This window comes from Lichenicoccus sp., from assembly GCF_965277665.1.
Taxonomy (GTDB): Bacteria; Pseudomonadota; Alphaproteobacteria; order Acetobacterales; family Acetobacteraceae; genus Lichenicoccus.
In genome coordinates this window covers 4,061,546-4,119,216 of the sequence record NZ_OZ255835.1, presented here as the reverse complement: position 1 = coordinate 4,119,216, position 57,671 = coordinate 4,061,546, and the positions used below count along the sequence as shown (strand labels likewise).

Annotated in this window: 43 protein-coding genes and 2 pseudogenes (1 of these 45 cut by a window edge); 19 read left to right on the top strand and 26 right to left on the bottom strand. The window is 68.9% G+C overall.

Annotated elements, in window-relative coordinates:
• The first annotated feature begins 60 nt into the window (after positions 1 to 60).
• Positions 61 to 699 carry a CHAP domain-containing protein gene (locus tag ACQY4O_RS19190; protein WP_428378248.1) on the top strand — a complete coding sequence of 213 codons (639 nt, stop codon included), beginning with the start codon at positions 61 to 63 and terminating at the stop codon, positions 697 to 699.
• A gap of 12 nt (positions 700 to 711) precedes the next feature.
• Here the strand turns inward: ACQY4O_RS19190 and ACQY4O_RS19185 are convergent, their stop codons facing one another.
• The 6 genes from ACQY4O_RS19185 to ACQY4O_RS19160 form a co-directional block, all read right to left on the bottom strand.
• Complete coding sequence (locus ACQY4O_RS19185; protein ID WP_428378045.1) at positions 712 to 1,167, bottom strand: 23S rRNA (pseudouridine(1915)-N(3))-methyltransferase RlmH; 456 nt, start codon at positions 1,165 to 1,167, stop codon at positions 712 to 714.
• A 17-nt stretch (positions 1,168 to 1,184) separates the two neighbouring features.
• Complete coding sequence (gene rsfS, locus ACQY4O_RS19180; RefSeq protein ID WP_428378247.1) at positions 1,185 to 1,646, bottom strand: ribosome silencing factor; 462 nt, start codon at positions 1,644 to 1,646, stop codon at positions 1,185 to 1,187.
• 197 nt (positions 1,647 to 1,843) lie between these two features.
• Positions 1,844 to 2,455, bottom strand: coding sequence for a nicotinate-nucleotide adenylyltransferase (locus tag ACQY4O_RS19175; RefSeq protein WP_428378044.1), 612 nt, complete (start codon positions 2,453 to 2,455; stop codon positions 1,844 to 1,846).
• Positions 2,456 to 2,516: 61 nt separating this feature from the next.
• Positions 2,517 to 3,791: a glutamate-5-semialdehyde dehydrogenase gene (locus ACQY4O_RS19170; protein WP_428378043.1), complete on the bottom strand. Its 1,275-nt coding sequence runs from the start codon at positions 3,789 to 3,791 to the stop codon at positions 2,517 to 2,519.
• 33 nt (positions 3,792 to 3,824) lie between these two features.
• Positions 3,825 to 4,100, bottom strand: coding sequence for an acyl carrier protein (locus ACQY4O_RS19165; RefSeq protein WP_428378042.1), 276 nt, complete (start codon positions 4,098 to 4,100; stop codon positions 3,825 to 3,827).
• A 2-nt stretch (positions 4,101 to 4,102) separates the two neighbouring features.
• Complete coding sequence (locus ACQY4O_RS19160) at positions 4,103 to 6,004, bottom strand: HAD-IIIC family phosphatase (protein ID WP_428378041.1); 1,902 nt, start codon at positions 6,002 to 6,004, stop codon at positions 4,103 to 4,105.
• Positions 6,005 to 6,033: 29 nt separating this feature from the next.
• Between ACQY4O_RS19160 and ACQY4O_RS19155 the strand changes: the two genes are divergently transcribed.
• Positions 6,034 to 7,065: a potassium channel family protein gene (locus tag ACQY4O_RS19155; protein WP_428378040.1), complete on the top strand. Its 1,032-nt coding sequence runs from the start codon at positions 6,034 to 6,036 to the stop codon at positions 7,063 to 7,065.
• Between the two features lie 172 nt (positions 7,066 to 7,237).
• Here the strand turns inward: ACQY4O_RS19155 and ACQY4O_RS19150 are convergent, their stop codons facing one another.
• From ACQY4O_RS19150 to ACQY4O_RS19140, 3 genes are all read right to left on the bottom strand, one after another.
• Positions 7,238 to 7,474 carry a hypothetical protein gene (locus ACQY4O_RS19150; protein WP_428378039.1) on the bottom strand — a complete coding sequence of 79 codons (237 nt, stop codon included), beginning with the start codon at positions 7,472 to 7,474 and terminating at the stop codon, positions 7,238 to 7,240.
• Between the two features lie 138 nt (positions 7,475 to 7,612).
• A complete protein-coding gene (locus tag ACQY4O_RS19145) occupies positions 7,613 to 8,059 on the bottom strand; it encodes an MFS transporter (RefSeq protein WP_428378038.1) in 447 nt (148 codons plus the stop codon).
• A gap of 79 nt (positions 8,060 to 8,138) precedes the next feature.
• Positions 8,139 to 8,975, bottom strand: coding sequence for an oxidoreductase (locus ACQY4O_RS19140; protein ID WP_428378037.1), 837 nt, complete (start codon positions 8,973 to 8,975; stop codon positions 8,139 to 8,141).
• Positions 8,976 to 9,058: 83 nt separating this feature from the next.
• Between ACQY4O_RS19140 and ACQY4O_RS19135 the strand changes: the two genes are divergently transcribed.
• On the top strand, positions 9,059 to 9,739 hold the full coding sequence (locus ACQY4O_RS19135; RefSeq protein ID WP_428378036.1) for a TetR/AcrR family transcriptional regulator: 681 nt from the start codon (positions 9,059 to 9,061) through the stop codon (positions 9,737 to 9,739).
• Positions 9,740 to 9,844: 105 nt separating this feature from the next.
• On the opposite strand, the gene ACQY4O_RS19130 is transcribed toward ACQY4O_RS19135, so the two are convergent.
• From ACQY4O_RS19130 to ACQY4O_RS19115, 4 genes and pseudogenes are all read right to left on the bottom strand, one after another.
• Complete coding sequence (locus tag ACQY4O_RS19130; RefSeq protein WP_428378035.1) at positions 9,845 to 10,219, bottom strand: hypothetical protein; 375 nt, start codon at positions 10,217 to 10,219, stop codon at positions 9,845 to 9,847.
• A 213-nt stretch (positions 10,220 to 10,432) separates the two neighbouring features.
• Positions 10,433 to 11,394 (bottom strand): annotated as a pseudogene (locus ACQY4O_RS19125) (IS481 family transposase); the annotation flags it as partial.
• 166 nt (positions 11,395 to 11,560) lie between these two features.
• Positions 11,561 to 12,361, bottom strand: a pseudogene (locus tag ACQY4O_RS19120) (transposase); the annotation flags it as partial.
• Positions 12,362 to 12,483: 122 nt separating this feature from the next.
• Entirely contained in the window at positions 12,484 to 13,995 is a 1,512-nt protein-coding gene (locus tag ACQY4O_RS19115; RefSeq protein WP_428378034.1) for an MFS transporter, read from the bottom strand.
• A gap of 105 nt (positions 13,996 to 14,100) precedes the next feature.
• Between ACQY4O_RS19115 and ACQY4O_RS19110 the strand changes: the two genes are divergently transcribed.
• Positions 14,101 to 14,544 (top strand): hypothetical protein, encoded by a 444-nt coding sequence (locus ACQY4O_RS19110; protein ID WP_428378033.1) that lies wholly within the window; start codon positions 14,101 to 14,103, stop codon positions 14,542 to 14,544.
• A gap of 20 nt (positions 14,545 to 14,564) precedes the next feature.
• Here the strand turns inward: ACQY4O_RS19110 and ACQY4O_RS19105 are convergent, their stop codons facing one another.
• A complete protein-coding gene (locus tag ACQY4O_RS19105) occupies positions 14,565 to 15,443 on the bottom strand; it encodes an SDR family NAD(P)-dependent oxidoreductase (protein WP_428378032.1) in 879 nt (292 codons plus the stop codon).
• 147 nt (positions 15,444 to 15,590) lie between these two features.
• On the opposite strand from ACQY4O_RS19105, the gene ACQY4O_RS19100 reads away from it, so the two are divergent.
• Positions 15,591 to 16,418 (top strand): universal stress protein, encoded by an 828-nt coding sequence (locus ACQY4O_RS19100; RefSeq protein WP_428378031.1) that lies wholly within the window; start codon positions 15,591 to 15,593, stop codon positions 16,416 to 16,418.
• A 218-nt stretch (positions 16,419 to 16,636) separates the two neighbouring features.
• Here ACQY4O_RS19100 and glgP read toward each other — a convergent pair whose 3' ends face one another.
• Both glgP and ACQY4O_RS19090 read right to left on the bottom strand, forming a co-directional pair.
• Positions 16,637 to 18,367 (bottom strand): alpha-glucan family phosphorylase, encoded by a 1,731-nt coding sequence (glgP, locus tag ACQY4O_RS19095; RefSeq protein WP_428378030.1) that lies wholly within the window; start codon positions 18,365 to 18,367, stop codon positions 16,637 to 16,639.
• On the bottom strand, positions 18,364 to 18,690 hold the full coding sequence (locus tag ACQY4O_RS19090; RefSeq protein ID WP_428378029.1) for a hypothetical protein: 327 nt from the start codon (positions 18,688 to 18,690) through the stop codon (positions 18,364 to 18,366). The genes glgP and ACQY4O_RS19090 overlap by 4 nt, the downstream gene beginning before the upstream one ends.
• A gap of 242 nt (positions 18,691 to 18,932) precedes the next feature.
• On the opposite strand from ACQY4O_RS19090, the gene urtA reads away from it, so the two are divergent.
• The 6 genes from urtA (at position 18,933) to ACQY4O_RS19060 (ending at position 26,318) form a co-directional block, all read left to right on the top strand.
• Positions 18,933 to 20,267 carry an urea ABC transporter substrate-binding protein gene (urtA, locus tag ACQY4O_RS19085; protein WP_428378028.1) on the top strand — a complete coding sequence of 445 codons (1,335 nt, stop codon included), beginning with the start codon at positions 18,933 to 18,935 and terminating at the stop codon, positions 20,265 to 20,267.
• Positions 20,260 to 21,888, top strand: coding sequence for an urea ABC transporter permease subunit UrtB (gene urtB / locus ACQY4O_RS19080; RefSeq protein ID WP_428378027.1), 1,629 nt, complete (start codon positions 20,260 to 20,262; stop codon positions 21,886 to 21,888). Before urtA ends, urtB begins: the two co-directional genes overlap by 8 nt.
• On the top strand, positions 21,885 to 23,048 hold the full coding sequence (gene urtC, locus ACQY4O_RS19075; RefSeq protein ID WP_428378026.1) for an urea ABC transporter permease subunit UrtC: 1,164 nt from the start codon (positions 21,885 to 21,887) through the stop codon (positions 23,046 to 23,048). Before urtB ends, urtC begins: the two co-directional genes overlap by 4 nt.
• Entirely contained in the window at positions 23,045 to 23,788 is a 744-nt protein-coding gene (gene urtD, locus ACQY4O_RS19070) for an urea ABC transporter ATP-binding protein UrtD (protein WP_428378025.1), read from the top strand. The genes urtC and urtD overlap by 4 nt, the downstream gene beginning before the upstream one ends.
• 11 nt (positions 23,789 to 23,799) lie before the next feature.
• Positions 23,800 to 24,495 (top strand): urea ABC transporter ATP-binding subunit UrtE, encoded by a 696-nt coding sequence (gene urtE / locus ACQY4O_RS19065; protein WP_428378024.1) that lies wholly within the window; start codon positions 23,800 to 23,802, stop codon positions 24,493 to 24,495.
• 320 nt (positions 24,496 to 24,815) lie between these two features.
• Complete coding sequence (locus ACQY4O_RS19060) at positions 24,816 to 26,318, top strand: alpha-L-arabinofuranosidase B (RefSeq protein WP_428378023.1); 1,503 nt, start codon at positions 24,816 to 24,818, stop codon at positions 26,316 to 26,318.
• Between the two features lie 119 nt (positions 26,319 to 26,437).
• Here ACQY4O_RS19060 and poxB read toward each other — a convergent pair whose 3' ends face one another.
• Both poxB and ACQY4O_RS19050 read right to left on the bottom strand, forming a co-directional pair.
• Positions 26,438 to 28,165, bottom strand: coding sequence for a ubiquinone-dependent pyruvate dehydrogenase (gene poxB, locus ACQY4O_RS19055; protein WP_428378022.1), 1,728 nt, complete (start codon positions 28,163 to 28,165; stop codon positions 26,438 to 26,440).
• 131 nt (positions 28,166 to 28,296) lie between these two features.
• Positions 28,297 to 29,205 carry a hypothetical protein gene (locus ACQY4O_RS19050; protein ID WP_428378021.1) on the bottom strand — a complete coding sequence of 303 codons (909 nt, stop codon included), beginning with the start codon at positions 29,203 to 29,205 and terminating at the stop codon, positions 28,297 to 28,299.
• A 235-nt stretch (positions 29,206 to 29,440) separates the two neighbouring features.
• Here ACQY4O_RS19050 and ACQY4O_RS19045 point away from each other — a divergent pair, with 235 nt between their 5' ends.
• Genes ACQY4O_RS19045 through ACQY4O_RS19015 form a run of 7 tightly spaced genes read left to right on the top strand, consistent with a single transcriptional unit; the run spans position 29,441 to position 37,866 of the window.
• Positions 29,441 to 30,700 (top strand): ABC transporter substrate-binding protein, encoded by a 1,260-nt coding sequence (locus ACQY4O_RS19045; RefSeq protein ID WP_428378020.1) that lies wholly within the window; start codon positions 29,441 to 29,443, stop codon positions 30,698 to 30,700.
• A 6-nt stretch (positions 30,701 to 30,706) separates the two neighbouring features.
• The gene (locus tag ACQY4O_RS19040; RefSeq protein WP_428378019.1) at positions 30,707 to 31,609 is read left to right on the top strand and encodes a carbohydrate ABC transporter permease; all 903 of its coding nucleotides are present in this window, start codon (positions 30,707 to 30,709) and stop codon (positions 31,607 to 31,609) included.
• Positions 31,609 to 32,463: a carbohydrate ABC transporter permease gene (locus ACQY4O_RS19035; protein ID WP_428378018.1), complete on the top strand. Its 855-nt coding sequence runs from the start codon at positions 31,609 to 31,611 to the stop codon at positions 32,461 to 32,463. The genes ACQY4O_RS19040 and ACQY4O_RS19035 overlap by 1 nt, the downstream gene beginning before the upstream one ends.
• Positions 32,460 to 34,586 carry an alpha-galactosidase gene (locus ACQY4O_RS19030; RefSeq protein ID WP_428378017.1) on the top strand — a complete coding sequence of 709 codons (2,127 nt, stop codon included), beginning with the start codon at positions 32,460 to 32,462 and terminating at the stop codon, positions 34,584 to 34,586. Before ACQY4O_RS19035 ends, ACQY4O_RS19030 begins: the two co-directional genes overlap by 4 nt.
• Positions 34,579 to 36,543 (top strand): beta-galactosidase, encoded by a 1,965-nt coding sequence (locus ACQY4O_RS19025; RefSeq protein WP_428378016.1) that lies wholly within the window; start codon positions 34,579 to 34,581, stop codon positions 36,541 to 36,543. Before ACQY4O_RS19030 ends, ACQY4O_RS19025 begins: the two co-directional genes overlap by 8 nt.
• Positions 36,540 to 37,523 (top strand): lysophospholipid acyltransferase family protein, encoded by a 984-nt coding sequence (locus tag ACQY4O_RS19020; RefSeq protein ID WP_428378015.1) that lies wholly within the window; start codon positions 36,540 to 36,542, stop codon positions 37,521 to 37,523. Before ACQY4O_RS19025 ends, ACQY4O_RS19020 begins: the two co-directional genes overlap by 4 nt.
• A gap of 58 nt (positions 37,524 to 37,581) precedes the next feature.
• A complete protein-coding gene (locus tag ACQY4O_RS19015; protein ID WP_428378014.1) occupies positions 37,582 to 37,866 on the top strand; it encodes a hypothetical protein in 285 nt (94 codons plus the stop codon).
• 60 nt (positions 37,867 to 37,926) lie between these two features.
• Here the strand turns inward: ACQY4O_RS19015 and ACQY4O_RS19010 are convergent, their stop codons facing one another.
• From ACQY4O_RS19010 to ACQY4O_RS18995, 4 genes are read right to left on the bottom strand one after another with little or no spacing between them, the layout of a single operon-like run.
• The gene (locus ACQY4O_RS19010) at positions 37,927 to 39,072 is read right to left on the bottom strand and encodes a dienelactone hydrolase family protein (RefSeq protein ID WP_428378013.1); all 1,146 of its coding nucleotides are present in this window, start codon (positions 39,070 to 39,072) and stop codon (positions 37,927 to 37,929) included.
• 5 nt (positions 39,073 to 39,077) lie between these two features.
• The gene (locus ACQY4O_RS19005) at positions 39,078 to 43,067 is read right to left on the bottom strand and encodes a condensation domain-containing protein (RefSeq protein WP_428378012.1); all 3,990 of its coding nucleotides are present in this window, start codon (positions 43,065 to 43,067) and stop codon (positions 39,078 to 39,080) included.
• A 15-nt stretch (positions 43,068 to 43,082) separates the two neighbouring features.
• Positions 43,083 to 51,197, bottom strand: coding sequence for an amino acid adenylation domain-containing protein (locus tag ACQY4O_RS19000; protein ID WP_428378011.1), 8,115 nt, complete (start codon positions 51,195 to 51,197; stop codon positions 43,083 to 43,085).
• Positions 51,139 to 53,160, bottom strand: coding sequence for a non-ribosomal peptide synthetase (locus tag ACQY4O_RS18995; protein WP_428378010.1), 2,022 nt, complete (start codon positions 53,158 to 53,160; stop codon positions 51,139 to 51,141). The genes ACQY4O_RS19000 and ACQY4O_RS18995 overlap by 59 nt, the downstream gene beginning before the upstream one ends.
• Here ACQY4O_RS18995 and ACQY4O_RS18990 point away from each other — a divergent pair.
• A complete protein-coding gene (locus tag ACQY4O_RS18990; protein ID WP_428378256.1) occupies positions 53,115 to 53,333 on the top strand; it encodes a hypothetical protein in 219 nt (72 codons plus the stop codon). The genes ACQY4O_RS18995 and ACQY4O_RS18990 overlap by 46 nt on opposite strands.
• Here the strand turns inward: ACQY4O_RS18990 and ACQY4O_RS18985 are convergent.
• From ACQY4O_RS18985 to ACQY4O_RS18970, 4 genes are all read right to left on the bottom strand, one after another.
• On the bottom strand, positions 53,330 to 54,787 hold the full coding sequence (locus tag ACQY4O_RS18985; protein WP_428378009.1) for an oligosaccharide flippase family protein: 1,458 nt from the start codon (positions 54,785 to 54,787) through the stop codon (positions 53,330 to 53,332). The two genes, ACQY4O_RS18990 and ACQY4O_RS18985, sit on opposite strands and share 4 nt — an antisense overlap.
• A gap of 372 nt (positions 54,788 to 55,159) precedes the next feature.
• Positions 55,160 to 56,029 (bottom strand): hypothetical protein, encoded by an 870-nt coding sequence (locus ACQY4O_RS18980; protein WP_428378008.1) that lies wholly within the window; start codon positions 56,027 to 56,029, stop codon positions 55,160 to 55,162.
• A gap of 197 nt (positions 56,030 to 56,226) precedes the next feature.
• Positions 56,227 to 56,958 carry a 4'-phosphopantetheinyl transferase family protein gene (locus tag ACQY4O_RS18975; protein WP_428378007.1) on the bottom strand — a complete coding sequence of 244 codons (732 nt, stop codon included), beginning with the start codon at positions 56,956 to 56,958 and terminating at the stop codon, positions 56,227 to 56,229.
• 114 nt (positions 56,959 to 57,072) lie between these two features.
• On the bottom strand, positions 57,073 to 57,671 hold the 3' portion of the coding sequence (locus ACQY4O_RS18970; RefSeq protein ID WP_428378006.1) for a hypothetical protein. Its footprint extends 349 nt past the window's final position; the window shows 599 of its 948 coding nt (coding positions 350-948); its start codon lies beyond the right edge, outside the window — the gene reads right to left on this strand; it ends in the stop codon at positions 57,073 to 57,075.

Here is a 57,671-nt window from a genome sequence, read left to right as displayed (position 1 = left end):
AGGCGGGTAGCGATGCGGCAGACCGGGCGGCAACTTGGTTTCACGGGGATACTTGGCTTGATGGTCGCCGTGACCGCCGCCACCTGCTTCGGCACTCCGGCCGGCGCCCATGCCCGGCATCATCACCGGCATTACGCCAGTGCCACGCCGCATGTGCTCCAGTGCGTGGCGTTCGTGCGCTCCGCCTCCGATATCGTCCTGCGCGGCAACGCGGTGAACTGGTGGCAGAAGGCGGAAGGCGTCTATGCCCGCGGCACCGCGCCCGAGGTCGGCAGCGTGCTGAACTTCCGCGCCATCAGCCGCATGCGTCTCGGCCACGTCGCTGTCGTGACCGACATCGTCGACAGCAGGACCATCCAGATCGACCAGTCGCACTGGAACGCCAACGGCATCAGCCGGGATGTCTCGGTGGTCGACGTCTCGCAGAACAACGACTGGAGCGCGGTGCGCGTCGAGATCGGCCATCGCGGCACCTTCGGCAGCATCTATCCGACCTACGGCTTCATCTATCCGCGTGCCGATCCCAGCGGCGAGATCATCACCGCGCGCGGCGATGCGGCGCCGGTACGCGTCGCCGTCCAGAGCTCGGCCAGGCTGCAGGGCGCGGGCACCGAAGTCGCCGAAGCGCCGGCGCTGACCCCCGAATTCGCCAGCACCAACCTGCTCGGCGACGACGCCCCGAACCGCAGCCTGCAGTAGCAGCCGACTGCCTCACGGTCTTCCCGACCGGTGGTAGGGATGACCGGCGGTGATCGTGCGAGCCCGATAGAGCTGTTCGGCCAGCATCACCCGCGCCAGCAGGTGCGGCCAGGTCAGCGCGCCGAGGGACATTGTGTGGTCGGCGCGACGGACGACAGTCTCGTCCAGCCCCTCCGCCCCGCCGATCACGAAGCAGAGCGGACGCTGCAGCCCGAGCCAACCCTCCAGCCGTGACGCCAGCCTTGCGCTGTCCGGCTGTTCGCCGGCCTGGTCCAGCGCGACCAGATACGCATGCGACGGCAGGCAGGCGAGCAGCGCCTGCGCCTCGCGCCGCTTGATCTCGGCCACGCTGCCATGGCCATCGGCCAGTTCGGTCAGCTCGAGCTTCGGTCGCAGGCGCGCGGCGTAGCGCGCGAACAGCTCCTGTTCCGGCCCGCGCCGGGCGCGCCCGATCGCGATCAGACGCAATGCCGCCTTGACCCCCCTCAGACCTGGGTGACTTCGCCCGGATCGCCGTCGCGCTCGTCGAGGTCGGCGCCCCACATGCGCTCCAGCGCATAGAGCGCGCGCGCCTCGCGCTTGAACAGGTGGACGATGATGTCCCCGGCATCGATCAGCACCCAGTCCGATCCGCCGGCGCCCTCGATCAGCACCCGCTTCAGGCCCGCCGCGCCCAGCTTCTCCTCGAGATGGGTCGCCATCGCGCTGATCTGCCGGTCGGCAAGGCCGGTGGCAATCACCATGCGATCGGCAAAGGCGGCACGGCCGGTAAGTTCGAGCACGACGATCTCCTCCGCCTTGTCGTCGGCGAGGCTCTCGGTGATGATCCCAGTCCAACGCTCGAGCAGTTCCGGCTCGGCCGGCGCGCGGTTCGCCACCCGACGTCGTGGTCCCGCGACCGCAGCCTTCTTGCGCGGCGTGCCGGGCGCACGGGCCGCCTCGGCCAGCGACGCCAGGGTGGGGCCGGTTGCGCGCGTGCGCGGCTTGCTGTCGGCGCCGGTGGACCGCGACGGCTTGCCGGGATCGGCGGGGGGCTTCCTGGCGATGATCTCTCTCCTGTGCCTGATGAGTACGCAGGCTCGTCGTTCGATGGTGACTGAAGCATGATCGCCGGACCATGACCCGCGTTTCAGGGACCCGCGTTTCAGGCGTCGGACGCTCCGGGCCGGCGCGCGGCGCGCAGGGCCGTTGCCGATATATCGTTCTGCGGAGCCGGCAGGAAGATCCAGGACGGCACCGGATGCGCCGGCAGGATCACCGCCTCGCGTGCCGGCCGCCGCGCCCGCCGCCAGCGCAGTGCCGCCTGCCCCGCCAGGGCCCGCTGATTGTAGGTTGGGCGGGGCAGCACCGCAAACGGCACCAGCCGCGCGAGTTGCGTCCAGCGTCGCCAGCGCGGCAACTCGGCGAACCCGTCCGCTCCCATCAGCCACACGAACTGCACCAGCGGAAAGCGGCGGCGCAACGCCTGCACCGTGTCGACAGTGTATCGCGTACCGAGACGCCGCTCGATGTCGGTTGCAAGGATCCGGCGATCGCGTGTCAGCGCCTGCGCGCCGGCCAGCCGCTGCTCGAGCGCCGCCATGCCGGCCACCGGCTTGAGCGGGTTGCCCGGCGACACCAGCAGCCACACCTGGTCCAGCCGCAACTGGCGCAAGGCGCGCTGCGCCAGCTGAAGATGTCCGTGATGGGCGGGGTTGAACGAGCCGCCGAGCAGGCCCACGCGCATCCGCCGCTTGTCGCCGCCGGGCGGCAGCATGCGCGCGCGTGCTCCGGGGTGCGAGGCGGGCTGCATCCGGATGCCGCGCTGGCGCCGGCTCTCAGGGCCGCGTCTGGCCGGTGCCGATCACCTCGTACCGAAAGCTGGTGAGCTGCTCCAGGCCGACCGGGCCACGCGCATGCAGCCGCCCGGTCGCGATGCCGATCTCGGCGCCGAAGCCGAATTCGCCGCCGTCGCAGAACTGCGTCGAGGCGTTCCACAGCACCACCGCACTGTCGGTGCCTGCGAGGAATTGCCGCGCGACGGCGGCATCCTCGGCGATGATCGCCTCGGTATGCGCGCTGGAGTGCTGCGCGATATGCGCGAGCGCGCCATCGACACCATCGACGACGGCCACCGACAGCACGGCGTCGAGCCACTCCGTATCGAAGCTGTCCGCATCCGCCGCGGTGAGGTCGGGCACGATGGCACGCGCCGCGGCATCGGCGCGGAAATCGCAGCCGAGCGCGCGCAGGCCCGCGATCAGCCCGGGCAGTTGCGAGGGCGCGATGCCGCGGTCGATCAGCAGGGTCTCGGTCGCGCCGCAGACCCCGGTGCGGCGCATCTTGGCGTTGCCCAGGACACGCAGCGCCATCGCCGGATCGGCTGATGCATCGACATAGGTGTGGCAGAGCCCTTCCGCGTGTGCCAGCACCGGCACCCGCGCCTCGCGCTGCACGCGCTCGACCAGCGACCGGCCGCCGCGCGGAATGATCAGGTCGATCAGCCCGGCCGCTGCCAGCATGGCTGCGACATGCGCGCGATCGGCATCCGGCGCCATCTGCACCGCCGCCTCCGGCAGCCCGGCATCGCGCAACCCGGCCTGCATCGCCGACTGGATGGCGCGCGCGCTGTGCAGGCTTTCCGAGCCGCCGCGCAGCAGCACCGCGTTGCCCGACTTCAGGCACAGGCCGGCGGCATCCGCGCCGACATTCGGACGGCTCTCGTAGATCATGCCGATGACACCGATCGGCGTCGCCACCCGGCGCAGGTGCAGGCCGTTCGGCCGGTCCCATTCGGCGAGCACCCGTCCGACCGGATCCGGCAGCGCGGCGATAGCCTGCAGCCCCGACGCCATCGCCTCGATCCGTTCCGGCGTCAGGGCCAGGCGGTCGCGGAACGCAGCATTCGCGCCGGTGCAGGCGTCCAGATCGCGGGCATTGGCGTCCAGGATCGCAGCGCTGGTGTCGCGCAAGGCAGCGGCTGCGGCGTGCAGTGCCGCATTGCGGGTGGCGGTCGCCGACCGGGCCAGCACGCGGCCGGCCCGTCGCGCGGCACCGGCCAGCGTTTCGATCGGCTCCGGCCCAATCGCCGCCTGCTGCAACCCAGCGCCCATCGGTCCCTCGCCAACGCTGATACGACCTTGCCGCTACGACGGCGCAGCGGTCTTGATCCTCACCAGCTCTGCGAGATCGCCCACATTGCGCAGCTTGTCCACCTCGCGCGAGCGCAGCCTGACGGCGAAATGCCGTTCAACCCCCAGGATGATGCTCACCATCCTGATCGAGTCCCACCCCGCCACGGTGTCCGCGGCGGTGCCGGCGTCGAGCACCAGGCTGTCATCACCGAACACCTCGTGGAACACCTCGGTCAGGCCGGCATAGATCGCGGCGTCGCCCCCAGGGTCCTCCACAGAATCGCTCATTCTCAGGTCCCTTCGACGATCGCCATGCCGGGGTCCGGCGAAACGAGTCCCTGCAGGTCGAGGATCGCGTCGTGGCCGCCATCCGCTGCCTCGGCGCCCACGGCAAAGCCGAGCCTTTGATAGTGCGTCGATACCATGCCGTTGCGGCCGCTCGGGATGTATTCGCCATGCAGCGCGGTGGCGCCGCGCGCGGTCGCCTGCGACGCTAGCACGGCCAGCACTGCCCGCTCGACGCCGCGCCCGAGCACCCGGCACGACATCAGCCAGGTCTCGATCCGGCAGACATGGTCCGGCTGCATCCGGCCGATCACCACCGCGATGATGCCGCTGTCGCCGTGCCGGTCGCGCAGCCGCAACTGCAGGCCGAACGCCGCCGGGTCGTCGATCAAGGCGAGGATGCCGGCGGCGGTCGTGCGGCGCGTCGTCAGGTTGAACTGGTTGGTCTTGTTGACGAGCTGCACGATGCGCTGCAGCGCCATGCGGTCGAACCGACGCCAGGTCAGCGTCATCTCCAGGGAGCGCAGGTAGCCCGGCAGGTCGGCCGTCGCTTCCGGGACGGTCCGGTCGCGGTCGCGCTCCGCGGCATAGCGCGCGCCGTCGGTGATCGAGACCGTCTCGAAATAGCCCGCCGCCGCGAGCACCGACGGCATCAGCGCCGGCTCGTCGTCCGGCACCTCGGGGACCGCTATCTCGGGAAGTGCCACGCGCACCAGATTGCGCTCGAAGGCGCTGTCGTCGAGCAGGACCAGGCTGTCGAGGCCGATATGCAGCGCGGCCGCGATGCGACGCAGGTTGGTGGCCTTGTCGTCCCGGTTGGCGACGAACGCGGCGATGTCGGACCGAAGCAGCAGCATCTCCGGATGTCCCTCGAACGCCGCGAGTGCCACGGCCTCGTCGTTCCTCGAGCAGATCGCCAGCATCACCCCGCGCGCGGCCAGGGCGCGCGCGTAGTGCTGCACCGCGAGATGCGCCTCGCCGAGTGCCGAGCCCTGGCCGAGCACGATGCCGTCGATCCCGTCATCGCCGATGTCGCCGCCCCAGAGCGTGTTGTCGAGGTCGAGCACCAGGCACTTGGCGGATCGTCCCTGCAGGGCCGCGAGCAGGCGGCCAACGAGGTCGCCATAGACCGGGGCGGCGACCGGCGAGATCTCCTGCTTCGTCCGATGCCAGAGCACGGGATCGTGCCATTCGCCGATGCCGTCGCGCGCCGCCGCCTCGTCGATGGCCAGGACATGCACGCCGTCGGCATCGGCCGCCTCGCGCAGCGCCGCATTCAGGCGGACCAGCATGCCGGCAGGCGAGCCGGGCAGGCGCTGCTCGTTGTTGCCGACCATGCCGGGCAGCACCGCCACCGCCGCCTGCTGGATCACGCTCGCGCCGAGGTCGCGCGCCATCCGCCAGCAAGCGCGCAAGGTCGCGATCACCGCGTCGAGGCTGGCCTGCGCCTGCGCCCCGTCGGCACCCGGTGCGAGTCCCAGCGTGAGGTGCCGCGCATCGAGCGCCAGCAGCACCGTATCGGGACAAAAACGGTGCAGCGCGGAGTTTACGTCGCCCAGTTCCTGCAGATACTGGCCATACTCGCCTTCATGGATGGTGACATGGATGGCGCGGCGCAGGCCGGCAATGCGGATCGGTGCGGCGAGATGCGCGGTCGTCGAGGATCCCAGCACCGCAAGGCGCACCGGGCGGCCCGGGTTGTGATCCGGCGGCTGCGGATAATCGCGACGCAGCACCGCATCGAGCCGGTCGGTGCGCAGGAAGTCGAGCCGCAGCCTGGCCAGGGCAACCAGCGCGTCCCAGTGGGCGCGCCCCCCCTCCTGTCGCGCGCCTGCCTCCTGCAGCCGCTTCAGCCCGGCATTGAAGGCGTCGGCGGCCGGCAGCCAGGCGAGGCCGGGTTTGGGCATCAGAGCCTCCGCGGCAGGCGCCGCCGTCGATGAGGAACACCGTTTCGGGTCCGCTGCGCAACCTGCTCTGCGGCATCGCCTTCGTGCTGGCCGTCAGTGCCGGCGCCATTACCGCCTTCATGCTGCATGGCTGGTCGTTCGACGACGCACTCTATTTCACCATCCTGACGGTGTTCACCGTGGGCTATGGCGAGGTGCGGCCGATCGACACCGAGGGCCTGCGGATCGTCACGATGAGCCTGATCGTGCTGGGCTGCTCCGGCACCATCTTCGTCACCGGCGCCCTCGTGCAGTTCATTACCTTCAACCAGTTCAACGAGATTCTCGGAGGCAGGCGCATGAAGACGCAGATCGACGAGCTGCGCGAGCATATCATCATCTGCGGTTTCGGCCGCATCGGGAGCATGCTGGCCGGCGAACTCAAGGCCGGCGGCCAGCGCCTGGTGATCCTGGAACGCAGCGAGGCGCGCCATGCCCAGGCGCAGGCGCAGGGCTATCTCAGCCTGATCGGCGATGCGACCGAGGAGGAGGCGCTGCGGTCGGCCGGCATCGACCGCGCCCATGCGCTCGCGACCGTGCTGCCCGACGATGCGGCCAACGTGTTCATCACGCTCACCGCACGCAGCCTGAATTCCAGCATGATCATCATCGCGCGCGGCGAGGCGCCGGCCACCGAGAGCAAGCTGCTGCAGGCGGGTGCGAACCGGGTCGTGCTGCCGACCGCGATCGGCGCCGAGCGGATCGCGGAGATCATCATGTATCCGGAACTGAGCAACTCGATCCGCAACTCCGAGCGAGAGGCGTCCACCAGCCTGCGCAAGCTGGGACTCGAACTCGAGATGGTGATCGCCGAGCCCGGCAGCGCGTTCGCCGACCTCACCGTCGCCGAGATCGAGCAGCAGGCAGCGCACGGGTTCCTGGTGCTCGCGGTGCAGGCGCCGGGTGCGGCGCCGGTGGACGATTTGCGCCCGCAGATGCGCGTGCGCCCGGGCAGCGGCGTCACCGTCATCGTACGAAGCGGCCACGAGGTGGTGCTCGGCGGGTTTCGCGCTTCGGTCTAGCGGCCTGCGAAAAACCAAGCGCAAGGGCTCCGCCCTTGACCCGCTGGGGCCTGAGGCCCCAGACCCTGATTCTTGAATTCAGGGGATGGGTTCCGGGCAAAGCCAGGCCTTCACTCGTTGCGCTCCGGATAACTCGCTGTCCCGAAAGCTGATGATCCGGCTTGCGGGGGTGTCAAAGTTCCAGCGGCTCGATGCGTCCGACCAGCAACAGGTAGATCAGCGCACCCAGGATGCAGAAGCCGCCGGCCACGCAGAGCGGCACCAGGAACGAGCCGTGCGTGATCGCCAGCATGACGCCGGTGAAGGTCGAGATCGCGATGCCGGCGAGATTGGCAGCGCCGTTCTGGATGCCGGCCAGGGACGCCACGTGCGCCGGGGTCGGTGCCACGTCGCCCGGCAACGCCCACATGTTCGCCCGGTAAAGGCAATGCTGCCGTAGGACAAGGCGAGCAGCAGCACGGCCGCATCGGTCGATCGCACGAAGGCCGCCAGCGCGATCACCGACGACATCAGCAGGCCGCCGACAAGGCAGGTCTTGCGCGCGGCGTCAGGCTGAAGCCGCGCCGATACATCTGGTCCGACGTCCAGCCCCCCAGCCAGGCGGACGGGATCGAGACCAGTCCCGGCACAGCGCCGCGACCTTGGTGTTCGAGGGATAGCTGCCGGCCTCGCCGACGCCGAGCAGCAGCCGGAGCCCGAAAGTCGTGCCGGCGCCCCGCACCAGCGCGGTCGCCGCGGTGCAGGTCGACCACCACGCCACCGCGCCCGCGTAGGCGGCTCGCGCGCCGATGCGGTCCACGACCCAGCCACCGGGAATCTGCATCAGGGCATAGGTCCAGAAGAACGCGCCGAGCAGCAACCCCATGGTCGCCGGGCCGAGATGCAGCGCGCGTTGCATCGCGGGAGCGGCGACCGACAGGGTCGCGCGATCGACATAGTTGATCGTGGTCGCCAGGGCGCACAGGATGATCATCGTCCATCGCTGAGCGGGCATCGCATCCTCCAGACTGTCCATTCTGGAGAGCATCGACGGTCGAGTCCCGTGCAGGCGTCGGCCAGCTTGCAGGTAACCGCTAGGCGAAGTCGGTGGATCGGGAGACCGTCTCCCAGGCCGCCATTTCGGTCCGCATCGCTGCGATCTTGTCGCCGACGAGTTGCATTGCATCGGCGCCGAGATAGAGCCGGACCGGCGGATCGTCGGAGGCGACTAGCTTGAGCAGCGCCTCGGCCGCCCTGGCCGGATCACCCGGCTGCCGCCCGCTCTTGGCCTGCCGCGCCGCCCGGATCGGATCCATCACCGCATCGTACTCGGAGATGCTGCGGGGCGCCCGGTCCATCGACCGCCCGGCCCAGTCGGTGCGGAACTGGCCAGGCGCCAGCGCAGTTACCCACACCCCGAGCGCCCTCACCTCCTTGGCCAGGGCCTCCGAGATGCCCTCGAGTGCGAACTTGCTGCCGCAATAGGCGGTAATGCCGGGCATGGTGATGAAGCCGCCCATGGAGGTGACATTGACGATGTGCCCGGAGCGGCGTGCCCGCATCCCAGGCAGCACAGCCTTGATCATCGCGACGGCACCGAACACGTTGGCGTCGAATTGCCGCCGGACGTCGTCGAGCGTCGATTCCTCGAGGATGCCTTCGTGCCCGTAGCCGGCATTGTTGACCAGGACATCGATGGGACCGACCTCGCGCTCCACGCGACTGACCGCAGCGGGGACAGCGTCGAAGTCGGTCACATCCAGAATGACGGCCGAGGCACGGCCGGGCGCCAGCGCCTCGTGCGCCGCCACAGCGTCCGGGTGGCGGACGGTGCCGATCACCCGGTGCCCGGCCTGCAAGGCTCCGGCCGCGAACGCCCTGCCGAGACCGGAACTGACGCCTGTGATGAGAAAGGTCCTTGTGTCCGCCATGATCGGCTCCTTGAACGATTATGATATCGTGATATGAGTTGATATCGTGATACAGATTCTGCAAGGGGGGATTGAATGACCGCATGGACGAGCTGAAGCGGCCGCCACTGAGGGAGCGCAACCGGCAGGCCGCCCGCGGCCTGATCCTGGATGCCGCCGAGCGGCTGTTGCGCGAGGATGCGTCGGCTGACTTCTCGATGCGTGCGCTGGCGGCGGAGGCCGATGTCGGCTTCGCGACGCCCTTCAATCATTTCGGCAACAAGAACGCGATCATGCAGGCGCTGTCGGCGCGGTTGATCGACAGCATGGCCGAGCGCTTCCGCCAGCGACCGCCGGCCGCCGGGCCGAAGGCCGAGACGGCGATCGGTCGTGTCCTGGTCATGGGTGGGATTGCGACCGGCCTTCTGCTCGAGCAGCCTGAGGTGAGCAAGGCGGTGGTGGGCTCGCTCGGGGTGGCAAACCAGGCGCCGGGCGCGATCCGGCCGCATTCCGGCGCGCTCTGGTCGCTGGCGCTCGGCGACCATGCCGGCCTCGCGGCTGCGGTCAGGCCGGCCGCGGAGCGGGTGCTCGCCGGGCTACTCGCCTTTCAGTTCCGCGGCTGCGTTTCGTTCTGGATAGCCGGTGAACTGCAGGACGCGGAACTCGGGCCGGCATTCGCGACCGGCGCCTCGGTCCTGCTGCTCGGTTTCGCCGATCGGCCGCAGCGGACGCGCCTCCTCGAGCAGATCGCGAGGGCGCCAGGCGCCTCCCGGCCTGCAACCTGATCATCTTGTTTTGGTGGAATTCGGACTCCTCGCCTCTCCTTGAGGCGACCGTCCTCCGACACGGCGGTCACTCCGTACGACGCCGGACCTGGGAGCCGGTAGCGGTTAGTCCAACCACCTTGCCGCCGCATCGGCAGTATTGTTTGGAGAGGTGTTGAACGCGATCGGCGTCTTTGAAGCGCCGCGGTGGATGGCGTTGAGGACCCGCTCGAACAACAGCAGACCCTTTGATGGCACTCGGATGCCGCCGCCGATGACGATGCAATCCCAGTGCTCAGCAAGCGACGCGGCGATCGTCGCTTCGGCGCTGTTGTCCGGCAGGATTGAGCAAAAAGCGCCCTCCCAACCGCGCGCCTTCATGTCCGACAAGGCCACGTCTATTCCAGCCGCGATCATCTCGGCTGTGAAGCCCGACGGCAGGTCAGGATCGGAGAAATCTACTGCCTCGGGCTTGATGCCGATCAGAAGAACGCGTGTCATGCTACCGTCTCCTCAGCAAGCGATGCCGCCAACATCGCTTCACGGTTATAGTCGAAGGTGACACCCAGGCTGAGCGTCCGGCACTTCGGCGGCCAAACCCATCACCTACGTTGGTATGGCTGCTAAAGGTCGATCTCTGATAGACATTGGTCTGTCACGATCTGGTGGAAAGCGGTCCTTGCAGCCTGCGCTATTTGCGTCCCTCCTTGTCGGCTAGGTGTTTAGTCCCGGATTGTGGTGGTTCGGGTTTAGCTTGAAGCGTTCGGGCTCGACCGTCCACTGGCGGCAGAGGAATTCGTAGGGTGTGCTGCTCTTGAGCGTTTTCAGTCTGCGGGCGCAGTTGTAGGCGAGCAGGAAGGCGTGGAGGTGCTGTTTCAGCTCGCTCGCCGAGGCATAATGGAAGGCCCGCACGGTCGCGTCCTTGATGGTGCGGTTCATCCGTTCGACCTGCCCGTTTGTCCAGGGATGATTGGGCTGGGTGAGCCGGTGCTCGATGCCGTTGGCCAGGCAGACGCGGTCGAAGGCGTGCATGCTGTAGGTCGAGGTGCCTGGCTTGTGGGTGAACTGAAGGCCGTTGTCAGTGAGCACCGTGTGGATGCGGTAGGGCACGGCCTCGATGAGGTTGCTCAGCATCTGGGTGGCGACTGGTCTTGTCGCCTCGGGATGGAGCTCCGCGTAGGCGAACTTCGCCGTCCGGTCGATGCCGACATAGAGGAACAGCTTGCCGTCCTCGCAACGCACTTCGGCGATGTCGATGTGGAAGAAGCCGATCGGATAGCTCTTGAAGCGCGGTTTCGCTGCCTTGAGGTGTCGCTCTTGGGCAGGCGGGTTCAGCGGCAAGAGACCGCTGAGCCGTGGCGCTCCAGGAGCCTATGCAGGCTGGAGCGGGTCAGGTTCGGGATCTGCGGCTGCAGCGCGAACAGCACGTCGTCGAGCGGCAGCAGCGTCTGCTTGCGGAACGCAACGATGGCCGCCTCCTCGAGCGGCGTCAGCACGGTCGAGCGTGCTTCCTTTGGTCCCATCGGATAGTCCTGGACGACCGCGCGCTTGCGCTACTTCAGGACCGTCTTGGGGTTGATCCTCAACTGCCGGGCGAGCGTCGCGACCGATGCGCGCGATCGCTGTAGCTCAGCTCGGACAGCGTGCGTCGTCTTGGCGCAACCCTGGAGAACCTGACGTCCCTCCGGAGATGCTCATATGATGCACCACCACAATCCGGGACTTAACACCTAGTCGAGCTGCTCGTCAGCAGATCGCGCTTGACCTGCCCCCTGGGACCGCCTCGATGAAGGTGACGGTCAACGAGTAACGAGGTGAACCGTGCACCCTTCTACCCAGGTCCAGGCGCTCGGGCCATAGACCGAACCGGTCGGCCGTGCGGGTCAGCATGACCTGCGCCGCACCGACCTCGGCTTGGCGTACGGCGGTAGTTGCTTGCACGTCCGCGATCACGGCGTGCTCGAAGTCGATCAGGTAGTTGTCGCAGTAGGCGTAGCAGGCCGGGCCACCGGCGGCCGCTGTCCAACGCGCGGCTGGGTCGGTCGGCGAGATGAACTTGGGCACGACCTCGGTCGCCGCGCCAAACGCGGCATCGTCCATCACGGCCAGATACTCGGTGACGGCTCGGGTGGTGTCCTCAGGATCCAGTTCCTCGCGATTGGCGACGCCTTTCTGGCGGTGCGCATCGGCCCGGATCAGGCTGGCATCCACCGCAAAACCCTGGCTGCCGACGATGCCCTCCGTCATGCAGCGTCGGACCGTGGCCTCAAACAACTGCCTGAGCAGGTCGCTGTCGCGAAACCGGCCATGCCGGTTCTTGGAGAAGGTCGAGTGGTCCGGCACCGCGTCGGTCAGCCCGAGGCGGCAGAACCAGCGATAGGCCAAGTTGAGATGGACCTCCTCGCACAGCCGCCGCTCGGAGCGGATGCCGCAGCAATAGCCGATCAGCAGCATGCGGATCATCAGCTCGGGGTCGATCGAGGGACGGCCGATGGCGCTGTAGTAGGGGGCAAGTTGGCGGCGGATGTCGGACGGTTCGACGAAGCGGTCGATGGAGCGCAGCAGGTGATCAGCGGGCACGTGCTCGTCGAGGTTGAAGCCAAAAAACAGCGCTTCCTGCCGGATCGCGCGCTCGCCCATCATGGCCGGGTCCTCGTTATCGCCCCGAGAATCGAATCAGCCCTGCCGCGCCGCTACAACCGCCTTTTTCAACGCAATCGGTCGAAAGCAGCCAGTCCGACATCGATCAGAGGAGGGCTCCCATCTCAGACCGACAGGATCTCGGCCACGTCCTCGAGCGACTTGCCTTCGGCGTCGATGCCGAGCGTGAACTCCGCGAGCGCGCCGCAGCCCATCAGGAAGGCGGCGATCAGGTAGCCGATGCTGACCGACCAGGCTTCGCCGGTGCCGATCAGCCGCCCGAGCACATACGGCGCGCCGAGGCCGCCCATCGCGGTGCCGAAGGCGTAGAATACCGCGATCGCCATGGCGCGGGTCTCCAGCGGGAAGATCTCGCTCGCGGTGAGGTAGGCGCCACAGGCGGCCGAGGACGAGACGAAGAAGATCGCCATCCAGAGCAGGGTCTGGGTCAGGGCATCGAGCAGCCCGAGGCCGAACAGGATCGCGGTCGCCACCAGCAGGATCGCCGACATCGCAAAGGTGCCGCCGATCATGCGGCGGCGGCCGACGCTGTCGAACAGCGGCCCGAGGATGAACGGGCCGAACAGGTTGCCGGCCGCCAGCGGCAGGATATGCAGCCCGATCCGGTCGACCGGCACCGCATAGAACTTGGTCAGCACCAGCCCGTAGGTGAAGAAGATCGCGTTGAACAGAAAGGCCTGCGACACCATCAGCACCATGACCAGGAAGCTGCGCTTGCGATGCGTCACGAACATGGCGTGCAGCACGACCCCGAGCCCGAAGCTCCGGCGCGGGCGGATCTGCAGGGTGCCCCTTGGTGCCGACAGCTTGTGGCCGAGGCTGCGCACGGCGTGCTCGATGCGCGCGGTGGCCGCTTCCGCCTCCGGCAGGTAGCCGTGCGTGACCAGCCAGCGCGGGCTCTCGGGCACGAAGCGGCGCAGCCAGATCACCGGCAGGCCGAGGATGCCGCCGACCGCGAAGCCCAGGCGCCAGCCGAAGTTGGGCGGGATGAAATGATGGTTGGTGACGAGCAGCGAGGCCACCGCGCCGAGTGCCGCTCCGGCCCAGTAGCTGGCATTGACCGCGAGGTTGACGCGCCCGCGCATGTGCGCCGGGGTCATCTCGTCGACCGCGGAATTGATCGCGGCATATTCGCCGCCGATGCCGATGCCGGTCAGCACCCGCGACAGGTCGAAGCTGATGACGTCGAACGAGCAGGCCGAGCCGAGTACGCCGACCACATACACCCCGAGGGTGACGGCGAAGATCGCCCGGCGTCCGACCCGGTCGGTGAGCCAGCCGAACAGCAGCGCTCCGGACACGGCGCCGGCGATGTAGGCGGAGGCGGCCGCGCCGATCTGGTCGGCGCTCAGCGCCAGGGCGCCGCGCTCCTGTAGCGCCGGGCCGATCGAGCCGACGATGGTGACCTCCAGGCCGTCGAGGATCCAGGTCACCCCGAGGGCGATGATCACCATGAGGTGAAAGCGGCTCCAGGGCAGCCGGTCGAGGCGGGCCGGGATGTCGGTCTCGATGCGTGGCAATGCCGTGGCGGCCATGGTTCCCTCCTCGCAGCGCGCTCCGGAGCCGCGTATGCCCCAGGCGAACGTCGCGAAGTCCGCAATGTTCGCCGGCCGCATGATCCGGCCCCCGGTCCGGCCACCGCATCGGCCGGCCGCGGATGTGGTACTGGTGGCAGGAGGGCGCCGACAGGGCCGCCCCAGGACCAGCATGAGGACCCGCGCATGACCCGGCTCTCGATTGGCGACCATGTCTCGGATCTGAGTGGCGCGCATGCGGGCAGGCTGGTCGATATCGACGGCGCCACCGGCTACGTCATGCAGGAGAACGGCGTCGAGGTCGAGTTTCCGCTGGACCGGCTCAAGCCGTACGAGACACCGAAGGTGGCGGAAACACGTACCCTGTCCGGCCCGTTGCGCGACCGGGCGTTGAGCCCCGCGCACAAGGCGCTGCTGGCTTCGGTGCCGCCGGATCTCGCGGCCGCGATCGCGCGGAGCTACGAGGCCGGGGCGGAGCCGTCCGCCTCGCGTCCGACCTATGCCGAATTGCCCGACTCGAAGAAGCTCGAAATCATCCGTATCCACCTGCCTGCGCTGCCGCAGCGCGTGCTGGCGCCGCACGTCAGGCTGGTCGTCGCGATGCGCGACCTGGCAAAGCCCGGGCGCTGAGGACCGGTCTCTGGACCGGATCAGGCACCGATATTCGCGCTGTCGCCCGCGGTGACCGCATAGGTGCCGCCGCTCACCATCCTCGCCTCGTCCGAGGCGAGGAACACCACCATCGGAGCCACGTCCTCGGGCGCGATCCACGGCACGCCGAGCGGCGACTTCGCCGCAAGCGAGGTCCGGGCGGCCGCCTCGTCCTTCGCCACGTCTGAGCTGGCCTGCCCGCCCGCCGTCTGGATCGCCTGCGCGTAGCGATCCTCGTGCCGCGTGAGCGGCGTGTCGATCAGGCCAGGGATCAGCGCGTTGACGGTGATCTTGTGCTCGCCGAACTCCATCGCGGCCGATTTCATCAAGCCGATGATTCCCCATTTCGAGGCGGCGTAGGCCGAGCCGTTCTTCATGCCGTGCTGGCCCTGGGTCGACGAGGTCACGATGATCCGGCCGCCGCCGCGCTCGACCAGCAGCGGCGCGAAGGCGCGCAGCGCGTTCATCGTCCCGGTGAGGTTGACGTCGATCTGGTCGTGCCAGTCCGGATCCTGCATCTCGAGGATCGGCTTGAACGCCTGGATGCCGGCATTGGCGAACAGGATGTCCAGCCCACCGAAGCCCGACCGGACGGCGGCAGCCGCGGCGCGCAGGGCCGGCAGGTCCCGCTGGTCGAGCGTGATCGCGGTCCAGCGCCGGCCGGCTGCCGCCACCAGTGCCCCGGTTGCAGCGAGCTCCGCCGCATCCGCCGGATTGAAGTCGACATGCGCGCTGGCCGGCCCGGCAATGTCGATGCCGACCACATCGGCGCCGGCCTGGGCCAGGGCCACCGAAGCGGCGCGGCCGATGCCACGCGCGGCGCCGGTCACAACCGCGACCTTGCCGGCCAGGCGAAACGGGACGGACGGATCGATCATGGCTTTTCTCCAGGTGGGCCGGGCTGCGGGCGGGAGAGCAGGGATTGGCGTAGGTTCTTCCGGCGAGGACGGCAGAACGCACGGGTTTCGCGTCGGTTACGGCTGTAACATCGTCTCGCTTTGGCGAACCGTACCAGGAGAACCGACGTGACTTCCGCCACCTTCATGGTGCATCTGCAGCCCGGCCGCTCCAATGCCGCCCTGCTGCAGGTCGCAGGCGACCTTGCCGGACGCTGCGGCGCCCGGTTGATCGGCATCACCGCCTGCCAGCCGATGCTGATCGTCTACAACGAGAGCTGCTACATGGGCGACCTGATCGAGCAGGACCGGGTCGCGATGCTCCACGAGATCGCAGATGCCGAGGCCGAATTCCGCGGCATGCCGGGCGCGTTCGCGGGCGAGGCGGCGTGGCGCTCGCAGATCACCCCGATCAAGCCGGCGGAGTATCTGGCGGCGCAGGCGCGCCACGCCGACCTCGTCATCGTCGGCGCGCCCGCCACGCACCCGATCCGCGAGACACGCGATCCCGATCTGGGCGCGCTGGTCATGCAGGCTGGCCGGCCGGTCCTGGTGGCGCCGAGGGAAGCGCCGACCCTGGCGCTTGACCGGATCATGGTCGCCTGGAAGGACACACGGGAGGCGCGGCGGGCGACGCTCGATGCCGTGCCGCTGCTGAAGCTGGCGACCGATGTCGCTGTCGTCGAGATCGCCTCCACGGAAGCCGCTGCATCCGCGCGCCGTCGCGTCGCCGACGTGGCCGGATGGATGCGCGCACATGGCATCCAGGCCGAGGCGACGGTGCAGCCGTCCCACGGCGAGGATGCCAACCAGTTGCGCGCGGTGGCGCAGGAGATGGCGGCAGACCTCGTGGTGGCAGGCGCCTACGGCCACGGGCGGCTGCGCGAGTGGGTCCTGGGCGGCGTCACCCGCGACCTGCTGCTGCACCTCGACCGCTGCGTCCTGCTGTCGCACTGAGGCGAGCCCCGCAGCCGCGTCGCGCAACAGGAAATACGGCGCCTAGCCAATCCCCGGGAGCCCGTTCGAGAATGCGCTACGGTTCTGTCAGAGGCGCCGGAGGCGCCGCCCGGCGTGGCTGTCGAGAACCGGAGCGGAGCGGCCTTCATGGCCGTGAGCACCGGAAGCGCAGACAGCCGCGTCGCCAAGGAAAGCGGGGGATGACCACCGTAGTAGCATTATCGAACGGGCTCAGCGTTTAGGTAGGCTTCGGCTGCATACCGCCGCATCATGCGGTGGCTGGTGAAGACCGCGCCGGATTTCGAGATCGCACCCATCATGATCCGCGCCCAGGCGGCGCGGTCGGCAAACAGCGGCAGCACGGTGGTCTCGAGCTTGTCGAGCAGGATCGCCGCGTGCGTCGCCGGCTGCTCCGGATCGCCGATCGCCCAGCCGGTCACGCCCTCGATGCAGGCCTCCAGCCACCAGCCGTCGAGCACGCTCAGGCTGGGCACGCCGCTCAGCGCCGCCTTCATGCCGCTGGTGCCCGAGGCTTCCAGCGGCGGCTGCGGCGTGTTCAGCCAGACATCGGCGCCGGCGACCAGGAGCTTGGCCAGGGCGAAGTCGTAGCCGGGCACGAACACGATCGGCAGGTCGTGCGAGAGCCGCCGCGAGGCCTCCTGGATGCGGCCGATCAGCGCCCTGCCCTCGCCGTCCTGCGGATGCGCCTTGCCGGCATACAGCACCTGGAACGGCGCGTGCCGTGCGATCCGCACCAGCCGTTCGGGATCGGCGAGCAGCAGGTCGGCGCGCTTGTAGCCGGTCATCCGGCGCGCGAACACGATGGTCGGCAGGTCGGGCGACAGGGCGCGGCCGGTCGCGCGATACACCGCATCCAGCAGCCGCGCCTTGGCCTCGGCGTGCGCCGCGAGCACGGCATCCGGCGGCAACGTGTCCGCGCGCACCAGCACTTCCGGCTCGGTGGTCCATTGCGCATCGAGCGTTGCATAGAGGCTTGCCAGCGCCGGCTGCACCCACGTCTCTGGATGTACGCCGTTGGTGACAGAGCGGATCGCGATGCCGGGGAACATCGCCTGGGCGGTCTGCTGGTGCCGCTTGGCGACCCCGTTGATGTAGCCGCTGAGATTGATCGCGAGCCTGGTCATGTTCAGCGCATCGTCGCCGGCGAGGTGACGCAGCGCCGGCAGGTCGAAGAAGTCGCCGAGCAGGGCGGCCACCAGCGCGTAGTCGAAGCGGTCGTGCCCGGCGGCGATCGGCGTATGCGTGGTGAACACGCAGCGCTGCACCACGCGCTCGATGTCGTACGGCACCGCATCCTCCACATGTCCGTGGCGCAGCGGGTAGCGCCGCAGCAGGGCGAGCGGCAGCAAGGCGGCGTGGCCTTCGTTGAGATGGAAGGTGGCGATCTCGAAGCCCAGCGCGGCGAGCATCATCTCGCCGCCGATCCCGAGCACGATCTCCTGGCGCAGCCGCATCCCGGCGTCGCCGCCGTACAGCCGCGCGCTGATGCCGCGATCGGCCGGATCGTTCTCGGCGAGATCGGTATCCAGCAGCAGCACCGGCACCGAGCGGCCCAGCGGACGCTCCAGCACGTAGAGCCAGGGCCGTATCCACACCTGGCGGCCGCCGATCTCGACCGCGACCATCGCCTGCAACGCCACCGCCCGCGTCGCCGGGTCCCATCGGTCGGGACTGTCCAGCTGGCCGCCCTGCGCGTCGAGATCCTGGTGCAGGTAGCCGTCGCGGCTGGCCAGGGTCACGAACACCATCGGCAGCCCGAGATCGGCGGCGCTGCGCGCGGCGTCGCCGGCCAGGATGCCCAGGCCGCCGCTATAGGTCGGGATGTCCGGCTCGAGCGCGATCTCCATGGTGAGATACGCGATGCGCGTGCGCGGCAAATACTGTTCCAGCTCGTGCGAGCGGCGGACCGGCCCGGGTGCGTTGTTCATGACCGGACCGGACCGGCGATGAACATGATGTCGAGGCCGCCATCCTTGATGACCCGGTTGCGGTGCGGATAGATGAAGTTCAATCCCGGCGTGGTGCCGAAATGGCCGAGCAGCCTGGGCCTGATGTGCGCGCTGCTCAGCGTCTCGCGCAGCAGCGGGTTGTCCTGCAGGTAGATCTGGCCGACCGAGAGATAGTTCGCCGCGCGCCAGCAGCCCTGCATGAGATCGAGCTGCCCTTCGGTGCGCGGGCCATCGGCTTCGGCCGCGGTGATGACGTCCATGCGTGTCTCCTGTGCGGTGCACGCCAGGCGGTCCTGCCGCATGGCGCCGGCGTGTCCTGCGCATGCCGCGCGCCGGTCGGTCATGGTCAGGCGAGGTCGCCTGAGAGCTCTTGACCTGGATCAGGTTTCGACGCGCCACCATAGGCGCGTCCGGTGGCGAATATGCAAACCTGGCGGCGACCGCAGGGGCGGGGCTTGCGGCTCGGTGCCGCGGCCCTGGGCAGCAAAGGATGCTGGCACGGCCGTTGCAGGAACCCAACCAACACGATCGGGGAACTCCAGCAATGATCCGCCACCCTTCGGGCCTGACCCGCCGCTGCTTCTCGCATCTCGGGCTGGCTGCCGGCTCGACCGCCCTGATGTCTCCGCTGCTGCAGGCCGGGGGGGCCGTCGCGGCGCCGACCGGCGAGCCGATCAAGGTCGGCATCCTGCACTCGCTGTCGGGCACGATGGCGATCAGCGAGACCACGCTGAAGGATGTCATGCTGATGCTGATTGCCGAGCAGAACGCCCGCGGCGGCCTGCTCGGCCGGCCGCTGGTCCCGGTGGTGGTCGATCCCGCCTCGAACTGGCCGCTGTTCGCGGAAAAGGCTCGCCAGCTGCTCAGCGTCGACAAGGTTTCGGCGGTATTCGGCTGCTGGACCAGCGTCTCGCGCAAGTCCGTGCTGCCGGTGTTCGAGGAGCTGAACGGGATATTGTTCTACCCGGTCCAGTACGAAGGCCAGGAATGCAGCCGCAACGTGTTCTACACCGGGGCCGCGCCCAATCAGCAGGCAATCCCGGCCGTCGATTACCTGATGAGCGAGGAAAAAGTGCAGCGCTGGGTGCTGGCCGGCACCGACTATGTCTATCCGCGCACCACCAACCAGATCCTGCAGGCCTACCTCGCCGCGAAGGGCGTGGCGCCGGCGGACATCATGATCAACTATACGCCGTTCGGGCAGTCCGACTGGCAGAACATCGTCGCCGGCATCAAGAATTTCGGCTCCGGCGGCAAGAAGACCGCGGTGGTCTCCACCATCAACGGCGACGCCAACGTGCCGTTCTACAAGGAACTCGGCAACCAGGGCATCAAGGCGACAGACATTCCGGTGGTGGCATTCAGCGTCGGCGAGGAGGAGCTCGCGGGCATGGATACGCGACCGCTGGTCGGCCAGCTCGCCGCGTGGAATTATTTCGAGAGCATCGATACGCCCGAGAACAAGGCGTTCATCGAGTCCTGGCACAAATTCACCGGGAATGCGAAGCGCACCACCAACGACCCGATGGAGGCACACTATATCGGCTTCAACATGTGGGTGCAGGCGGTAGAGAAGACCAGGACCGTCGACCATGACACCATCATCGATGCGATGATCGGCATCAAGCAGCCGAACCTGACCGGCAGCGTCGCCACCCTGCTGCCGAACCACCACCTCACCAAGCCGGTGTTCATCGGCGAGATCCAGGATGACGGCCAGTTCAACGTGGTGTGGAATTCCCCGGCCCCGATCGCGGCGCAGGCGTGGTCGCCGTATGTCGCCGAGACACGCAACCTGATCGGCGACTGGAGCAAGCCGATCTCGTGCGGCAACTACAACACGGTGGCAAAAAGCTGTGTCGGCCAGCGTCATGCCTGACAAGCCGGGCTGGCTGCGATGGGCAGTGGCGGGGCTGGCTGTGGCCTGCTGCCTGTTCGCCGTCACCAGGGCTCCCGCCGCCGCGCAGGCGCCCGATGCCTTTGCCGGCCTCTCGCTGACCAGCTTCAACGCAGTCGCGGCCTCGGTCACCACCCTGGCCGCCTCCGGCGCGCCGCGCGCCCAGGCGGTGATCACGGCGCTCGGCGAGCGTCACCTGTATGCGGCCCGCTCCGGCAGCGCGCTGTATATCCGGGACGGCAGCGCCTATCTCGACGCGCGCACCGGGGCCGCGGCACAGCCCGACCCGGCCGCGATCCGCCCGGTCCGGGTCAACAACCGCATACGCGAGGCGGTCGCCGGCGCGCTGGCGCTGTTCGGGTTGTCGGCGCCTGATCCCGCGACCCGCCTGCAGGCCGCCGGCGCCGCCTACGACGCGCACGATCCGTCCGCATTGCCGGTGCTCGACCGGGCACTCGCGCACGAACCCGACGCATCGGTCGCGCACCGGCTGCGCGAGGCGCGCGCGGCGGCACTGCTGTCAGGTTCGGTCCAGGCAACAGATGCGGGCGCGGTGCAGGCGCGGATCGACGCCGTACGCACGCTTGCCGCCAGCGGCGGCCTGCCGGCGCGCGCCATCCTGGCCGGCCTGCACGACCAGCCGGCCGCGGTGCAGGCCGCGGTGACGCAGGCGCTGTCCTCGATCGACCTGCGGCTGCGGCTGTGGAGCATCGCGCAGGACCTGTTCTACGGCCTGAGCCTCGGCTCCGTCCTGCTGCTGGCCGCCATGGGCCTGGCCATCACCTTCGGCGTCATGGGCGTGATCAACATGGCGCATGGCGAGGTCATGATGATCGGCGCCTACACCACCTACCTGGTGCAGCAGGCGGTAAGCGCCGCCATCCCCGCGCTGGCACCGGTCAGCATCCTGCTCGCGATCCCGGCGGCGTTCCTGGTCTGCGGCGCCATCGGGGTTGCCATCGAGCGCGGCCTGATCCGGTTCCTGTATGGCCGGCCGCTGGAGACCCTGCTCGCCACCTGGGGGCTGTCCCTGGTGCTGCAGCAGGCGGTCCGCTCGCTGTTCGGTCCGACAAACATCGCCGTCGTCACCCCCGGCTGGCTGTCCGGGGCCCTGCACTGGGGCGGGCTGGTGATCACGCTGAACCGGCTCGCGATCATGATCTTCGCGGGCCTGGTGATGGCCGCACTCAGCCTGGTGCTGCGCCGCACGCCGCTCGGCCTCGAGATGCGCGCGGTGACGCAGAACCGCCGCATGGCGGCACTGATGGGCATACGCACGCCGCGCGTGGATGCGCTCACCTTCGGGCTGGGTTCGGGGGTCGCTGGCCTCGCCGGGGTCGCGATCAGCCAGATCGACAATGTCAGCCCCAATCTCGGCCAGGGCTACATCATCGACAGCTTCATGGTGGTGGTGTTCGGCGGCGTCGGCAATCTGTGGGGGACGCTCGCCGGTGCCGCGACCCTGGGCATCGCCAACAAGATCCTCGAGCCGGTGGCGGGCGCCGTCCTCGGCAAGATCGTGGTGCTGGTGCTGCTGATCCTGTTCATCCAGAGACGGCCGCGCGGCATGTTCCCGCTCAAGGGGCGCGGCGTCGAGTCATGACCGCGCAGTCCCGCCTGACCCTGCCGGCAAGCCTGGGGACCTATCTGCCGGGAACCATCGTCACCGCTTGCGTCGTGGTCGCCGCCGCGTTGCTGATGGCGGCGCTGAACCTGGTGCCGCTGGCCTCGCCGCTGCACGTGCCGGACTTCGCGGTGTCGCTGAGCGCGAAATATCTGTCCTACGCCCTGCTTGCCCTGGCCGTCGATCTCGTCTGGGGCTTTGCCGGCATCCTGACCCTCGGCCATGCCGCGTTCTTTGCCCTCGGCGGCTACGCGATGGGCATGTACCTGATGCGCGAGATCGGCACCCGTGGCGTCTATGCCAATGCCGACCTGCCGGACTTCATGGTGTTCCTGTCCTGGACCCACCTGCCCTGGTACTGGTACGGCTTCAGCGTCTTTCCGTTCGCCCTGCTGATGGCGCTGGTCGTGCCCGGCCTGCTCGCTGCCGGGTTCGGCGCACTCACCTTCCGCTCGCGTGTCTCCGGCGTGTATCTTTCCATCATCACGCAGGCGCTGACCTATGCGCTGATGCTGGCATTCTTCCGCAACGACATGGGCTTCGGCGGCAATAACGGGCTGACCGACTTCAAGGACATCCTCGGCGCCGACCTGCACGCGCCACTGACGCGCGCGGTGCTGCTGGTGATCACCGCGCTCAGTGTCGCGGGCTCCCTGCTGCTCACCCGCGCGGTGCTGGCCGGACGCTACGGGCGCCTGCTGACCGCGGTGCGCGACGCCGAGAACCGCACGCGCTTCCTCGGCTACCGGCCGGAACACGCCAAGCTGCTGGTCTGGGTGCTGTCGGCGATCATCGCGGGCCTCGGCGGCGCGCTCTACGTGATCCAGGTCGGCATCATCAATCCCGGCGAGTTCGCGCCCGGCAACTCGATCGAGGCGGTGATCTGGGTCGCCGTCGGTGGCCGCGGCACCTTGTCGGGCGCTGTGATCGGCGCGGTGCTGGTCAATCTCGGCAAGACGCTGTTCACCGGCCTGCTGCCCGAGTTCTGGCTGTATGCGCTGGGCGCCCTGTTCATCCTGACCACCTTGTTTTTGCCGCGCGGCCTGATGGGCCTGCGTCGTGCGCCGGATACCGACCGGGTCATGGACGAACCGGCGCCGGTGACGCCCGAACTCGGGGTGCCGGAGGACGGCGCATGAGTGTCCCGAGCCTGCTCTATCTCGACAATGTCTCAGTCAGCTTCGACGGGTTCCGCGCCCTGAATGCGCTGTCGCTGCTGCTCGCACCGGGAGAGATGCGCGCCATCATCGGCCCGAACGGCGCCGGCAAGACCACGATGATGGACGTCATCACCGGCAAGACCCGGCCGGACAAGGGCGACGTGCTGTTCCACAACAAGATCGATCTCACCAGGCTCGACGAGCCGTCGATCGCGCGGCTGGGCATCGGCCGCAAGTTCCAGAAACCGACCGTGTTCGAGCGTCTCAGCGTACGCGACAACCTGCTGCTGTCGCTCGCCGGCCATCGCCGCCCGTTCAACGTGCTGTTCGCGCGCGAGACCGCCGAGGAACGCGACCGCATCTCCGGCATCCTGCAGACCACCCGTCTCGGCCAGCATGTGGATCGCCTGGCCGGCGCGCTTAGCCACGGCCAGAAGCAGTGGCTGGAGATCGGCATGCTGCTCGGGCAGGAGCCGGAGCTGCTGCTGGTGGACGAACCGGTCGCCGGCATGACCGACGCCGAGACCGCCCAGACCGCCGACCTGTTGCGCGACATCAACCGTACCCGCAGCGTGGTGGTGGTGGAGCACGACATGGATTTCGTCCGGGCGCTGGGCGTCGGCGTCACCGTGCTGCACGAGGGCAGCGTGCTGGCCGAGGGCAGCCTGGACGAGGTCAGCAACGAGCCCCGCGTGATCGAGGTCTATCTCGGCCGGTAAGGATTGGACCCATGCTCGATGTCGAGACCATAGACCTGCATTACGGTGCCGCGATCGCGCTGCGCGGCGTCTCGATCAACGCGCGCGCCGGCGACGTCACCTGCCTGCTCGGACGCAACGGCGTCGGCAAGACCAGCCTGCTGCGCGCGGTGACCGGCGTGCATCCGGTGACCAGGGGCACGATACGCTGGAACGGCGACGACATCACCAGGCTGCCGGCCTACGAGCGCGCGCGGCGGGGGATCGCGTCGGTGCCGCAGGGCCGCGACGTGTTTCCGCTACTCACGGTGAAGGACAATCTCGAGACCGGCTTCGGCCTGCTGCCGCGCCGGCAGCGCCGCATTCCCGACGAGATCTTCGATCTGTTCCCGATCCTGGGCAGCATGCTCAAGCGCCGCGGCGGCGACCTGTCCGGCGGCCAGCAGCAGCAGCTCGCCATCGGCCGCGCCCTGGTGATACGCCCCAGGCTGCTGGTGCTGGACGAGCCGACCGAAGGCATCCAGCCCAGCATCATCAAGGATATCGGCCGCGTCATCGCCTTGCTGCGCAGTCGCGGAGAGATGGCGATATTGCTGGTCGAGCAGTACTACGACTTCGCCCGCTCGCTGGCGCAGCAGATCACCGTGCTCGACCGCGGCCAGGTGGTGATGGCGGGCGCGTCCGACACGCTCGACGAGGCGACATTGCGCGGCCACGTTACGATCTGAGCCCGCGCGCTGAGCCCCGTCGCCCACGAAATGGGTCAGACGGTCCGACGTCCAGACCTCCTTTGTTCACGATTTTATGATGCGGCGGCAGGTCGTGGACGCTTCCGGATCATGGTCCATTACTCATACATATCATCGCCTCCGGCCACGGTCGCGACAGCGCGGTGTCGGGGGCGGATGAGATCGGCGCCAAGCCGGCCATCGAGGAAACGACAAGGAGAGGGACTATGTGGAAGCTGAAGGTGCTCCGCGCGACGCGGGGACGTGCGCCTGCCCCCTTGCTCGGGTGCCGGAGGAGGCTGCTGACCGCGGCCTTCGCGATGCTGGCTGCATGGCTGATCACCACGCACGGCGGCAGTGCCCATGCGGCAGCACTCGGCCCGTGCGACATCTACGGGAATACGGGCACGCCTTGCGTCGCGGCCCACAGCACGACGCGCGCGCTCTACGCCAGCTATGACGGGCCGCTCTACGATGTCGCCCGGTTCTCGGACAGCAAGGTGAAGAAGATCGGGCTGTTGACCACCGGCGGCTATGCGAATGCGGCCGCACAGGATGCGTTCTGCAAGAACACGGTGTGCATGATCACGCGCATCTATGATCAGTCGCCATTGCACAACGACCTGACGGTGGAGGGCAGCGGCGGCAATGGCCACGCGGATGTCGGCGCTCGGGCCGATGCGCTACCGGTCGTGGTGGACGGCCACGCCGTCTATGGATTGCTGGTGTTCGCCGGAGTCGGCTATCGCAACGACAAGACCATCGGTGTCGCGACCAACGGCCAACCCGAAGGCATGTACATGGTCACCTCGGGCACGCACGTGAACGGCGCCTGCTGCTTTGACTACGGCAACGCCGAGGTGAACAACGACGACAATGGCAACGGCCATATGGACGCGATCAATTTCGGCACCGAGTGCTGGTTCGCGAAATGCTACGGCACCGGCCCGTGGGTTCAGGCCGACATGGAGAACGGCCTGTTCGCATCCAACGAGGGCGTGTCGGAAGACACCGCCAACACCGGCAACACCAGCCCGTTCGTCACCGCCCTGATCAAGAACAACGGCCAGAACGCCATGGCCATCAAGGCAGGCGACGCGACGCAGGGCTTGCTCAGCACGACCTTCAGCGGCGGCGAGCCCGTGGTGAACGGCGGCGGCTATTCACCGATGCATCAGGAAGGCGCAATCGTGCTCGGCACGGGTGGCGACAACAGCAACGGCTCGATCGGTTCGTTCTTCGAAGGCGTCATGACCGCCGGCTTCCCGACCGACGCGACCGACAACGAGGTCCAGGCCAATATTGTGAGCGTCGGCTATGGCGGCGCGACCGGCATCGTTGGCAACCTGAAGTCGAATGCGGAGATCTCGTTGCTGACCCAGTCGCCCTGTTGCCAGGACTACTATCTGAGCCACCAGGGGAGTGCCTCGACCGCGGCGGTGATCGCGCCGGTCGCGACGGGCAACGCCACCGAGGCGGCCGACGCAACCTGGATCGTTCGTCCGGGCCTTGCCAATGCGACCTGCCTCTCCTTCGAGGCGCGCAATCGTCCGGGCGATTATCTCCGCCACTACAACTTCCAGCTGATGCGCGAGTCCTATGACGGGACGTCGCAGTTCGAGGAGGATGGCACGTTCTGCCCGGTCAAAGGCAACGATGGCAGCGGCAAGTCGTTCCAGTCGTTCAATTACCCGACCAAGTTCATCCGGGACTACAACTACAACGTCTACGTCGCCGGAGACGGCGGCACCAACGCCTGGGACACCACGATCGGCTTCCCGAACGACAGCTCCTGGACCGTCAAGGCTCCGCTCTCGCCCTGATCACGCGACCGGGCCGGCAAAAGGCACGCGGGTCGGTCAGGCCCGCGTGCCGTTGCCAGGAATTGGGGCCTGGGGCCTCCGGCCCCAGCGGGTCCAGGGCAGCGCCCTGGCCTTGCCTTCTACCGGCGCAGGTTGCCGCGGGCCAGCTCGACCACCTCGTCGACGCGGCCGTTCAGCACCGCCTTGAGCATGTAGAGGCTGAACCCCTTCGCCATCTCGGCGGTGATGACCGGCGGCATCGCAAGCTCCATGCGGTTGACGACGGCGTCCACCAGCACGGGTCCCGGATGCGCGAACGCCTCCGCAAGCTTGCTGTCGACATCGGCAGGATCGGTGATGCGCACGCCCTTGATGCCGACCGCCTCGGCCATCGCGGCAAAATCCGGATTGACCAGCTCGGTCCCGGTATCGAGAAAGCCGGACGATTTCTGCTCGAGCTCGATGAAGCCGAGCGAGCCGTTGTTGAACACCACGACGCGCACCGGCAGCTTGAGCTGGACCAGGCTCAGCAGGTCGCCCATCAGCATGGTGAAGCCGCCATCGCCGGACAGCGACACCACCTCAAGGCCGGGCGAGGCCGCCTGCGCGCCGATCGCCTGCGCCATCGCGTTCGCCATAGAGCCGTGCCAGAATGACCCAAGTAGCCGGCGCCGCCCGTTCATGGCGAGGTAGCGCGCCGCCCAGACCGTGGGCAGCCCGACATCGCAGGTGAAGATCGCATCGTCGCCGGCGATCCGGCTGACCGCTGCCGTCACCTGCTGCGGATGCAGCCGGCCGCCGGGACGCCCGCTCGCCAGTTCGTCGAGGCCATGGCGGGCCTCCTTGTAGTGCCTGAGCGCCGCATCGAGATGCGCGCGGCCGGACTTCACCTCGAGCCGCGGCAGCAGCCGGGCCAGTGTCGGGATCACCCCACCGACCAGGCCGATCTCGACCGGCGCGCGACGGCCGATCGCCTCCGGTCGCAGGTCGATCTGCGCGATCCGGGCGGCCTTCGGGTAGAACTGGCGATACGGAAAGTCGGTGCCCAGCATCAGCAAGGCATCGCAGGCCTCCATCGCGTGGTAGCCCGACGAGAAGCCGATCAGCCCGGTCATGCCGACATCGAACGGGTTCTCCCACTCGACATGCTCCTTGCCGCGCAGCGCGTGCACGATCGGCGCCTGCAGGATTTCGGCGAGTTGCAGCAGTTCGGCGTGCGCCCCCTCGCAGCCGCCGCCGCACAGCAGGGTGACGCGGCGGCTGGTATTGAGCAGCGCCGCCAGCGCATCGAGTGCCGCGTCCGGCGGGATGACGGTCGGACGCGCGGGCAGCAGACCGGCCGGCTGCGGCGCCGGCGCCTCGGCGGCGGGGCGCAGCGTGACGTCGCCCGGGATCACCACCACGGCGACGCCACGCTCGGCGGTGGCGCGGCGGATGGCGATCTCCAGCACGCGCGGCAGCTGCTCGGCGCTGCTGACCAGCTCGCAATAGAGGCTGCATTCGCGGAACAGGAGCTCCGGATGGGTCTCCTGGAAATAGCCCGAACCGATCTCGGGCGACGGGATATGCGCCGCGATGGCCACCACCGGCACCCGCGAGCGGTGGCAGTCGAACAGGCCATTGATCAGGTGCAGGTTGCCGGGCCCGCAGCTTCCGGCACAGACCGCAAGGCCGCCGCTGACGTGAGCGTCGGCACCGGCGGCGAACGCCGCCACCTCCTCGTGGCGGACATGCAGCCACTGGATCCCGGCCTGGCGCCGCAGGGCATCGGTGAAGCCGTTCAGGCTGTCCCCGACCAGGCCGTAGATACGCTCGACCCCGGCCGCGACGAAGGTCTCGACCATCTGGTCGGCAACGGTCCTGGCCATGCATCGGCTCCTGCGGCTAGAGCATGATGCGTGCATCATGCTCCGCTTGAGAGTGAAATAGAGCAGCTTTATGAGTTAGTTGGCATCGCAGAGCGATCCCAACCATCGTCTTCATGCTCTAGTTTGTAAGCCTAGCGTCCTCGCGGCTGTCGCAGCAACCTTCCGGGCCGCATGCTCGCGGCCAGGGCCTTGGCCTCGTCGCGCCAGGGATGCAGCCCAGGGGCTGCCGGACGCAGCCCGAGCCGGCGCATGTGCCGGTTGACCCTGCAGACGGATGCAAGGCGGCCGATGGATTTCAGGTCGAAATTCAGGCTCAATGCAATGGAGACGTCGCTCCCGTTCCTGGCCCAGTGCGGCGCGAATGTCGGGACGTGGATGCCATGGCCCGGACGCAGGTCATGCACGGCCGCGTCGTGCCGACGGTCCGGCTTGTAGCAGACGCCGTTGAGGTCCCCGCACAGCAGTCGCTCGATCTCGCCGTGGGTCACGAGCGTGCGGTCGGTGTGGCTGAACACGCCGAACGTCTTGTCGCCGGCGATCTGCATCAGGAAGTTGCTGTCGGCATCGGCGTGGTACGGGGTCCATCGCCCCGGCGATGCGATCAGGATGGTCGCGCGCGCCACGACAACGTCGTCGCGCATGGCGATCCCGCACAACGCATGGATCTGCTCGACGATGCCATGGAACAGCGGACCGAACAGCGGATCGTCGATCGCATTCTTCAGCATGATGAGCGAGTTCTGCCGCTCGATCGTGGCGACCGCTTCGGCAAGCCCGCAACGCGCGGCGCGGCCGGCGTCCCACCCGTCGCCGATGGCGGCGGCGTCCTTAGACCAGTAGTAGCTGCCCTGGGGCTCCAGGCGGGCGGCGAGCGCCGCAAGGCTTGGCAGGGACAGCAAGGGCTCGCGGTCGAGATCGTGCTCGAACAGGAAGCTGCGCTGGTTGAAGCAACGGCGGAACTCTGAGCCGTGATCGTCGCGAAGATGATGCGGCGCGGCAACGTCCTCATGAAGATGATCGAGCAGGTCAGCATACGACATGGTCACACCACACCATGCAAGAGCACGGCCTCAATAGCATTCCCGCGCGCGCGGCGACGCAAGCTGTTTGCCGATCAACTCCGCGCGGCCCAAGGGGTTCACGTCTTTATATCGTGCGGCTCGGGCGATCCGACGCCGCGCCAAACCGGATGACAGCTTCGCCTCGTATGGCCATAGTCGTCGGCAACGGCCTCGACTCGATGAAGGCCCAGGGAACGTCCGGGAGAGAGTAAGCATGCCCAGCCTATCCAGGCCAGTCAGCCTGTGGCGAGCCGTCGCGGCCGCCGCATTCGGGGTCGGCCTCGCCGCCTCCGCGCCGGCACGAGCCGACAGCCTGACGGTCAATGCCGACACCTCGGACGCCCAGCCCAAGGCCGCCTTCCAGGAGGTGGTCCACCGGTTCCAGGCGGCCAATCCCGGCACCCAGGTGACGCTCAACGTCTATGACCATGAGAGCTACAAGCAGTCGATCCGCAACTGGCTGACCTCGGCCCCTCCGGACGTGGTGCTCTGGTACACCGGCACCCGCATGCGCCAATTCGTGCGGCCCGGCCTGCTCGCGGACGTGAGCGCGGTGTGGACGGCGCCGATGAAGCAGGCCTTCGGCACCACCGCCGTGGCACTCGTCACCGACGACGGCCGCCAATACGCCGTGCCGTACACGCAATACCAGTACGGGCTCTATTATCGCAGCGACATCCTGCAGAAGGCCGGGGTCGGGCCGATCACGACCTGGGACGCCCTGCTCGGCGCCTGCGACAAGCTCAACGCCGCCGGCGTGGCACCCATCGCCCTCGGCTCGAAGGATCTGTGGCCGACCGCGGCCTGGTTCGACTATCTCGACCTGCGCATCAACGGCTACGCCGCGCACATGCAGCTGATGTCGGGCAAGATGTCCTACACCGACCCCAAGGTGCGCAACGTCTTCGCGCACTGGAAGCAGCTGCTCGACCATAAATGCTTCAACGCCAACCATACCGAGCTCAGCATGCAGGAGAGCCAGCCACTGCTGTACCAGGGCCGCGCCGGCATGATGCTGATCGGCAACTTCATCACCGAGAACTTCTCGCCCGACATGCAGAAGGTGATGAAGTTCGAGCCGTTCCCGTCGATCACCACCTCCGTCGCACGCGCCGAGGACGCACCGATGGACAGCGTCTCGATCCCGCAGGGTGCCAGGAACAAGGCGGGTGCGATGAAGTTCCTCGCCTTCATGATGCAGCCGGATATCCAGGCGATGATCAACGCCCACGAAAAGCAGATCCCGGCCAACGGCCAGGCCAAGCTGATCGACGACCCCTATCTGGTCGAAGGCCGCGCCCTGCTCGCCGCGACGCCGGATCACGCGCAGTTCTTCGATCGCGACACCAACGAGGCGCTGGCGACGCTGGCGATGAAGGGCTTCCAGGAGTTCATGGTGCGCCCGGCGCGGCTCGATCGTATCCTGGCCGGTATCGACCGCGCCCGGCTGCGCATCTACGCGACGACGAACTGAACGACGATGTCGCGTATGGCAACGGTCGCGTTGCCGCGCACGCGGACCCGGCGCGCCGGCAGCCTGGCGCCGCTGCCGTTCATCGCCCCGGCCGCCTTGTTCTTTGCGGTCTTCGTGCTCTGGCCGATCGCCGACAGCATCTGGGTCTCGCTGCATGACTGGGACGGCGTGCATCCGATGCGCTGGATCGGCATTGGCAACTATGTCGAGCTGTTCGGTGACGACGTGTTCTGGACCGCCCTGGTCAACAACATCTGGTGGCTGCTGGCCTACATGCTGGCCCCCGTCGGCGGCCTCGCGATCGCGCTGTTCCTGAACCAGAACGTGCTCGGCATGCGGCTCTACAAGTCGCTGTTCTTCTTCCCGTTCGTGCTGTCCCAGGTGGTGGTCGGACTGGTGTTCTCCTGGTTCTTCAACGGCGATTTCGGCCTGCTCAATCTCGGCCTGCGCGCAGTGGGGCTGCACGGCGTCTCGCTGCTGGGGGACGCGAACTGGTCGACGCCGGCGACGATCGTGGCCGGGCTCTGGCCGCAGACCGCCTATTGCATGATCCTGTATCTGACCGGGCTCACCGCCGTGAACGGCGAGGTCGTGGAAGCCGCCCGGATGGACGGCGCGCGCGGCTGGGCGATGCTGTGGAACATCATCATCCCGCAGCTGCGCCCGGCCACCTTCATCGCCGTGGTGGTATCGGTGGTGGGCGCGCTGCGCTCGTTCGACCTGGTCTCGATCATGACCAGGGGCGGCCCGTACGACAGCTCGGCGGTGCTCGCCTACTACATGTACGAGCAGACCTTCCTGTCGTTCCGCTACGGCTACGGCGCCGCGATCGCGGTGGTGCTGTTCGCGATCATGGACGTGTATATCGGCTTCTTCCTGATCGCCATGCTGCGGCGGGAGCGGCGCTGATGTTTCCGCGTCCGATCCAGACCGCATCGCCCGGCGCGCAGACGCTGTACCGGATCGCACTGCCGGTCAGCCTGGTGATCTGGCTGCTGCCGCTGCTGGCGATCTTCCTGACCTCGGCGCGCTCGGCGCAGGATCTTGCCGCCGGCAACTACTGGGGCTGGCCGCACGGCACCCACCTGGTCGGCAACTACGAGGCCGTGTTCACCAGTTCGCCGATGGGCCGCTACCTGCTGAACTCGGTGGAAATCACCCTTCCCGCGGTCGCCGCCACGCTGATCCTGTCCACGCTCGCCGGCTTCGGGCTGGCGAAATACCGGTTCCCGGGCAACACCGCGGTGCTGGCGATCTTCATCGCCGGCAATTTCGTGCCGTTCCAGATCCTGATGATCCCGGTTCGGGACCTGATGATCCATGTGTTCCCGCTCTATGACACGATCTGGGCGCTGGTGGTGTTCCATGCCGCCTTCCAGACCGGCTTCTGCACCCTGTTCATGCGCAACTTCATACGCGAACTGCCCGACAGCCTGATCGAGGCCTCGCGCATGGATGGCGCCGGCGAGTTCTCGGTGTTCCGGCTGATCGTGCTGCCGCTGATCCGCCCGGCACTCGCCGCCCTCGCGGTGCTGGAGTTCACCTTCATCTGGAACGACTATTTCTGGGCCCTGGTTCTGGTGCAGTCCGACAGCGCGCGTCCGATCACCGCCGGGCTGCAGGCGCTGCAAGGCATGTGGCTTGCCTCGTGGCAACTGATGTCGGCCGGCGCCATCGTCGCCGCCACGCCCTCGGTTGCGATCTTCTTCCTGATGCAGCGCCACTTCATCTCCGGCCTGACATTGGGAGCGGTCAAGGAATGAGCATCCATCGCCTGGATGGCCGCGACACGACGCTGCTGCTGCTGCAGCGCGGATCGGCGCTTCCCGAGATCGCCTGGTGGGGCACCCGGCTGCCGGACGGCCTGTCGCTCGAGGCCGCCGCCGGCCTGCGCGACCGGGCGACCCGGCGCAACGGCCTCGACGAGGATCATGTCGAGGCGGTGCTGATGCCGACGCTGGGCACCGCAACGCTGCGCGCGCCGGGCCTGGTCGCGAGCCGCGGGGGCACTGACTGGACGGCGGATTTTACCGAGGTTTCGGTGCTGGACGCGCCCGGGCGGTTGCGGGTGGTGGCAGACGATCCGGTCGCCGCCCTGCGTCTGGAGATCGTCCTCGAGCTGCCGCCGGACGGCGACCTGCTCACCATGCACAGCCTCCTGCACAATACCGGCACGACGCCGCTGCAGGTGGAGCGGCTCGCCGCCGGCGTGTTCCTGGTGCCCTCGGAGGCGGACGAGCTGCTGGTGTTCGACGGACGCTGGGGCCGGGAATTCTCCGAGCGACGGATCTCGCTCGCCAGCGGCAGCTGGGCGTCGGAAAACCGGCGCGGCCGGTCGCATGACCGCTTCCCGGGCCTGATCCTGGGCCATCCCGGCTTCGACGAGGATCGCGGCCTGGTGTACGGCATGCATCTCGGCTGGAGCGGCAACCACCGCACCGGCGCCGAGCGGCTCGAGGATGGCCGCATCCTGGTCACCACCGGAGAGTGGCTGCATCCCGGCGAACTGGTGCTCGAACCGGGCAAGGCGGCGCACACCCCGATCGCTTATGCCGCGGTGGCGCCGGACGGCCTCTCCGGGCTGTCGCAGCGCTTCCACGAGGGCATCCGGCGCACCGTGCTCGACTGGCCGGGCGGGACGATGCGCCCGCGCCCGGTCACGCTGAACACCTGGGAGGGCAACTATTTCAGCCATGACCATGACCGGCTGGTGGCGCAGGCGACGGCGGCGGCACGGATCGGGATCGAGCGCTTCGTGCTCGATGACGGCTGGATGGCCGGTCGAAACGACGAGCGCGCCGGCCTCGGCGACTGGCGCCCGGATGCCGCCAAGTATCCGCGCGGCCTGGGCCCGCTGATCGATGCGGTCACCCGTCTCGGACTGGAGTTCGGGCTCTGGGTCGAGCCGGAAATGGTAAACCCCGACAGCGAGCTGTATCGCGCGCATCCCGACGCGGTGCTGCATGTCGCGGGCCGGCCGCTTCACACCTCGCGGCACCAGCTCATCCTCGACCTGACCCGTCCGGAGATCGCCCAGATCATCTTCGGCCAGCTCGCCGCCCTGCTGCGCGCGCATCCGATCGCCGCCCTGAAATGGGACATGAACCGGGACTTCGTCGCCGCCGGCGACCGCGACGGCAGCCCCGCCACCCGGCGCCACCTGCTGGCGACCTACGCCCTGCTGGCCCGGCTGCGTGAGGCGTTCCCCGCCGTCGAGATCGAGAGCTGCGCCTCCGGCGGCGGCCGGCCGGACCTCGGCATCCTGCGCCATACGCACCGGGTCTGGACCTCGGACTGCACCGATGCGCTCGAACGCCTCGCGATCCAGCGCGGGTATTCGCGGTTCCTGCCGCCCGAGCTGATGGGCGCGCATGTCGCGGCCTCGCCGAACCACCAGACCGGGCGGCGGCACACGCTGGGCTTCCGCGCCGCGGTCGCCCTGTTCGGGCATATGGGCGTGGAGCTCGATCCGACCACGCTCGCCACCGACGAGCAGGACGAGCTGGCGGCCTGGATTGCGCTGCACAAGCGCCTGCGCCCGCTGCTGCATGCGGGGCTGCACCAGGCGCGTCCGGTACAGGCGGGTCGGTCGGTGCGCGGGGTGGTGGCCGCCGATGGCCGGCACGCGGTATTCCTGGTGGCGCAGGAGCACACCGATCCGCATCGCGCGCCGCCGTTGGCACTCCCGGGTCTCGACCGGCGTTTCACCTACCGGCTGCAGGCACCGCCGCCGCAGCATCTCGACGTCCGGCTCTCGGCGTCGCAGCGCCGGCTGTTCGAGGACGGCCTGATCGTCCCGGGCGCGCTGCTCGCGAGCGTCGGCATCGCGCTGCCGGAACTGCAGCCGGAGACCGCCCTCATTCTGGAGGCCAGCCACCTTGACTGATGCCCCGCAGCCGCCCGGTGCCGCACTCGGCGTCTGCTACTACCCCGAACATTGGCCGGAATCCTGGTGGGTCGAGGATGCCCGCCAGATGCGCGAGGCCGGCATCACCTATGTCCGGATCGCCGAGTTCGCCTGGAGCCGGATCGAGCCCGAACCCGGGCGCTTCGCCTGGGACTGGCTCGACCGCGCCATCGAGGTGCTGGGGGCGGCCGGCCTGCGCGTCGTGATGTGCACGCCGACCGCGACGCCGCCGAAATGGCTGATCGATCGCGAACCCGGCATCCTGCCGGTGGCCGACGACGGCCAGGTCCGCGGCTTCGGCTCACGCCGGCATAGCAGCTTCTCGTCCGAGCCCTGGCTGCGCGAGACCCGGCGCATCACCGAGGCGGTGGCGCGGCATTGCGGCGCCTCGCCGCATGTCGCCGGCTGGCAGATCGACAACGAGTTCGGCTGCCACGACACCGTGCGCTCGTATGGCGCCCACGACCTGCGCGCCTTCCGGCTCTGGCTGCGGGCGCGCCACGGCAGCATCGGGCGCCTCAATGCGGCCTGGGGCAGCGTGTTCTGGTCCGGCGAGTTCCGCGACTTCGACGAGGTGCCGCTGCCAGCGGGTGCCGTCACCGAGACGCTGCCGGCGGCGCGGCTGGACTACCAGCGCTTCGCTTCCGACCAGGTGGCGCAATACTGCCGCCTGCAGGCGGAGATCCTGCGGCGGCATTCGCCCGGCCGGTTCGTGACGCACAACTTCATGGGCCGCTTCGTCGAGTTCGACCATTATGCGGTCGCAGAGACGCTGGATTTCGCCAGCTGGGACTCCTACCCGCTCGGCTTCACCGAGCAGTTTCCGCTCGATGCCGCCGAGCGCGCGCTGTTCGCCGAGACGGCGCATCCCGATATCGCGGCCTTCCACCACGACCTGTATCGCGGCGTCGGAAGCGGGCGGTTCTGGGTCATGGAGCAGCAGCCCGGCCCGGTGAACTGGGCGCCCTGGAACCCGGTGCCGAAGCCCGGCATGGTCCGGCTCTGGACCTGGGAGGCGTTCGCGCACGGGGCCGAGGTGGTCAGCTATTTCCGCTGGCGGCAATGTCCGTTCGGCCAGGAGCAGCTGCATGCCGGGCTGCAACGCCCGGATCGTTCCCGCTCGGCGGGCGGCGAGGAGGCGCTCCGGGTCGCCGGCGAATTGCGCGCGGTCGCGCTTGCGGCCAAGCCCGGACCGGCCCCGATCGCGCTGGTGTTCGACTACGAGGCTGCCTGGATGCTGCGCATCCAGCCGCAGGGCGCGGATTTCAACTACTTGGAGCTCTGCCTGCGCTGGTACGAGGCGGCGCGCCGGCTGGGGCAGGATGTCGACATCGTGGCCCCCGGCCGCCCGCTCGCCGGCTACCGGGCGGTGCTGGTGCCGTCGCTGCCGCATGTCTCGGACGCGGCCCTGGCGGCGCTGCGCGACACCAAAAGCGCGATGCTGATCGGACCGCGCACCGGGTCGCGGACGCCGGATTTCGCCATCCCCGACACCCTGCCGCCGGGGCCGCTGCAGGCGCTGCTGCCGATGCGCGTCACCCAGGTCGCCTCGCTGCGGCCGGGGCTTGCGCACGGCGTGACCGGCGGGCTGGCGGGTGCCGCGGTGCGCTGGCGCGAATGGATCGACACCGATGCCGAGATGCTGGCACGCTTCGACGATGACATGCCGGCCGCCATCGCGTCCGATCGCTGCGTCTATCTCGCCTGCTGGCCGGACCGGGCACTGCTCGACGCCGCGGTCCGGCATGTGATCGCGGCGGGCGGCGGCGACATCGTCACGTTGCCGCCAGGCGTGCGGCTGCGGCGGCGCGGCGGACGGCGGTTTGCCTTCAACTACGGCCCCGACGCCTGGACCTTGCCCGAGCGCGCCGGCCGCCGGTTCGTGCTCGGCGCGGCCACGGTCGCGCCGCAGGATCTGGCCTGCTGGGACGAGTGACGCAGCGCCGTGCTGGCCGCCGAGGTCGCCAGCAACCCGCTCGTACGGGGGCAACACCGCGCAGGCTCCGGGGCGAGATCGCGTCCGGCAGCCAGGCCCTGCTGCTGCGGGCAGGCATCGGCCTGCTGCGACGGCTCGGCCCGGTCAATGCATCGAACCTGGGTGGGTGGGTCGGCCGGCGGCTGGGCCCGTTGCTGCCCGCATCGCGTACGGCCGACATGAACCTGCGCCACGCGCTGCCTGCCCTCGATGCCGGCGCACGCGCCAGGATCATCGCCGCGGTCTGGGACAATCTCGGCCGCAACGTCACCGAACTGCCGCATCTCGCGAGGCTCGCGGGCAGCCTGGGAGCGGCCAGCTGGACCATCGAGGGCGAGCAGCATCTTGCCGCCACGCTGGGCGGCGAGCAGTCGCTGTTCTTTTCCGGGCATTTCGGCAACTGGGAACTGGTGCTGCCGATCGCCGCCAGCCTGGGCCTGCAGGTGTCCGGCTTCTACCGCGCCGCCGCCGATGCGCGCATCGACGGCATCATCCAGTCGCTGCGCAGCACGCCCGGGAGTGGCGGCGTGTCGATGTTCCCGAAAGGTGCCGCCGGCGCGCGGGCGGCGCTCTCGCACCTGCAGCACGGCGGATCGCTGGGCATGCTGGTGGACCAGAAGATGAATGACGGGATCCCGGTGCCGTTCTTCGGGCGGCCGGCGATGACGGCGCCCGCCCTGGCGCAGCTCGCCTTGCGCTACAGGCTCCCGCTCATCCCGATCAGGGTGATCCGGCGCGGTCCGGCGCGCTTCGCCGTGGTGGTGGAGGCGCCACTCGCGGTGGCCCTGACCGGACGCCGGCACGACGACATCTTTGCGCTCAGCCTGGCGATCAACCAGCGGCTGGAACACTGGATCCGACAGGATCCTGGCGCCTGGCTCTGGCTGCACCGGCGCTGGCCGACCGGTTCGCCGGAGAGGTGCGATTTGACGCACGGTTAACGCATCCGGGCGCCTTGCCTTGCCGTAGCCAAGGGTAGGGTGACCTGGGACGCGGGACATGGACTCAGAGGCTTGGCACTGGCTCGCGGTCACGCAGGACGGCCGCTACTTCATCCTCGATCCGGCCTCGCTGGAGGGGGACGGCTCGTTCCGGGAATTCGTGCGCCGGCTGGACGCGCAGAACGTGCCCGGCTGGCTGGCAACCACCGACCGGCCACCCGAAGGCGACGAGGACCTGCACCTCAACCTCATCTGCAAGCTGACCGAGTGCGAGGGCGACTGGAAGGCGGCGAGCGAGGCGTTCGCCCGCGAGCGCAGTCGCCATCATGCTGAGAGCCTGTGAACCAGCCCCTATGACAACAGAATAGGGCAAGTTAATCGGCTCTGTCGGAGCCGATCTTGCTCAGGGCGGCAGCGTCAGCGTGATCTCCTTGTAGGGCGATGCGGCGGATGCGAGCAGTGGGGACGCCTCGCCCCTGAGCTGCTGCGCGAAGAACGCCTCCGCGTAGCGGCGTATCATCACCGAGACCCGGAGCGCCTGCACCGGCCCGGGCATGCCATGGCCCCTGAGCGCGTAATGCAACGGACTGTCCGAGAAGCTCTCGTGGCCGGTGCCCTTGATGACCATCATGAGCGCTCCGGGCATGAGCGCTCCGGGCATGAGCGCTCCGGGCATGAACGCTCCGGGCATGAACGCTCCAGCTGCCTGCAGTCGGCTGCGCATCCGCCGGAGGTCGCGTTCGGTCAGTCTCGCCGTCTCGCGCGTCGCCGTGTCGGGCGAGGCGAGGTCCGCCGCGGTCGGGTCGGCCTCGTCGTCGCTCATCAGGAAGTACGGTTGCGGAAAGCCAAGCTCGGCGCCCTGTCCGAACAGCCACCCGTCCATGTTGAGCACCGCCAGGAAGCGCCGGTCGGTCGCCGCCGCCTGCGCCGCGACGGCGCCACCGAACGAGAAGCCCAGGATCCCGACGCGGTCGAGGGCGAGCGGCCCGAACCGCCGGTCCGCGCCGGATGCGGCGAGGCGGTGCAGGGCATCCAGCAGCGCGGTCGCATCGTGCGCCTGCAGGCCGACCTTGGCCTGCGCCTTGAGCAGGGTCGCCTTCGCCGCCGCATCGGTCGAGAAATCCATCGCGCCGGCCAGCCGCGGATCTTCCTGCACGATCCGCGCCTGGACCACGACATAGCCGTGGCTTGCCAGGTCCGTCAGCAGGCGCGGGTTGTCCGACTCCGTGCCGGGCCAGCCCGGAAAGTAGATCAGCACCGGCGCGGCAGCCGCCCGGGCGACGCTGCCGTCGCGCTGGGCAGCCGCCGGCGCCGGATAGAAGAAGTCCGCCTGCATGGTGCGCGTGAAGCCGGCGCGGTCCGCAGGCCCTGCCGCCGCGGGCAGGGGCAGCTGAGCGACCGGCATGCCGAGTTGCGCCGCATCCATGCCGAAGCGGCCGACCGGCAGGTCGCCATTCGGCCTCGACAGGCCGGGATAGGCCAACTCCAGCCAGGACCCGATGCCGAACGCCAGAACGGCGGACAGCTTCGCCAGCAACCACGCACGCATGCCGGCTAGACCGGGTCTGCCTGGGTGCTCCTCGCCGGGTGCCGCTCGAAGGATCGGCCCACTCCCTGGAACCTCTCGGCATCGAGAATGCCACCGACGATCGTCGCCATCGTCGTCACGCCGGGCTCGCGGAACATGCTGAAATGGTCACCCGGCAGCGGATGCACCTCGATGCCGCCGGCCGCGAGGTCGCCCCAGCCGAGTTGCGCATCGAGGTAGCGGCCGGACGGCATGCTCTCGCGGTGGAACAGGCAGATCCGGCCGGTGAACGGCCGCTGCGTCGCCGTACGGGCTGCCGCGTCGAGCAGGGCCACCCGATCGATATTGCCCTGGTGCTCCAGCATCACCGGCGCCCGGGCGACCACGCGGCCGAGGCGTCGGCCAACGAAATCATGCAGATGGCTCAGGACGAAGGCCATCCTCGTCTGCAGCACGCCGTCATCGTTGCGCCGGAAGTCGGAGACCAGCGTCTGCCAGCGGTACGACCAGTCCGCCAGCCTGGCCCGGCCCGGCGGCTGCCGCTGCAGATAGCCCGGCGACCAGGTATCGATCATCACCAGCAGCGGCACGGCCTCGCCCTGGTCCTGCAGTTGCTGGGCGATCTCGAAGGCGAGCACCCCGGCGGTGCAGAGTCCGAGCAGGATGTAGGGGCCGGCCGGCTGCTGGCGCCGGATGGTCCTGATCTGGTCGGCGGCCATCTGCTGCAGGGTGAGGCCGTCCCCGGCACGCCCGAGCGTCGCCGGCAACGCAAAGAACGGCCGCTCCGGACCGAGCTGGCGGCCCAGGTTGTCGTAGATCCAGGTGTGGTCGATCGCGAACACCGGCGGCAGCGCGCCGTCGGGTTGCACCGTCACGATCTGGCCGGCCTCGTCCGGGCCACGCTCCTCGACCAGCAGCCGTGCCAGTTCGCGGATGGTCGGCGCATGGAACAGGCTCGCGAAATCGATCTTCCGGCCGAACTCCCGGGCAATGCCGGCAAGCAGCCGCGCCGCCAGCAGCGAGTGGCCGCCCAGGGCGAAGAAGTCGTCGGTGGGAACGATGTCGGTGCGGCCGAGCAGCGCGCTCCAGAGCGCGATCAACCGGTCCTCGATCGCAGCCCCCGCCGGCCTGCCCTCCGGAGGGGCTGCGGCTTCGACCGGCTCGCCCAGCCGCGCGCGGTCGATATGCCCGTCCGCGGTCAGCGGCATGGCGGGCAGCAGCGTGATTGCGTCGGGCACCATGTAGCGTGCGAACGCGCGCGCGAGCCGGATGCGCAGGGCCTCGGTCAGCAGGTCCGGATTAACCGCGCCGGGGCTGACATTCGGCACCACGAAGGCCGCCAGCACCTCCTGCCCGGCTTCGCGCATCAGCACGACGCAGGCCTCGGCGACCCCGGAATGGCGCAGGATCTCGTCCTCGATCCAGGTCGGCTCGACGAGGAACCCGCGCACCCGGACCGGGCGACCGGGATGGCCGCCGAGGCGCTCGATCCTGCCGTCATCGCGCCGCCGCACCATCTCGCCGGTCCGGCGCGGCGGGCCGCCAGCACCTGCAATCGCAAGCTCGCCCGCGGCCCCGATCGGCAACAGGCCGCCATGACGATCGATCACCTGCAGGACCGCGCCCGGCAGCGGCTGGCCGAGCGGAGGCCGCTCCTCTCCTGGTTCGACCCGCGCCACCGCCGTCCAGATCGCTCCCGCCTCGCCATACAGGCTCCAGAGCGGGCCGCCCACCGCCAGCAGCCGATCGGCGAGCGCGCGCGTCATGCTCTCGTTGCCGCCGCACAGCATTTTCAGGCGCGGCTGGCCGCTCCAGCCGGCCTGGAGCAGCCGCAACCACATCGCGGGACGGCCCTGCAGGATCGTCGCCCGCGCGTCGCGCAGCAGCCCGAGCAGCGCAGCGCCGTCAGCCGCCTCGGCGGCGCTGGCCAGCACCAGCCTTGCCCCCGTCGTCAGGGGCAACAGCAGCTCGAGGACCGCTTCGGCGCCGGCGGCGTCCACGCTGACCAGCCCGTCCCCGGCATCGCACGGCAACATCCCGGCCATGGTACTCAGCATGTGGGCGAGCTGGCGATGCGTGATCTCGACGGAGCCCTGACGCTCGTTCCTGCCCTGGATGAAGACGGCGCACGCGATGGCGTCCTCCAACTCGTCCACGTCGAGCGCCACCGCAGGCTCGTGGGCGAAGGTCTTGCGCACCGGATCGAGCGCGATGACGCGCTCCGCCTTGTCGAGCAGTTCGGATCGGATCCCCTGCGTCAGGATGAAAGGCAACCGTGCCTCGCGTAGCATCCGCTCGAGCGGGCCGGCCGCAGTGTCGGCATCGAACAGCACGAAGCCGGCGCCCGCCTTGAGCACCGCGAGCAGGCTCACCAGGAGGTCGGCCTCGCGCGGCAGGATGAGCCCGACGCGCATGCCCGGCATCAGCCCGTTCCGGCGCAGATGACGTGCCAGCCGGTTCGCCGTGCGGTCGAGCTCGCCATAGGTCATGCGGCGGCCGCCCTGCAGCAAGGCCGGAGCCCGGGGATCGCGCGCGACCTGGCGCTCGAACAGCCCATGGATCGACGGACGCGGCGGCGGCGCCGCGCTGGCTCCTCGCCCCAGCGCCAGGATCCGTGCCTGCTCCGCAGCATCGAGCAGCGGCAACTCGGCAATGTCGCAATCGGGGTTGCGGACGAACTCGGCCAGCAGGCAACGCAGCGCCGCGAGCTGATGCCCGACGGTTTCGCGCCGGAACAGGTCGCTGTTGTACTCGCAGGACAGGCGCCATCCCTCGGGGCGCTCGACCATGAAGAAATTCAGGTCGTAGAGGCCGCCGGGTGAATGCGACGGCAGGTCCACCAGGTCGAATTCGGACCGGCTCTCGTTGCTTATGAACGAGCGCTGGAAGATGAAGTTGATCGAAAAGAACGGGTTGCGCGTCATGTCGCGCTTCGGCTGCAGGAGCTGTATCAACTGCTCCATCGGCAGGTTCTGGTGGTCGAGTGCCGCCTGCACCATCTCCTGCGTGCGGTGCAGCAGCTGCGCCAGCCCGGGCCGGTCGGCGACGTCCTGGCGCAGCACCAGCGTGTTGATGAACACGCCCACCATGTCCTCGAGCTCGACCTCGTCGCGCCCGATCACCTGGGTACCGATGGCGATGTCGGTCTCGCCGGTATAGCGGTTGAGCAGGATGGTCAGCGCCGCGAGCGCGGTGACGAACAGGGTGTTGCCGTGCCGGCGGCTGAACTCCTGCAACCCGTCGGTCAGCGTGCGGTCGAGCAGCAGTCCGACGATGTCGGCGCCGGTCGCCGTGGTCGGCGGATGCGGCCGGTCGGGGGCAATCTCGAGATAGGTCAGGTCACGGAGCTGGCGCTGCCAGTAGGCGGTGTCCGCCTCGAACTCGCCGCCTCGCATGCGCTCGCGATGCCAGCGCGCATAGTCGCCGTATTGGATCGAGAGGTCCGCCAGCGGCGCGGGGCGGCGCATCCGCGCAGCGTCGTACTGCAGCCCGAACTCGCGGGCCATCACGCCGATCGACCAGCCGTCGCACACCATGTGGTGGACGGTGAGCAGCAGCAGGGTGCGCTGCTCGGCGATCCGGACCAGCGTCACCCGCAGCAGCGGCGCCTGTGCGGGATCGAACCGGGCCCTCGCCTCGGCCCGCCCGATCCGCTCGGCCTCCTGCAGCGCCTGGTCGGCCTGCAGGGCGGTCAGGTCGACCGCGGCGATGCGGAACGCCAGCGACGGCGCCACCACCTGCACCAGCGCGCCCTCGATCTCCTCGAACGCGGTGCGCAGGATCTCGTGCCGCGCGATGATGGCCTCGAACGCCCGCTGGACCAGATCCGACGACACGCGTCCGTCGAGCTGCCAGCGCACCGCGATGTTGAGCGCGGAGCTTCCGGGCTCGAGACGGTCGATCGCCCAGAATCGCTCCTGCGCGATCGAGCTAGGGAACCGCAGCGGACCCTGGTCCGCCAGCGGAGCCGGTGCGGTCCTGACAGGCTCATGCTCGGGAAGCTGTACGGCGGACACTGTCACTCCCTCGGCCTACTCGGGACGGACGCCCGGAGCGCCCTGCGGCCTGGCTCGCGCGAACTGGCTGAGCTGTGGCTTCACATAGACCGGTGCGACAGCGGCGTCAGCCTCGCTCTCGCGCGCATACGCCGAGCAGACCCGCGCGACCGTGCGGAGCCGGAGCAGGTCCTTGGCCGCCAGCGGCAGGCCTTCGCGATTGGCACGCGCGGTGATCTGGAAGATGTGGATGGAATCCGCGCCCAGGTCGAACAGGTCGTCGTCCACGCCGACCTCGGCGCGATTGAGCACCGTCGCCCAGATCCCGGCCAGGAGCGTCTCGCTTGCGGTCCGCGGCGGAGTGGCGGCACGCGTGCCCGGGCGAACGGCTGCGACCGGAGGCTGCCCGGCCGCATGCGCCAGCGCCTTGCGATCGAGCTTGCCATTGGCGGTCGTCGGCATGCCGGCCAGCCGCACCCACCCGGTCGGGATCATGTAGTCAGGCAGGTAGGGCGTCAGCAGCGCACGCAACTGCGCCGGCGAGTGCTCGTGGCCCTCGCGTTCGACATAGCAGCCAACCAGTTGCGCCATGCCGGGCTGCTCCTCCCGCAGCACCACGGCGGATGCCTGCAGCAGCGCATGCCGCGCCAGGACCGCCTCGATCTCGCCGATCTCGATACGGAAACCACGCAGCTTGACCTGCAGGTCGATGCGTCCGAGCAGTTCCACCTCGCCGTCCGGGCGGTGCCGGGCCAGGTCGCCGGTGCGATACAGCCGCGCGGGGGCCGCGGACGTCGGCGTCGGGGATGCAAAATGATCGGGGATGAACTTCTCCTCGGTCAGCTCCGGCCGGTGGTGGTAGCCGTCGGCGACACCATCGCCGCCGATCAGCAGTTCGCCGGGCACACCGATCGGCTGCGGCTGGCCGTGACGGTCGACGATATAAAAGCTGGTATTGTCGATCGGGCCGCCGATGGTGACCGGGCCCGCGCCATGCGCCACGGCATGGGCGGCTGACCAGATTGTGGTCTCGGTCGGACCGTACATGTTCCACAGCTCGCCGCCGCCGGCCAGCAGCTGGTCGGCCAGCGCGCGCGGCAGCGGCTCGCCGCCTGCCAGCATGCGCATACCGGGTGACGGCTGGAAGCCGGCTTCCAGCAGCATGCGCCACGTCGTCGGCGTTGCCTGCACCAGGGTGGCGTCGCAACGGCGCAGGCGCGCCAGCAGCGCGGTGCCGTCCATCGCCTCGGCGGTCTCGACGATCACCGTGCGGGCGCCGACGCACAGCGGCAGGAACAGCTCAAGCACCGCAATGTCGAACGAGACGGTGGTGATCGCCGGCACCACGTCGTGCGCCGCAAGGCCCGGTCGCCGCGCCATCGCGGTCAGCAGGTTGACGACCGAGCGATGCGTGACGCGGACGCCCTTCGGCAATCCGGTCGAGCCGGATGTATAGGCGATGTAGGCCAGCCGGGCCGGGTCGAACCGGTCGGGAGGGGGCGTCTGTGGCTCCTGTGCGATCGCCGCCTCATCGATCGCGGGGTTGCAGACCAGGGAGAAGGCGTGCTGCCCGTCGACGGCGAACGGCCCGGAGACCAGCAGCCCGGCCGCCTCGCTGTCACGCAGGATATGCTGCAGGCGCGCCCGCGGATGCCGCGGATCGACCGGCACATAGGTGTAGCCCGCCTTCAGGACGCCGAGCAGGCCGACCAGCATCTCGAGCGACCGGTCCAGCATGATGACGACACGGGCGCCATCCTGGCGGATATGCCGGCGCAGATAATGCGCGACCTGGTTGGCGCGCCGGTCGAGGGCGGCGTAGGTGATCGTCCTGTCGCCGAAGCTGGCAGCGATCCCCTCCGGGGTGCGCGCGGCCTGCGCCGCCACCAGCGTGTGCACCGCCTCGTCGCGCGGATAGGCCCGCGCGGTGTCGTTCAGCGCCAGCATGGTCTGGCGGCGCTCCTGCTCCGGCAGCATCGGCACGGTGCACAACGACGCGGCGGCATGACTGCTCATCTGCTCTAGCAGCGTCTCGAACAGCGCGAGCCAGCGCGCGACAGTCTGGCCATCGAACAGGTCGCTGTTGTAGTCGCACTCGATCGCCAGCCCGTTCGGCGATTCGACGATGTTGCAGAACAGGTCGAAGTTCACGAACTGCTTGGTGTTCGCCTCGACCGCCACCTCCAGCCCGGAGAATGTCAGGCCGTCCGCAAGGCGCTCCAAATTGAACTGCACCTCGGCCAGCGGCAGCCGGTTCGGATCGCGCGGCAGCGCCAGCCGGCGCACGATCCGGCCCAGGGTGGTGTCCTGATGGTCGTACGCGTCGAGCACGACGCGTCGGGTCGCCGCCAGATGCTCGGCGACGGTGGTGGTGTCGGTCCAGCTGCCACGCAGCGGCAGGAAGTTCACGCAATGCCCGACGAGGATCTCGTCCTCGAGCGCCGATTGGCCGGCCGTCGGCACGCCGACCACGACCTCCTGGGTGTCGGCGAGACGGCCGATCAGGGCCTGGAACGTCGCCAGCAGGGTGACGAACAGGGTGCAGCCGTTTTCCGCACCCAGCCGCTTCGCCGCCCGGTACAGGTCGGGGCCGATCCGGCGGCGCTCGGTGGCGCCGCAAAAGCTCTTGATCGCCGGACGCGGGCGGTCGGACGGCAGTTCGAGCGGCTGCACCGGGGTGGCGAAGCTCTGCTGCCAGAATGCGTCGGTCTCGGCGATGGCGGCGGCGGCGCGGCGCGACTGGTCGCGGGCATAGCGGCTGAACGCCAGCGGCGCCGGCAGGCCGTGCGCGCGGCCTTCTCGCCGCGCCGCGTAGCACTCCGCCAGCTCGCCGACGATCACGTTGATCGACCAGCCGTCGCAGACGATGTGGTGGGCGGTCAGGACAAGCACCGCGCGGCCGGGCGCGAGCCGGGCCAGCGTCGCGCGCAGCAGCGGTCCGCGCACCAGGTCGAACGGCCTGCGGGCATCACGCCCGATCAGGTCCTCGAGCCCACCCGCTGCCTCGGCCAGCGTCAGCGGAACCGCCATGCGAGGCTCGATCCACATGCCGGTGCCGGCCGCATCGAAGCGCGCCCGCAGCGCATCGTGCCGGCTCGTGACATCGGCCAGCGCGCCCTCGAGCGCCTGCAGGTCGAGTTCGCCGCCCAGGGTGAGGCTCACCGACTCGTTGAACGCGCAGGACGCCTCGTCGCTCATCTGTGCCGACAGCCAGATCTCGGTCTGCGGCTCGGTCAGCGGCACCTCGAACGGCGCCTCCGGCGTCGCGGGCACGCCGGCAGCTGGATCGGGCGAGGGCAGCACGCCGGCCTGCTGGGCCCGCAGCACCGCACCCTTGAACGCGTCGGCGATGCGCGACAGGTCGGCGTCGGAATGCGCCGTCGTCAGGAAGCACGGGAAGCCTTCCTGGATGTGGATGCCGGCCTCGCGCATGTCGTAGTACAGCAGGCTCGCCAGCCCGCTTTCGGCTGCGAAGCTGAAATAGAACCAGCTCGCGAACGTCTCGACCCGCGTGACCAGACCCCGCCCCTGCAGGAAGCCGTTGATATCGTCGACCATGCGCCGGGTGCGCTGTTCCAGCGCCTGCTGCAGTCCCGGACCCGCCGCCTTGATGTGCCTCAGCACCGCATAGGCGGAGGCCAGCACCAGCGGGTGGCGCACGAAGGTGCCGGCGAAGAACGTCACCGCCACTTCCGGTACGCTCTCGTCGCCGTACTCCCACGCACCGCCGTCGAGCGCATCCATGTAGGCGGCCTTGCCGGCCAGCACGCCGATCGGCAGGCCGCCGCCGACAACCTTGCCGTAGGTAGCGAGGTCCGCGCGAATGCCGAACACCGCCTGCATGCCGCCCGGATGCACCCTGAAGCCGGTCACCACCTCGTCGAACACGAAGGCGGTGCCGGACGCGGCGGTGATTTCGCGCAGCTCGCGCAGGAACTCGACCGGACGCAGCGCCGGATGCCGGCTCTGCACCGGCTCGACGATCACCGCCGCCAGCTCGTGCGCATTATCGCGCACCCACTGCAGGGATTCCGGCGTGGCATAGTCCAGTACAACCATGTTGCCGACCGAACCGGTCGGGATGCCGGCCGCAACGGGGGTTGCGATCGGCGTCGTCTTGGACCGGCCGCCCTTGATCAGCACCTCGTCGAACTGGCCGTGGTAGGAGCCCGCGAACATCACGACCCGGCTGCGGCCGGTGACGGTACGCGCAATGCGCATCGCCGCCATCACCGCTTCCGACCCGGTATTGCAGAACGTCGCGCGCTCGTTGCCGGTGAGTTCGCAGAACAGCTCGGCGACCTTGCCGGCGAGGTCGGCCTGCGGTCCGATCGCAAAACCGGCCTGCAGCTGCGCCGACACCGCGTCGACCACGAAATCCGGGCTGTGCCCGAACGCGGTCTGGCCGAAACCGTTGACCAGATCGACATAGTCGTTGCCGTCGATGTCCCAGATGCGCGAGCCCTTCGCCCGGTCGCTGACGATCGGGTAGACCATCTCCTTCCAGATATCGCGAAACCCGGCGGCCACGCGCGGATCGGCCAGGGTCGCGCGATGTGCCGCGGTATAGTCCTTCGAGCCGCGCGTCCGGCGCACGTATCGCTCGGTCAACGATGCGAGATACTGCTGCTGCGTCGCGTCGAGATGGGTTCCGGACACCGTGCGCGTGGGTCCGAAATTCTCGAAGCGCGTCGTCGCCGCGGCCCCCGGCGCCACGGTCGCCTTGACCGGTGCCTGCACGGGCTGCGACGGAGCAGGCGCCGGTGCGGCGATGGCTGCCCCGCCGCGCAGCAGGTCGATCTGCCGGCCCATCAGCTGCGACATGGCGGCAAGCTGGTCGCGCAGGATCGCCTCCAGGCCGGCCGTCGCCGGCAAGGCCAGGGCAGCGGTCGCCGGAAGTGCGGACGGCGCCGAGACGCGGCTCGGGGCCTCCGCCAGCGCTGCCTCGGGGAGGACAGGCTGGACTGCCGACGGTGCCGCGGCTTGCGGCTCGGGCGGCACGTGCCCGGCGATGAACCGAGACAGCGCCGGGATCGTCGAGAGATCGCCGAGCAGCTGCCGGAACTTGATCTTCAGGCCGAAGCGGTTGTCCAGCCGCTGCGTCACCTGGCTCAGGAACAGCGAGTCGAAACCGAGCTCCAGGAAGCTCTTGTCCGCCTCGGCCGGCGCGACCGCCTCGCCCGACAGATCCTCGATGATCCCGGTGACCGCGCCGGTGATCCCGGCAAGGTGGCCGCCGCCCTGGCTCGCCGGCGCTGAAGATGAGGTCGAGGCTGTCTGCTGCATGGCGATCTCGGCAATACGAGGAGGCATAGAATGAAGCGCGTCCGAGGCGTCCGCGGCGCTCGCGGGAGCGGCGCCGGCGACCGGCTCGTCGATCCAGTAGCGGCTGCGCTGGAAGGGATAGGTCGGCAGCGCGACCCGGCTCGCCGGCGCGTTGTCCCGCACGGCGGACCAGTCCGGCCTGCAGCCGGCGACCCAGAGCGCGCCCAGCGAGGTCAGCATGACCTCCGGGTCCGGACGCTCGCGCGCCGTGTCCGGCAGCGACGCCAGCACCTGCTCGCGTCGCCCTTTGGCCGCGCCCTGCAGAGCCAGGGTCTGCAATGTGTTGCCGGGCCCGACCTCGATGAGGATCGGCAGCGGATGGCCGTCGCCTGACGCCGGGCCGGCCATCAGCGTCGCGAGTGCCGCGGCAAAGCGCACCGGCTCCCGGCAGTGCCGCGCCCAGTACTCGGGCGACATCGCCTGCGCGTCGGTGATCCACGTCCCGGTGACGCAGGAGACATACGGGATCGCCGGCGCAGCGAGCGCCACCCGCGCCACACGCTCCGCCAGCGGCGCCACGACCGGCTCGACCATGGCCGAATGGAAGGCGTGCGAGGTGTGCAGCCGGCGGCAGCCATCGCCGCGCTGCTGCAGCACCGCCTCCAGCGCGGCAACGGCCTCGTACGGCCCGGACACCACGCACAGGCGAGGACTGTTTACTGCCGCAATATCCAGCCCGGCGCCGAGCAGCGGCAGAATTTCGGCCTCGGCCAGGCGCACCGCCAGCATGGCGCCTCCCGGCAGCGCCTGCATCAACCGGCCGCGTTCGGCAACCAGGCCGAGCCCTTCCTCGAGCGTGAAGACGCCCGCGATGCAGGCCGCGACCAGCTCGCCGACGCTGTGGCCGATCATCATGTCTGGCACGATGCCCCAGGCCATCCACAGCCGGGCCAGCGCATACTGCACCGAGAAGATCGCCGGCTGCGCCGCCGTGGTCTCCATCAGCCGGCGGTCGCTGTCGGCGTCGCGCTGCTGCGGATAGAGCAGCGCGCGCAGGTCGATGCCGAAGCCACCCTGCAGCACCTCGGCGCACTGGTCGATGTGGCGCCGGAATTCCGCCTGCTCGCGATAGAGGTCCATCGCCATCTGCGGATACTGCGCGCCCTGGCCCGGGAACATGAAGGCGACCGGCGGCTTCGACGCGGCAGCGTGTGTCGCGGGACGTCCGGTTCCCCCGTTCAGGTGGGCCTCCAGGCGGGTGATGGCGTCACCGGTCGCGCCGCAGACGAAGGCGGCACGCTGCGCGAAGATGCTGCGTCCGACCTGCAGCGTGTCGGCCACCGCCTCGAGCGGGCGATCCGGATGGGTCCTAAGATCGGCCGCCAACCGTTGGCACGCCTGCAGCAGGGCGGCTTCGTTGCGGCCCGACAGCACCAGCAGCGCGTGCGACCGGCCGGCGGTCGCAAACGACAGGACCGGCGCCTCCTGCAGCACGACATGCGCATTGGTGCCGCCGACCCCGAAGGCGCTGACGGCGGCCCGTCTTGGCCCGGCTTCCTGCCGCCAGGGCCGCGTCTCGGCTTCGACGAAGAACGGGCTGCTGGCGAAATCGATGGCGGGATTCGGCGATCGGTAGTGCAGCATACCCGGCAGCACCCGGTGATGCAGCGACAGCGCCGCCTTGATGAGGCCGGTGACGCCGGCCGCGGCATCGAGATGACCGACATTGGGCTTGGCCGAGCCGACCGCGCAGAACTGCCGGTCCGCGGTATGCAGACGGAAGGCCTGGCTCAGGGCCGCGATCTCGATCGGGTCGCCGAGCGGGGTCGCGGTGCCGTGGCACTCGACATACGAGATCGACCGCGCATCGACGCCGGCCGCCTCCTGCGCCGCGCTGATGACGGCGGCCTGCCCAGCCACGCTCGGCGCGGTGAAACCGACCTTCGACGCGCCGTCATTATTGACCGCCGAGCCCTTGATCAGCGCGTAGATATGGTCGCCATCGGCCAGGGCATCGGCGAGGCGCTTGAGCAGCACGATGCCGGCGCCGCTGCCGAACACGGTGCCGCTTGCCTCGGCGTCGAAGGTGCGGCAGGTCCCGTCCGGCGAGACCATCCCGCCTTCCTGGTAGTGGTAGCCGCGGCGCTGCGGCAGCGTGATCGAGACGCCGCCGGCCAGCGCCATGTCGCAGGCATAGCAGAGCAGGCTCTGGCATGCCTGGACGATGGCAACCAGCGAGGTCGAGCAGGCGGTCTGCAGGCTCAGGCAGGGACCGCGCAGATCCAGCTTGTAGGCGATGCGGGTGGCGACGAAATCCAGCCCCGACGCCAGCAGGACCGGGTAGTCGCTGACCTGGTAGGTGCTGGTGTAGCGGCGCAGGCCGTCGCGGTCACCGGCGACGTTGTTGAGGAAATAGCTGTTCGGGCTGCTGCCGGCGAACACGCCGATGGTGCCGTCATAGGCGGCCGCGTCGTACCCCGCATCCTCGATCGCCTCCCAGGCGCATTCGAGCAGCACGCGCTGCTGCGGGTCGACCAGCCTGGCCTCCGCCGCGTGCATGCCGAAGAACGCCGCATCGAACTGGTCGACGCCTTCGATGACGGCACGCGCCCGCACGAAGTTGGGCGCCGCGCGCTCCTCGGGCGTGAAGGCGTCTTCGAGTTCGGCCTCGTCGAAATGCGCGATGGCATCGACGCCGTTGCAGAGATTGTCCCAGAACTGCCGCACCGAGGACGCACCCGGGAAGCGGCCGGACATGCCGACGATCGCGATGGCGTCGGCGTCTTCGTCGGGACGCTCGGTGTTGTCGTCGCGCATCGTGATGCTCTCAGGCGCGCGTGCGGCGAAGCCGGGCGAACGCGTCGCGCTGCCGCGCCCCACGATCACGCGCCGCCAGCGTGGCGACGGCGGGTCCGGCACTGTGCGACAGATGCGCGGCCAGGGACGCAATCGTCGGATGGGCGAACAGGTCGGTCATGGCGAGGTCGTTCCGCAGGCGTGTCTTCATCTCGGCGTGGATCGCCATGAGCTGCAGGGACGTGCCGCCAAGGTCGAAGAAATTCCTGTCCAGGGGCGGATCGGGTAGATCGAGGACCCGGCCCCAGATCTCGGAAATCACCCCCGCGAGGCCTTCCGGCACGGCGTCTGCCGCGGGCTCGGTCTCCCGGCCGCCAGAGGTGAATGCCGCATTGAGCGCCGCACGGTCGATCTTGCCGTTCGGCGTCAGCGGGAATGCCGCATGCACCATGAACGCCGCCGGGACCATGTAGGGCGGCAGCAGGTCGCGCAAGGCCGCGCGCAGGGCGTCGTCGCGCACGGCCGCGCGCAGGGCATCATCGTTGCCGTGCGCCGCCGCATCGACGCCAGGCGCGCCGGTCTCCGGCTGCAGGAGATGCGCCACGATCCGCTTGCCACCCGGCTCCGCCACCACGCTCACGGCCACGTCGCGCACGCCCAGTTGCGACACGTCACGCAGCGCCGCCTCGATCGCGGCCAGCTCCACGCGCTTGCCGTCGAGCTTGACCTGCCCGTCCCGGCGGCCATGGAACTCCAGGTTGCCGTCCGGGCGCTGCCGCACGATGTCGCCGGTGCGGTACAGGCGCGCACCGGGCGCCACCGCGAACGGATCGGCCAGGAACTTTTCCCCCGTCAGCCCGGGCAGGCCGAGATAGCCCAGGGCAACGCCCGCGCCGCCGGCATACAGCTCGCCGCGCTCTCCCGGCGCCACCGCCTGCAGGTTCGCATCGAGGACATGGATCGTGGTCCCGGCGATCGGCGTGCCGATCGGGATCGGGCCGGTCTCGTCGCCGGGCCGGATCGTGTAGCAGCAGGTGAAGGTCGTGTTCTCGGTCGGACCGTAGCCGTTGATCAGACGGCAGTCCGGCAATGCGTGCAGCGCACGGCCGACATGCGACGGCGACAGCACATCGCCGCCGGCCAGCAGCTGGCGCAACGGACGCAGCGCCTGCAGCCTGGTGTCGATCATCAGGTGGAACAGGCCGGCGGTGAGCCAGAGTGTTGTGATACCGTAACCTGATACGAGTTCGGCGATGTCGTCGACCGACGGGTGCGCGACTGAGGTCAGCACGAGGCGCCCGCCGTTCAGCAGCGCGCCCCAGACTTCGAAGGTCGAGGCGTCGAACGCCAGCGGCGCGAGCTGCAGCAGGACCTCGTCGGGACCAAGGGTGACGTAGTTCGCGCCGATCACCAGCCGCACGATGCCGCGATGCGGAACCGCGACCGGCTTCGGACGACCGGTCGAACCCGAGGTGAACATGATGGTGGCAACGTCGTCCGGCTGCATCGCCACGAAGCCCGCATCACCCGTGGCGGTTTGGCTGTCGTGCCAGCCCGGCGCATCATCGCTGCCGGGAACGGCGAGCGTCTGCACGCTCCAGAACCGGGCCGGGGCCAGATGCGCGGTGCCTGGATGTGCGGTGCCTGGGTGCGCGGCGTCCGCATCCGCCAGCATCGCAACGATCCCGCTATCGACGGCCATCGCCGAGAGCACCGCTCGCGGATTTGCGAGATCGAATGGAACATAGGCCGCACCGGCCCGCAGGATGCCCAGCATCGCGGCGATCTGCGCGATGCGGTCGGTCAGCACGAACCCGACCGCGGAACCGGGGCGCACGCCGTGCCGGCGCAGGTGCCGGGCGACGGCGAACGACATTTGGTCCAGCGCGGCATAGGTCACGCAACGCTGGCCGAGCTGCAGCGCCACCGCTTCAGAACGGAGTTGAACCTGTCTCTCGAAGTGCTTGGCTACCGTGGAAATGGTCGGCTCCGCTTCTGATCGAACGCATGGCGGGCGAACCGGAGCTTTGGATCGCCCATCCCCCGTTCCCACGCAGTTATCTTGATGAATTTCGCAGATATTCGCTAACAAAAATCTTCTGCACTGCAGCTTTTCCCGGCAACTGCAGCATGCGGAGCGCGATTTCCAGTCAGCCGTTGCATCGCCGCCTTGTGCAGCAGCGCCAGCCGGGCCGGGCACCGCTGCAAGCCGGTGAACAGCATTAGCCGGGAACCGCCCGCGACACCATCCGTTGCAACAGACGAACGACCTCGACGGAGCGGGACCGGGCGCAGAGCAGCAGAACCGCGACGTAGCAGAGTGCCGCCACACTGCCCTCGACGACCAGCAGCAGCAATGCCGGCCAGTGCGCGGGCACGACCTGCTCGACCCCGAGCACAGCGAGGCGCGCCATCACGCCACCCCCCATCGGCACGATGAGGCTGCTCAGCAGGGGCGCCACCGGATGCGACAACACGGACCGGATGAACGGCGCTATGAACAGGATGGCCAGGAAGCCACGCGCCACCAGCGCCGCAGCCAGTGTCGTCAAGCCATACGGGACCGCAACGTATGCGACCACCCCCGTGGTGACGGCATTGACGGCCGAGATGCCCAGCATCTGTCCGCGCCTGCCGCTCGACACCAGGAGCGGCCGGATGAAGGCATTGACCACGATATACGGCCCCAGCGCCGACAGCACGGTGAAGACGGGTGCCGCGGGCTGCAGCCGAGTACCGAACATGCTGTCGATCAGCGGCGCCGCAGCGGCGCCGGCGATCGCAAAACAGCCGATGACCGTCAGCGCCATCATACCCATGATCCGCGCAGCCACCTCGTAGCGGCGCGTCGGGTCGGAGCGGATCGAGACAAAGAGCGGCAGGAAGATGCGACTGATCGACGTGACAACGACCTCCTGCAGCACCTCGAGCAGCCGCTGGGCCACGCGCAGATAGCCGATCGATACGACGTCGAGCCTGAGTCCGGCGATCAGGGCGAAGCCGGTCCGGGCCAGATACTCGACAAGGTTGGATCCGATCAGCGGCAGCGCGAAGCGCAGCGCGGCACGAATTTCGGCCACGTCGATACGACCACGGGGACGCCACCGGGCAACGGCGCTGACGGCAACGACGAAGAACAGGACGCCGGACAGGCGCTGCACCACCAAGGCGAGGGCGCCGTGACCATAGAGCGCGAAGGGCAACGCGCTGATCGCCCCGGTGAGCGTGGCCCCGAGCGACATGAGGCCGACGGCACGATAGCGGAAGTCGCGCGTCAGCGTGGCGAGCGGTACTACCACCAGGACGTTCAACAGCATCATGGCGGAGAGCGAGCGCACCACCCAGACCAGGCGCTGCTCGCCGTAGAGGCTGGCCGCCAGCGGCGCTCCGATCCAGAGCAGGACGGACAGCGCGCCCGCGATCAGCAGGTGCGCCCAGAACGAGCCGGCCTCGCCGCGCACGTCGCCACGCTCGGAAGTAACCACACGTTCAGCTGCACCGCCGACCGCGACCGTATTGGCGAGTTCGACCAGCATCGAGCCGAGCGCCACCAGGCCGACATCGCCGACGGGGACGAAGTGCAGGATCACGGCAAAGATGACGAAGCCGACGGCCCGCTCTGCGCTGGTTGCGCCGAACGACCAGAACGCGCCAGTTGCCGCACGGCGCTCGAGGCTCATTGGTCAGGTTCCAGCGCTATCACTCCTGTCGCAGACGCCCCGCGAGCGTCAGCATCAGGCTCGTCAGCCGCGGGCTGCCATTACCGCACCGCCGCCTGCTTGCACAACCAGCGCGCGAACCCGCGGAGACTGGCGCCCGTGTTGCAGTGGTCCGAGTGGCAGGGATATCACGCGTCCGCGAGCGGCCACATCACAGCCCGTCTCGGCCGATCGCGGAGGCAGCCGCCGCAGTCTCCGGCGTATGAGGCTGGTGCCGGGTCCTAGTGCAGCGACCCAAACAGACCGAGCCGGTCTGTTTGGGTCGCTGCACTATCAATGTTCTAGGGCACCTTTAACCCAGACAAAGCTGCTCGCTTTGTCTGGGTTGGTGCACTAGCGACCGCTGCCGCGATGCATCGCACGGCCCAGCGCGCGCCGCACCGGGCGGATGAGCTTGAGGCTTTCCGACTTGAGTGCGTCCCGCCCCGGAGCGAGACCCGGGGGCAACGGGCTCACCCCGACACGGCGGAGCCTCTGGTTGAAGGCGCGGGCGCGACCGATGGCCCGGCTGCCCTCGGTTTCGAAGACGAACGCGTAGGACACCGAGCGTCCCGCGCCGGTCTCGACCCAGTGCGGCGAGTTCTGCGGCTGATGCAGGCCCAGGCCCGGACGCAGACGGAAGACGACTTCCGCCGCGGCATCGCGGCTGGCGAGATCGACCTGGCCGATATTGATGATGTTGCGGGCGTAGAAATCTTCGAGCTCACGCTCGGTCAGGACCTGCGGACCATAGACATGGTAGGTCTTTTCACCCTCGATCTGGGCGAAGAAGTTGATTTCGGGATCGAAGTGGAACGGTGTGGTGGTGGCGGCCGAGGTGATGAACACCGCCGATTCAAGCCGCACGATCCGCTCACGGGCGAGCTGCGGCTGCAACGCCACCACCTGGCCGAACAAGGTGTCGAGCAGCGAGCGGAAGCGGGAATCATGGTCCTCCGGACGCTTGAACAACAGCCGCGCCGGCCGCGAGCCGAGGGTCGCGAGGGTCTCGACCGGATCCGCCATGCTGTGCGGAACCGAGTAGAAGTCGGCACCCGGCGCCGGCGCGCTGCCGGCGACGAAGTAGTCATCCGGATGGCCGAGATACCGCCTGGACAGGGCTTCGAGGCTGTCTGCCGAGAACATGTCGAGCTCGTGCAGATTATGCTGCAGCGCGACCGGAAGGCGATCGAAGTCGGCCTTGAACCTGATGGGATCCGGCATGAACCGGCCGCGTGCCGGTCGCGGCGCAGATGGAGCAGCCACTCGGTCCAGAACGTCGAGATCGCTCTTCATGATCGCCCGCATTCACGAATTGTTATGGTAACGGCAACTAAGCACGCCCTGCGCAACGAATAGTTAGGGCCATTCCCGTGGGTAAGCAAATACTTAAGTGTATTCGTGGAGTTAAATCAACGTCATCAATTAGAACGCGAATGAGTTAAAACTTCGTCAAACAAGTCCTCGATGGTCCAACCCATGTCCTCAACGCCACCCTCGGCGGAGATCGCGGCAAAACAACTGTTAGTTGGGCCGATGCCGCATGTCCGCCAGACCCGCGAGCCGCCAGGACGGACCGCATCCGGAGCCGGGGCCAGCAGCTGCACGAAGCCGGGTTGGCTGACCACGTCGAAGCTGTCGAACGGCAGCGACAGGCCGAGGCCGGTGGCCTTCACGAATGCCTCCTTGCGGGTCCAGCAGTCGAAGAAGGCGGCTGCCTGATCCGCCGCCGCGGTCGCCGCGATCAGCGCGGCCTCGGCCGGTGCCAGCGTCGCCAGCAACTCGCTTGGCAGCGCCGCGGCCTGCTCCACATCGACACCGATGCGGCCCTGCTCGCTGACCCCCAGCAGGGCGAGGCCGCCGGAGTGGCTCAGGTTGAAGTGCAGCGCGGCACCTGCACCCGCGAGCAGCGGCTTGCCGAAGGGCCCGGAGGTGAAGCGCAGGCCGGCGGCGGGAACGCCGAGATGCCGCCCCAGCGCCTGGCGCAGGCCGCCGCGGGCAGCCAGGGCACGATTGCGCAGGAGCGGCGTGACGCGCCGCTCGGCCCGGGCACGTTCATCCTCGGACAGGCACGACCGGAACAGCGCCAGTCGCCCGGGCGGGACGTCCAGATCCCAACGCCAGAGCCGGACCGTCTCGCCTGCCTCTCCCACCGATGCCCGGCGCTAGAGCAGCATCCGATCACTTGGGATCGCTTCGCGATGCCAAGTGACGGATAAAGCTGCTCTCTCAACCGACAAGCAGAGCGTGATCGATCGGATCATGCTCTAGGTCCGGTGCTCGGGCGTCCAGGTCGCCGCGGTGCCGGGCGGCGGCTCTAGGCGGATCAGCCGCGACGCCGCCGCGAGCTTGACCCTGTCGCGCCAGGCCGAGACGCCCGGCGCAGTCGGCCTGGCGCCGAACCGGCGGACGCGATTGTTGAAGCGGTAGAGCCGCGACATCCGGTCCACCGAACGCAGGTCGTAGTTGATGCTGAGCGCGATCGAGACGTTGTCGCCGTTCCGCACCCAGTGCGGCGCGCCGGTCGGGATGTGCACGCCATGGCCGGCGCGCAGGTCGTAGGTCTGCGCGTCCTCCTGCCGCTCCGGCTTGTACACCGCGCCATTGTAGTCGCCGTCATGGAAGCGCTCCAGCTCCTCATGCGTGATCAGGCTGTGGTCGGAGGGGTCGAACACGTTCAGCGTCTTGTCGCCGACCAGCTGGACCAGGTAATTACATTCGGCATCGATATGATAGGAGGTGATGCGGTTCGGGGATGCGAGCAGGATCAGCGCCTCGCCGACCACGACATCATCGCGCATACGCGGCCCGGACAGGTCGACGACCTCCGACAGGAAGGCGCGCAGGATCGGCCCGAGCACCGGAT

Excerpts from the sequence above, each read along its gene's own strand:
- ACQY4O_RS19190 (WP_428378248.1), top strand. The coding sequence starts at position 61 with ATGGTCGCCGTGACCGCCGCCACCTGCTTCGGCACTCCGGCCGGCGCC.
- ACQY4O_RS19175 (WP_428378044.1), bottom strand. The coding sequence starts at position 2,455 with ATGCTGCCGCCCGGCGGCGACAAGCGGCGGATGCGCGTGGGCCTGCTC.
- ACQY4O_RS19170 (WP_428378043.1), bottom strand. The coding sequence starts at position 3,791 with ATGGGCGCTGGGTTGCAGCAGGCGGCGATTGGGCCGGAGCCGATCGAA.
- ACQY4O_RS19165 (WP_428378042.1), bottom strand. The coding sequence starts at position 4,100 with ATGAGCGATTCTGTGGAGGACCCTGGGGGCGACGCCGCGATCTATGCC.
- ACQY4O_RS19160 (WP_428378041.1), bottom strand. The coding sequence starts at position 6,004 with ATGCCCAAACCCGGCCTCGCCTGGCTGCCGGCCGCCGACGCCTTCAAT.
- ACQY4O_RS19155 (WP_428378040.1), top strand. The coding sequence starts at position 6,034 with ATGAGGAACACCGTTTCGGGTCCGCTGCGCAACCTGCTCTGCGGCATC.
- ACQY4O_RS19150 (WP_428378039.1), bottom strand. The coding sequence starts at position 7,474 with ATGTGGGCGTTGCCGGGCGACGTGGCACCGACCCCGGCGCACGTGGCG.
- ACQY4O_RS19145 (WP_428378038.1), bottom strand. The coding sequence starts at position 8,059 with ATGCCCGCTCAGCGATGGACGATGATCATCCTGTGCGCCCTGGCGACC.
- ACQY4O_RS19140 (WP_428378037.1), bottom strand. The coding sequence starts at position 8,975 with ATGGCGGACACAAGGACCTTTCTCATCACAGGCGTCAGTTCCGGTCTC.
- ACQY4O_RS19135 (WP_428378036.1), top strand. The coding sequence starts at position 9,059 with ATGGACGAGCTGAAGCGGCCGCCACTGAGGGAGCGCAACCGGCAGGCC.
- ACQY4O_RS19130 (WP_428378035.1), bottom strand. The coding sequence starts at position 10,219 with ATGACACGCGTTCTTCTGATCGGCATCAAGCCCGAGGCAGTAGATTTC.
- ACQY4O_RS19115 (WP_428378034.1), bottom strand. The coding sequence starts at position 13,995 with ATGCGGCCGGCGAACATTGCGGACTTCGCGACGTTCGCCTGGGGCATA.
- ACQY4O_RS19110 (WP_428378033.1), top strand. The coding sequence starts at position 14,101 with ATGACCCGGCTCTCGATTGGCGACCATGTCTCGGATCTGAGTGGCGCG.
- ACQY4O_RS19105 (WP_428378032.1), bottom strand. The coding sequence starts at position 15,443 with ATGATCGATCCGTCCGTCCCGTTTCGCCTGGCCGGCAAGGTCGCGGTT.
- glgP (WP_428378030.1), bottom strand. The coding sequence starts at position 18,367 with ATGAACAACGCACCCGGGCCGGTCCGCCGCTCGCACGAGCTGGAACAG.
- ACQY4O_RS19090 (WP_428378029.1), bottom strand. The coding sequence starts at position 18,690 with ATGCGGCAGGACCGCCTGGCGTGCACCGCACAGGAGACACGCATGGAC.
- urtA (WP_428378028.1), top strand. The coding sequence starts at position 18,933 with ATGATCCGCCACCCTTCGGGCCTGACCCGCCGCTGCTTCTCGCATCTC.
- urtB (WP_428378027.1), top strand. The coding sequence starts at position 20,260 with ATGCCTGACAAGCCGGGCTGGCTGCGATGGGCAGTGGCGGGGCTGGCT.
- urtC (WP_428378026.1), top strand. The coding sequence starts at position 21,885 with ATGACCGCGCAGTCCCGCCTGACCCTGCCGGCAAGCCTGGGGACCTAT.
- urtD (WP_428378025.1), top strand. The coding sequence starts at position 23,045 with ATGAGTGTCCCGAGCCTGCTCTATCTCGACAATGTCTCAGTCAGCTTC.
- urtE (WP_428378024.1), top strand. The coding sequence starts at position 23,800 with ATGCTCGATGTCGAGACCATAGACCTGCATTACGGTGCCGCGATCGCG.
- ACQY4O_RS19060 (WP_428378023.1), top strand. The coding sequence starts at position 24,816 with ATGCTGGCTGCATGGCTGATCACCACGCACGGCGGCAGTGCCCATGCG.
- poxB (WP_428378022.1), bottom strand. The coding sequence starts at position 28,165 with ATGGCCAGGACCGTTGCCGACCAGATGGTCGAGACCTTCGTCGCGGCC.
- ACQY4O_RS19050 (WP_428378021.1), bottom strand. The coding sequence starts at position 29,205 with ATGTCGTATGCTGACCTGCTCGATCATCTTCATGAGGACGTTGCCGCG.
- ACQY4O_RS19045 (WP_428378020.1), top strand. The coding sequence starts at position 29,441 with ATGCCCAGCCTATCCAGGCCAGTCAGCCTGTGGCGAGCCGTCGCGGCC.
- ACQY4O_RS19040 (WP_428378019.1), top strand. The coding sequence starts at position 30,707 with ATGTCGCGTATGGCAACGGTCGCGTTGCCGCGCACGCGGACCCGGCGC.
- ACQY4O_RS19035 (WP_428378018.1), top strand. The coding sequence starts at position 31,609 with ATGTTTCCGCGTCCGATCCAGACCGCATCGCCCGGCGCGCAGACGCTG.
- ACQY4O_RS19030 (WP_428378017.1), top strand. The coding sequence starts at position 32,460 with ATGAGCATCCATCGCCTGGATGGCCGCGACACGACGCTGCTGCTGCTG.
- ACQY4O_RS19015 (WP_428378014.1), top strand. The coding sequence starts at position 37,582 with ATGGACTCAGAGGCTTGGCACTGGCTCGCGGTCACGCAGGACGGCCGC.
- ACQY4O_RS19010 (WP_428378013.1), bottom strand. The coding sequence starts at position 39,072 with ATGCGTGCGTGGTTGCTGGCGAAGCTGTCCGCCGTTCTGGCGTTCGGC.
- ACQY4O_RS18990 (WP_428378256.1), top strand. The coding sequence starts at position 53,115 with ATGGCGGGCGAACCGGAGCTTTGGATCGCCCATCCCCCGTTCCCACGC.
- ACQY4O_RS18985 (WP_428378009.1), bottom strand. The coding sequence starts at position 54,787 with ATGAGCCTCGAGCGCCGTGCGGCAACTGGCGCGTTCTGGTCGTTCGGC.
- ACQY4O_RS18980 (WP_428378008.1), bottom strand. The coding sequence starts at position 56,029 with ATGCCGGATCCCATCAGGTTCAAGGCCGACTTCGATCGCCTTCCGGTC.